This is a genomic window from Methylocapsa acidiphila B2 (genome assembly GCF_000427445.1).
GTDB classification, from domain to species: domain Bacteria; phylum Pseudomonadota; class Alphaproteobacteria; order Rhizobiales; family Beijerinckiaceae; genus Methylocapsa; species Methylocapsa acidiphila.
The window spans coordinates 457869-515539 of the sequence record NZ_KE386496.1; the positions used below are offsets into that span (position 1 = coordinate 457869).

The 57671-nt window shown below is 62.5% G+C and carries 49 protein-coding genes (2 of these 49 cut by a window edge); 26 read left to right on the forward strand and 23 right to left on the reverse strand.

What is annotated here, in order from left to right:
• On the forward strand, positions 1-900 hold the 3' portion of the coding sequence (locus METAC_RS25070) for a coiled-coil domain-containing protein (protein WP_051335357.1). It extends 111 nt beyond the left edge of the window; the window shows 900 of its 1011 coding nt (coding positions 112-1011); the start codon falls outside the window, past its left edge; the stop codon is at positions 898-900.
• A gap of 2 nt (positions 901-902) precedes the next feature.
• Here the strand turns inward: METAC_RS25070 and METAC_RS0103500 are convergent, their stop codons facing one another.
• Entirely contained in the window at positions 903-2144 is a 1242-nt protein-coding gene (locus tag METAC_RS0103500) for an MFS transporter (protein ID WP_051335358.1), read from the reverse strand.
• Positions 2145-2301: 157 nt separating this feature from the next.
• On the reverse strand, positions 2302-2529 hold the full coding sequence (locus METAC_RS26275; RefSeq protein WP_156898095.1) for a hypothetical protein: 228 nt from the start codon (positions 2527-2529) through the stop codon (positions 2302-2304).
• Positions 2530-3084: 555 nt separating this feature from the next.
• Between METAC_RS26275 and METAC_RS26280 the strand changes: the two genes are divergently transcribed.
• Entirely contained in the window at positions 3085-3243 is a 159-nt protein-coding gene (locus METAC_RS26280) for a DUF3309 domain-containing protein (RefSeq protein WP_156898096.1), read from the forward strand.
• 585 nt (positions 3244-3828) lie between these two features.
• The gene (katG, locus tag METAC_RS0103520) at positions 3829-6000 is read left to right on the forward strand and encodes a catalase/peroxidase HPI (RefSeq protein WP_026605956.1); all 2172 of its coding nucleotides are present in this window, start codon (positions 3829-3831) and stop codon (positions 5998-6000) included.
• A gap of 99 nt (positions 6001-6099) precedes the next feature.
• Here the strand turns inward: katG and METAC_RS0103525 are convergent, their stop codons facing one another.
• Both METAC_RS0103525 and METAC_RS0103530 read right to left on the reverse strand, forming a co-directional pair.
• The gene (locus tag METAC_RS0103525; protein ID WP_026605957.1) at positions 6100-6402 is read right to left on the reverse strand and encodes a hypothetical protein; all 303 of its coding nucleotides are present in this window, start codon (positions 6400-6402) and stop codon (positions 6100-6102) included.
• Between the two features lie 122 nt (positions 6403-6524).
• Entirely contained in the window at positions 6525-6830 is a 306-nt protein-coding gene (locus METAC_RS0103530; protein ID WP_026605958.1) for a BolA family protein, read from the reverse strand.
• Positions 6831-7040: 210 nt separating this feature from the next.
• Between METAC_RS0103530 and METAC_RS0103540 the strand changes: the two genes are divergently transcribed.
• The 4 genes from METAC_RS0103540 (at position 7041) to METAC_RS22215 (ending at position 11367) form a co-directional block, all read left to right on the forward strand.
• A complete protein-coding gene (locus tag METAC_RS0103540) occupies positions 7041-7646 on the forward strand; it encodes a J domain-containing protein (protein WP_026605959.1) in 606 nt (201 codons plus the stop codon).
• Positions 7647-7716: 70 nt separating this feature from the next.
• Entirely contained in the window at positions 7717-8718 is a 1002-nt protein-coding gene (cobS, locus tag METAC_RS0103545; protein ID WP_051335359.1) for a cobaltochelatase subunit CobS, read from the forward strand.
• A 27-nt stretch (positions 8719-8745) separates the two neighbouring features.
• Positions 8746-10698, forward strand: coding sequence for a cobaltochelatase subunit CobT (cobT, locus tag METAC_RS22210; protein WP_051335360.1), 1953 nt, complete (start codon positions 8746-8748; stop codon positions 10696-10698).
• 339 nt (positions 10699-11037) lie between these two features.
• Positions 11038-11367 (forward strand): YidB family protein, encoded by a 330-nt coding sequence (locus tag METAC_RS22215; protein ID WP_036255942.1) that lies wholly within the window; start codon positions 11038-11040, stop codon positions 11365-11367.
• Between the two features lie 243 nt (positions 11368-11610).
• Here the strand turns inward: METAC_RS22215 and METAC_RS27005 are convergent, their stop codons facing one another.
• From METAC_RS27005 to METAC_RS0103580, 3 genes are all read right to left on the reverse strand, one after another.
• On the reverse strand, positions 11611-14016 hold the full coding sequence (locus METAC_RS27005; protein ID WP_026605961.1) for a polysaccharide biosynthesis tyrosine autokinase: 2406 nt from the start codon (positions 14014-14016) through the stop codon (positions 11611-11613).
• A gap of 810 nt (positions 14017-14826) precedes the next feature.
• Positions 14827-15093 (reverse strand): hypothetical protein, encoded by a 267-nt coding sequence (locus METAC_RS0103570; protein WP_026605962.1) that lies wholly within the window; start codon positions 15091-15093, stop codon positions 14827-14829.
• Positions 15094-15278: 185 nt separating this feature from the next.
• Complete coding sequence (locus tag METAC_RS0103580) at positions 15279-15962, reverse strand: SDR family NAD(P)-dependent oxidoreductase (protein WP_026605963.1); 684 nt, start codon at positions 15960-15962, stop codon at positions 15279-15281.
• A 242-nt stretch (positions 15963-16204) separates the two neighbouring features.
• Here METAC_RS0103580 and METAC_RS26710 point away from each other — a divergent pair, with 242 nt between their 5' ends.
• Positions 16205-16375, forward strand: coding sequence for a hypothetical protein (locus tag METAC_RS26710; RefSeq protein WP_198017161.1), 171 nt, complete (start codon positions 16205-16207; stop codon positions 16373-16375).
• Between the two features lie 955 nt (positions 16376-17330).
• Here the strand turns inward: METAC_RS26710 and METAC_RS26300 are convergent.
• Complete coding sequence (locus METAC_RS26300; RefSeq protein ID WP_156898098.1) at positions 17331-17606, reverse strand: hypothetical protein; 276 nt, start codon at positions 17604-17606, stop codon at positions 17331-17333.
• Positions 17607-17828: 222 nt separating this feature from the next.
• Positions 17829-21506: a vitamin B12-dependent ribonucleotide reductase gene (locus tag METAC_RS0103610; RefSeq protein WP_026605964.1), complete on the reverse strand. Its 3678-nt coding sequence runs from the start codon at positions 21504-21506 to the stop codon at positions 17829-17831.
• 189 nt (positions 21507-21695) lie between these two features.
• Between METAC_RS0103610 and METAC_RS0103615 the strand changes: the two genes are divergently transcribed.
• The 8 genes from METAC_RS0103615 (at position 21696) to METAC_RS25650 (ending at position 32115) form a co-directional block, all read left to right on the forward strand.
• Positions 21696-22463, forward strand: a complete 768-nt coding sequence (locus tag METAC_RS0103615; protein ID WP_051335361.1) for a DUF429 domain-containing protein — start codon at positions 21696-21698, stop codon at positions 22461-22463.
• 145 nt (positions 22464-22608) lie between these two features.
• A complete protein-coding gene (locus tag METAC_RS0103620; RefSeq protein WP_036255944.1) occupies positions 22609-23019 on the forward strand; it encodes an NADH:ubiquinone oxidoreductase subunit NDUFA12 in 411 nt (136 codons plus the stop codon).
• Positions 23020-23212: 193 nt separating this feature from the next.
• Complete coding sequence (locus METAC_RS0103625) at positions 23213-23887, forward strand: DUF2155 domain-containing protein (RefSeq protein ID WP_156898311.1); 675 nt, start codon at positions 23213-23215, stop codon at positions 23885-23887.
• A gap of 310 nt (positions 23888-24197) precedes the next feature.
• The gene (locus tag METAC_RS0103635; RefSeq protein ID WP_026605968.1) at positions 24198-25706 is read left to right on the forward strand and encodes a Do family serine endopeptidase; all 1509 of its coding nucleotides are present in this window, start codon (positions 24198-24200) and stop codon (positions 25704-25706) included.
• Between the two features lie 127 nt (positions 25707-25833).
• Positions 25834-26517, forward strand: a complete 684-nt coding sequence (locus tag METAC_RS0103640) for a response regulator transcription factor (protein ID WP_026605969.1) — start codon at positions 25834-25836, stop codon at positions 26515-26517.
• Entirely contained in the window at positions 26504-28030 is a 1527-nt protein-coding gene (locus METAC_RS22220; protein WP_051335362.1) for an ATP-binding protein, read from the forward strand. The genes METAC_RS0103640 and METAC_RS22220 overlap by 14 nt, the downstream gene beginning before the upstream one ends.
• Positions 28027-30987: a bifunctional [glutamine synthetase] adenylyltransferase/[glutamine synthetase]-adenylyl-L-tyrosine phosphorylase gene (locus METAC_RS0103650; RefSeq protein WP_051335363.1), complete on the forward strand. Its 2961-nt coding sequence runs from the start codon at positions 28027-28029 to the stop codon at positions 30985-30987. Before METAC_RS22220 ends, METAC_RS0103650 begins: the two co-directional genes overlap by 4 nt.
• Positions 30988-31422: 435 nt before the next feature.
• Positions 31423-32115, forward strand: coding sequence for an HNH endonuclease (locus tag METAC_RS25650; RefSeq protein WP_198017162.1), 693 nt, complete (start codon positions 31423-31425; stop codon positions 32113-32115).
• A gap of 415 nt (positions 32116-32530) precedes the next feature.
• Here METAC_RS25650 and METAC_RS0103665 read toward each other — a convergent pair whose 3' ends face one another.
• Positions 32531-34783 carry a PAS domain-containing sensor histidine kinase gene (locus tag METAC_RS0103665; RefSeq protein ID WP_342446935.1) on the reverse strand — a complete coding sequence of 751 codons (2253 nt, stop codon included), beginning with the start codon at positions 34781-34783 and terminating at the stop codon, positions 32531-32533.
• A 491-nt stretch (positions 34784-35274) separates the two neighbouring features.
• On the opposite strand from METAC_RS0103665, the gene METAC_RS26305 reads away from it, so the two are divergent.
• Positions 35275-35430, forward strand: a complete 156-nt coding sequence (locus METAC_RS26305) for a DUF3616 domain-containing protein (protein ID WP_198017163.1) — start codon at positions 35275-35277, stop codon at positions 35428-35430.
• 62 nt (positions 35431-35492) lie between these two features.
• On the opposite strand, the gene METAC_RS0103680 is transcribed toward METAC_RS26305, so the two are convergent.
• Both METAC_RS0103680 and pepN read right to left on the reverse strand, forming a co-directional pair.
• Positions 35493-36167 (reverse strand): O-methyltransferase, encoded by a 675-nt coding sequence (locus tag METAC_RS0103680; protein WP_026605972.1) that lies wholly within the window; start codon positions 36165-36167, stop codon positions 35493-35495.
• Positions 36168-36253: 86 nt separating this feature from the next.
• Positions 36254-38926 carry an aminopeptidase N gene (gene pepN / locus METAC_RS0103685; RefSeq protein WP_026605973.1) on the reverse strand — a complete coding sequence of 891 codons (2673 nt, stop codon included), beginning with the start codon at positions 38924-38926 and terminating at the stop codon, positions 36254-36256.
• A gap of 262 nt (positions 38927-39188) precedes the next feature.
• Between pepN and METAC_RS0103690 the strand changes: the two genes are divergently transcribed.
• The gene (locus METAC_RS0103690; protein WP_026605974.1) at positions 39189-39725 is read left to right on the forward strand and encodes an SRPBCC family protein; all 537 of its coding nucleotides are present in this window, start codon (positions 39189-39191) and stop codon (positions 39723-39725) included.
• Between the two features lie 59 nt (positions 39726-39784).
• On the forward strand, positions 39785-40717 hold the full coding sequence (locus METAC_RS0103695) for a YVTN family beta-propeller repeat protein (RefSeq protein ID WP_036255254.1): 933 nt from the start codon (positions 39785-39787) through the stop codon (positions 40715-40717).
• 33 nt (positions 40718-40750) lie between these two features.
• Here the strand turns inward: METAC_RS0103695 and METAC_RS0103700 are convergent, their stop codons facing one another.
• Entirely contained in the window at positions 40751-41209 is a 459-nt protein-coding gene (locus METAC_RS0103700; protein ID WP_026605976.1) for a YbhB/YbcL family Raf kinase inhibitor-like protein, read from the reverse strand.
• A gap of 206 nt (positions 41210-41415) precedes the next feature.
• Between METAC_RS0103700 and METAC_RS22225 the strand changes: the two genes are divergently transcribed.
• Complete coding sequence (locus METAC_RS22225; RefSeq protein WP_036255256.1) at positions 41416-41979, forward strand: GNAT family N-acetyltransferase; 564 nt, start codon at positions 41416-41418, stop codon at positions 41977-41979.
• A 13-nt stretch (positions 41980-41992) separates the two neighbouring features.
• On the opposite strand, the gene METAC_RS0103710 is transcribed toward METAC_RS22225, so the two are convergent.
• The 4 genes from METAC_RS0103710 to amaB form a co-directional block, all read right to left on the reverse strand.
• The gene (locus METAC_RS0103710; protein ID WP_026605977.1) at positions 41993-44350 is read right to left on the reverse strand and encodes an Orn/Lys/Arg family decarboxylase; all 2358 of its coding nucleotides are present in this window, start codon (positions 44348-44350) and stop codon (positions 41993-41995) included.
• A gap of 895 nt (positions 44351-45245) precedes the next feature.
• Entirely contained in the window at positions 45246-45635 is a 390-nt protein-coding gene (locus METAC_RS0103725) for a HepT-like ribonuclease domain-containing protein (RefSeq protein WP_026605979.1), read from the reverse strand.
• Positions 45632-45922, reverse strand: a complete 291-nt coding sequence (locus METAC_RS0103730; protein WP_026605980.1) for a nucleotidyltransferase family protein — start codon at positions 45920-45922, stop codon at positions 45632-45634. The genes METAC_RS0103725 and METAC_RS0103730 overlap by 4 nt, the downstream gene beginning before the upstream one ends.
• Before the next feature lie 210 nt (positions 45923-46132).
• Positions 46133-47659: an L-piperidine-6-carboxylate dehydrogenase gene (gene amaB / locus METAC_RS0103735; RefSeq protein WP_026605981.1), complete on the reverse strand. Its 1527-nt coding sequence runs from the start codon at positions 47657-47659 to the stop codon at positions 46133-46135.
• A 174-nt stretch (positions 47660-47833) separates the two neighbouring features.
• Here amaB and METAC_RS0103740 point away from each other — a divergent pair, with 174 nt between their 5' ends.
• The 4 genes from METAC_RS0103740 to METAC_RS0103755 all read left to right on the forward strand — a co-directional run bounded on the left by METAC_RS0103740 (position 47834) and on the right by METAC_RS0103755 (position 51222).
• On the forward strand, positions 47834-49369 hold the full coding sequence (locus tag METAC_RS0103740; protein WP_026605982.1) for an FAD-dependent oxidoreductase: 1536 nt from the start codon (positions 47834-47836) through the stop codon (positions 49367-49369).
• A 101-nt stretch (positions 49370-49470) separates the two neighbouring features.
• Complete coding sequence (locus tag METAC_RS0103745; RefSeq protein WP_026605983.1) at positions 49471-49695, forward strand: hypothetical protein; 225 nt, start codon at positions 49471-49473, stop codon at positions 49693-49695.
• A gap of 36 nt (positions 49696-49731) precedes the next feature.
• On the forward strand, positions 49732-50235 hold the full coding sequence (locus tag METAC_RS0103750) for a hypothetical protein (protein ID WP_026605984.1): 504 nt from the start codon (positions 49732-49734) through the stop codon (positions 50233-50235).
• 285 nt (positions 50236-50520) lie between these two features.
• Positions 50521-51222 (forward strand): MgtC/SapB family protein, encoded by a 702-nt coding sequence (locus METAC_RS0103755; RefSeq protein ID WP_425338928.1) that lies wholly within the window; start codon positions 50521-50523, stop codon positions 51220-51222.
• Positions 51223-51293: 71 nt separating this feature from the next.
• Here the strand turns inward: METAC_RS0103755 and hflC are convergent, their stop codons facing one another.
• The 5 genes from hflC to METAC_RS22235 all read right to left on the reverse strand — a co-directional run bounded on the left by hflC (position 51294) and on the right by METAC_RS22235 (position 55533).
• Positions 51294-52208: a protease modulator HflC gene (gene hflC / locus METAC_RS0103760; protein WP_026605986.1), complete on the reverse strand. Its 915-nt coding sequence runs from the start codon at positions 52206-52208 to the stop codon at positions 51294-51296.
• The gene (gene hflK / locus METAC_RS0103765) at positions 52205-53320 is read right to left on the reverse strand and encodes an FtsH protease activity modulator HflK (RefSeq protein ID WP_026605987.1); all 1116 of its coding nucleotides are present in this window, start codon (positions 53318-53320) and stop codon (positions 52205-52207) included. The genes hflC and hflK overlap by 4 nt, the downstream gene beginning before the upstream one ends.
• Before the next feature lie 140 nt (positions 53321-53460).
• Positions 53461-53985 carry a dihydrofolate reductase gene (locus METAC_RS0103770; RefSeq protein ID WP_026605988.1) on the reverse strand — a complete coding sequence of 175 codons (525 nt, stop codon included), beginning with the start codon at positions 53983-53985 and terminating at the stop codon, positions 53461-53463.
• On the reverse strand, positions 53982-54539 hold the full coding sequence (locus METAC_RS22230; RefSeq protein WP_084143438.1) for a GNAT family N-acetyltransferase: 558 nt from the start codon (positions 54537-54539) through the stop codon (positions 53982-53984). The genes METAC_RS0103770 and METAC_RS22230 overlap by 4 nt, the downstream gene beginning before the upstream one ends.
• 49 nt (positions 54540-54588) lie before the next feature.
• The gene (locus tag METAC_RS22235) at positions 54589-55533 is read right to left on the reverse strand and encodes a DMT family transporter (protein WP_051335365.1); all 945 of its coding nucleotides are present in this window, start codon (positions 55531-55533) and stop codon (positions 54589-54591) included.
• 308 nt (positions 55534-55841) lie between these two features.
• Here METAC_RS22235 and METAC_RS0103790 point away from each other — a divergent pair, with 308 nt between their 5' ends.
• Entirely contained in the window at positions 55842-56681 is an 840-nt protein-coding gene (locus METAC_RS0103790) for a pirin family protein (protein ID WP_026605989.1), read from the forward strand.
• A gap of 23 nt (positions 56682-56704) precedes the next feature.
• Positions 56705-57322 (forward strand): NAD(P)H:quinone oxidoreductase, encoded by a 618-nt coding sequence (gene wrbA / locus METAC_RS0103795; RefSeq protein WP_026605990.1) that lies wholly within the window; start codon positions 56705-56707, stop codon positions 57320-57322.
• Between the two features lie 70 nt (positions 57323-57392).
• Here the strand turns inward: wrbA and METAC_RS25075 are convergent, their stop codons facing one another.
• Positions 57393-57671 carry the end of a DUF2235 domain-containing protein gene (locus METAC_RS25075; RefSeq protein ID WP_051335367.1) on the reverse strand. It continues 1173 nt past the right edge of the window, so only the last 279 of its 1452 coding nucleotides appear in the window; the start codon falls outside the window, past its right edge — the gene reads right to left on this strand; its stop codon occupies positions 57393-57395.

Below are 57671 nucleotides of genomic sequence, written 5' to 3' on the forward strand. Positions count from 1 at the left end.
AAGATGATCGCGGCAGGCGGGGAGGCGAGGGATCTGCGCCGGTCGACTGACTCCTTCTCTGATCTCGAGCCTTTTTTCGAGCGCGCCGACGCAGGCGCCGGACGAGGCTTTCGTCCCGGCTTTGACTTCGTCATGTCTCACGGCTCGCACGCGGCCCTGGCGTTCTGCGTGATGGGCTTCGCTTGGGCCGCGGGCTCGCATTTCCTTGGATCGCCGCCGCAGGACGAGGCGCCCAAGGCGGCGATGCAGGAGGCCGCGCGGCGAGAGGCGTCCGAGACCGCAGAGCTGCGCCGCGCCACGCAAAAAATGAGCGAGGACATGCGCGCTCTGAAATCGAATTTCGAGTCTTTGCGCGCCTCAATCGCGCAAGGCCAGAACTCTAAGGATCAGCACGCCCTCGAGAAAAGTCTCGACGGATTGAAGACGAGGCTCGACGCCGTGAAAAGCGAGACGAGTTCGGCGATCGGCGAACTTTCGGCCAAGGTCGACCATTTGCAGCGCGAGCCGGCGACGAAGCTCCAGCAAGTTGTCGACCGTCTTGATCGCATCGAGCGGCAGACGGCGGCGCCTCCTGCGCCCAGCGCTCCTCCTCCAGTCGCGGCTGGGCAGGGGAAGACGGCGGGGTTCGCTCGCGCGCAAAACCCCATTGGTTCGGCAAGGTTCGACGGCTCCGGGGAAGCGCCGCCGAAGAGACCGCAATTGATCACGAGCTGGGTGGTCCGCGCGGTCTATGACGGCGTCGCCTTGGTGGAGAACGCGACCGGCTCGCTCGAGGTCGCGCCAGGGGAGACGATCCCGGGCGCGGGGACGGTCAAATCAATCGAGCGGCGCGGCGGAGGCTGGATCGTCATCACGAGCCGCGGCCTTGTCGACTCCGCGCATGACGTCTACCTCCCGTGAGATCAAGGCCCGGCTCGCCGCGGCAGGAAGTAAGCGAGCAGGCCGAGCGCCGGAAGCATCGAGCAGAGCCGGTAGACAAAGCCGATGCTGGTGACGTCGACGAGATGGCCGAGCGCCGCGGCGCCGAGCGCGCTCGTCCCGAAGGCTAAGCCGAAGAAAAGCCCTGCGACTGTTCCAACTCGGTCCGGCGTCAGCTCGGTCGCATAGACGAGGATCGCGGCGAAGGCCGAGGACAGGATCAGGCCGATCGCAATGCTCAAAACAACGGTGAAAAAGAGATTCGCGTAGGGCATGGCCAAAGTGAAGGGCAGCGCCCCGACGATCGAGAAGAGGATGACGGCGCGACGGCCGAACCGGTCCCCGATCGGGCCGCCGAGAAATGTGCCACAAGCCGATGCGCCGAGAAAGACGAAGAGCAAGATCTGCGCAGTCTGGACTGGAATCTGAAACTTATCGATCAGATAGAACGTGTAGTAATTGCTCAGAACCGCCAGATAGAAATATTTTGAAAAGATCAGCGCCAGCAGGATCAGCATTGGCCCGGCGACAGATCGTCGGGCCGTTTGATTTGGTTTGGTCTTCTGGTTGGGTATGGCCTGCGCCGCGATCCGGCCCTTATGCCATTGGCCGATCAAGGTTAGGATCACGAGCGAGCAGAGCGGCGCAATGGCGAACCAGGCGAGGCTTCCGCGTCCGAACGGCGCGACGATAAGGGCGGCGGTGAGCGGTCCGATCGCGGCTCCGCCGGCGCCGCCGACCTGGAAGAGCGATTGCGCGAAGCCATGCCTTCCGCCCGACGCGACCCGCGCAACGCGCGAGGCTTCAGGATGAAAGACCGACGATCCCATCCCGATGAGTGAAGCGGCGGCGACAAGCGCCATGAAACTCGGCGCCGCCGAAAGCAGCAAGAGTCCGCATAAGGTGAAGCCCATGCCGACGGGAAGAAAATAGGGAGACGGCTTGCGGTCGGTATAAAGGCCAACCAGGGGTTGGAGTAGCGACGCGGTGAGCTGGGCCGCGAGCGTAATCAGGCCGATCTGGCCGAAATCGAGCGCGAAAGACGTCTTCAGAAGCGGGTAGACCGCCGTCACCAAGGACGCGATCAGGTCGTGGAGCCCGTGCGAAATGCTCAGCCAGACCAGGATGACGATGCGCGTCGAATCCTGCGCGACGCCGCTCCGGCTCGAAAATGAGACCGCTCGATGTCCGATCCCGTCGCCGCCGAACTCCGGTTCCGCCTTCATATTTCAATTGATCTCCGCCGCGCTGAATCGGCGCAGCGATCATATTAGCAAAATCTTGTCCATATCTCCTTCGCCGGTCTATCGGCGGCCAAATGCACGGCGCCGCCGTTCTTTGATTGTGGACCGTCCGGAAGGACGACACGCGCCTATTGCCGTCTCAAGCGAGCTTGTCGGCGACGGCGGCTCTCTGGGACTCTGGAGCGACGCGCGATTCGGATGGAAGGGCCGCGAGTTCCTGATTCATGGCCTGGATCCTGTTTTCACAGGTGAGCCATTTGCCATTGGCGCATTGTGCGACGCGGCAGCCAAATTCGCATTGGACGAGCTCCGGGGGCACGTCGTCTATGATGCGCCCCCTCATCATGCGCCTTAACCAATCGAACATTAGAGACTCCCTCTCGCGGCATTGGCGCCGGCGCGGCGATAGGCTCGTCCTTCTCGCCGCTGCGACTTTAACCTGGGCGTGTGGTTCTGGCTCGCTCGCGCGAGGGATTGACGATAGGAAAAGGCGCCGATACGCGCCTTGCTCTGGATCAAATTCCGAATTCGGACCTATCTCGATTTGGTTTCGCGGGTCTTTTGGCGTGGTCGGACCAAACCTCAAGCAGCGCCTCCGCCTTACACGACGGACACCGATTGAATGGGTGGCCCAGTCTCAGCATGGGCGAAACATTTCGCGAAACGTCTACATGTGTAGGCGCCCTTTGGAACGCAGGGGACCTTTCGCATACGCGCTAATGTGCGCTTTCGCCGAGCAAACTCAGAGCAGATTTGAGCTGAGCAATTTTGGTTTGATCCGCGTTTGTTCTAAAATTGGCGTGTGTTGTTCTTAACGTTGTAACAATTTCCAGGCTTGATTGTTATCCTCAAGCCCGCATCGCGGCCCAGTCCGCGCGCGGACTGGAGGCAACGCTTAAAAAAATGTGGGAGGAATCTAATCATGGGCATTGTTATTCTTCTTGTCATCTTGGCTCTCTTTGCCGGGGCTGCCTATTTCGGCCACAGCTTTTATGGCTCTCAGGGCCTGGGCGGCGTCGTCGCTTTGTTTGCCGCGATTTTCATCGCGCTCTGGGCGCTCGGCGGACTGCAATTCAGCTGAGCCGAAAGCATTCTGGCATGGCGCGATCGCGCCATGCCTCACGCGACCAGACTCGTTTCGATATTGCTTGACGTTGGGCCGTGCGGCGGTCGCCCGGCCTAACGGCTCGATCGCCGCTACAATGTGCCGAAGCCTCGACTTTTTGGCGCAACCGCGGCGGTTAACGCCTTGAGGCTTTGTTCTCGCCGGCCGCAAGCAGAGCGTCGGCTACGCCGATATGAAAGGCGTGCGAAGCTGTCGTGCGGACCGAGAGGCCGCAACGGGCCGCGCCGACCAACAGCCCTCTCTCCTGATCCACAGTGCTGCGATCACGCCACAGGACGGATGTCCGCGACGGCGCTTCAGGGCATGTCCCAAAAAATTGATCGCCATTTCGATATTTAGACGTCGGAACTATCGGACGTCTCATGAGAACATGCACCGGACTTATCGGTCTGGCGCGAGCGCTCGTCGATTGGACGATTCCATCCGATCGGAAGGCCGCGCGTCAGGGATTCATGGCCTGGATTGGGCTAGATCCCCCTTGAGCCCGCCCTGCCGAGTCCCTGAATTGGGTCAATTCCAACATAAGCGGAGAAACCGGCCATGGATGCCAAGACCGACGACAAGAGCGCGGGCAAGTGTCCTTTCACCGGCGGTTCGCGCGGACCTACGAATCGTGACTGGTGGCCGGACGCGCTGGACGTTTCGGTTCTCCACCGGAACTCCGCTTTGTCCGATCCAATGGGCGCGGCGTTCGACTACGCAAAGGAGTTCGAGACTCTCGATCTCGATGCTGTGATCAAAGACTTGCATGCCTTCATGACGGATTCGCAGGAGTGGTGGCCCGCCGACTTCGGCCACTATGGCGGCTTGATGATCCGTATGGCGTGGCATAGCGCGGGCACCTACCGCATCGCCGACGGTCGCGGAGGCGCTGGCGCGGGCCAGCAGCGCTTCGCGCCGCTGAACAGTTGGCCGGACAATGCGAATCTCGACAAAGCCCGGCGTCTGCTGTGGCCGATCAAGCAAAAATACGGACGAAAAATCTCTTGGGGTGATCTGATGATTCTGGCCGGCAATGTCGCGCTCGAGTCGATGGGCTTCAAAACCTTCGGCTTCGCCGGCGGCCGTGCCGACGTTTGGGAGCCCGAGGAATTGTACTGGGGACCCGAGAGCACGTGGTTGGGCGACGAACGCTACAGCGGCGACCGCCAGCTCGCGGAGCCTCTCGGCGCGGTGCAGATGGGCCTGATCTATGTAAATCCCGAAGGGCCGAACGGCAATCCGGACCCGATCGCGGCGGCCAAAGACATCCGTGAGACGTTCTTTCGCATGGCGATGAACGACGAAGAGACCGTTGCGCTAATCGCAGGCGGTCATTCTTTCGGCAAGACCCACGGCGCCGGCGATCCCTCGCTGGTTGGACCAGCTCCGGAAAGCGGCCCCGTCGAGGATCAAGGCCTCGGTTGGAAAAGCAAGCACGGCTCGGGCTTTGGAGCCGACGCCATCACCGGCGGCCCGGAAGTCACTTGGACGCAGACGCCGACGAAATGGAGCAACCTCTTTTTCAAGAACCTTTTCGAGAACGAGTGGGAGCTGACCGAGAGTCCGGCAGGGGCGAAGCAGTGGCGGGCCAAAAACGCGGAAGCCACGATCCCGGACGCCTTCGATGAGTCGAAGAAGCATGTGCCGACTATGCTCACTACCGACCTGTCGCTGCGGTTCGATCCGGCCTACGCGGAAATCTCGCGGCGGTTCTATGAGCATCCAGACCAATTCGCGGACGCCTTCGCCCGGGCATGGTTCAAGCTCACACACCGCGATATGGGACCGATCGCGCGCTATCTCGGCCCGCTGGCGCCGAAGGAAAACTTGATCTGGCAGGACCCGATTCCCGCGGTGAACCATCCGCTGATTGGCGCGCAGGACATTTCGGCGTTGAAGGAAAAGATTCGCGCCTCCGGCCTGTCGGTGTCCGAACTCGTGTCGGTCGCCTGGGCGTCGGCGTCGACCTTCCGCGGCTCCGACAAGCGTGGCGGAGCGAATGGCGCGCGCATCCGTCTCGCGCCTCAGAAGGACTGGGAGGTCAACCAGCCGCAGCTGCTCGCGGGGGTGCTTCAGAAGCTCGAGACGATCCAGAAGGAGTACGGCAAGACGGTTTCGCTCGCGGACCTGATCGTTCTCGGCGGCTCGGCGGCGATTGAAAAGGCGGCAAAGGACGCCGGCGTCGAAATCGAGGTCCCCTTCGCGCCGGGACGCATGGACGCTTCGCAGGAGCAAACCGACGTCGCTTCCTTCGTGCCGATCGAGCCGCGCGCCGACGGTTTCCGCAACTACATCGGCCGCGAGAGGCAGTTCTTGGGGCCGGAGGAGGCTCTGATAGATCGGGCTCAATTGCTGAGGCTGACCGGCCCCGAAATGACCGTCCTCGTCGGCGGCCTGCGCGTTCTCGGCGCCAATGTGGGGGGCGCCGAGCATGGAGTCTTCACCGACAAGCCGGGAACTTTGACGAATGACTTTTTCGTAAATCTACTCGACATGAGCACGCGATGGGAGCCGGCCGCTGGGGCTGACGGCGTGTATTTGGGCCGCGACCGCAAAACGGAGGCATTCAAATGGTCCGCCACGGGCGTCGACCTGATCTTCGGTTCGCATTCGCAGCTCCGCGCTTTCGCGGAGGTCTATGCCTGCGCAGACTCGAAGGAGAAGTTCGTGAAGGATTTCGTGGCGGCTTGGACCAAAGTGATGAACGCCGACCGCTTCGATCTCGCCTAATTTTGGCTCGGGGGCTTTAAGGGCGTCCAAAGCCGAGGCGCTTCCCCAGAGCGCTTCGGGCCACGCCCCGCTGGACAAACTCGGGCCAGACGGGGCGTTTCAATCGTCTTCCGGGTCTGGATCGATCAAGGCCTTCGCGGCGATGAGCCCCGGCGTGCTCAAGCCGATATGCCCCATGCGCGCGCGCTCTGCCACGAGGCCTTGCGTCAAGATATAATTATGAACCGCCCGGATTTCGTCTCGCGTGAGGCCGAGTTCCGCCTCGATCTTCGCCGCCGGGACCGAATGGTCGGGTGGCGCGCCGGTTTTGAAGAGATATTGCAGCAGCTCTGCCCGCAGAGCTTCGAGCCGCTCGGGCGACAGCTGCGGAATCGCCGACGCGACTATTTTGCCTTCCGCCATTGTCGGTCCATCCTCTCTCTGGCGCGCTCGAGCGCCTCGCCGGTCGAGCGAGGACGCCTCGTCGTGCGCTAAGCAGTTTTTGGACCAAAGCTCGACCGAAGAACGTTGGAATAACGGTTCGCTTACTCGCCAGGCGCCCGCGCGTCGATCGAGAGGGCGTGGACTCCGGCCGCGAGTTCCTGCTGGAGCAGGGTGTTGATGGTTCGATGGCGATCGACGCGGCTCTTGCCCTTGAAAGCCTCCGACACCACTTTCACTTGAAAATGCGTTCCGCCGGATCCCGTCGCCGTGCCGGGACGCATCACCGCATGGGCGTGGCCGGCGTGCTTATGCGACTCGTCGATGACCTCGATCGAAAGGGGCGCCAAAGCCGCTTCGAGCTTGGCCTTAATCTGGTCCCCGACGACGCCGTCGCTGTATTCGCTCATGTCACTTTCCTCCGATTGTCGCCTGCGCGACCCGATTGGATCGCGGATGGAGATCCTGCAAGACGGCCGGGACCTCCGCGCCTGCTAAAACTTTCATTCTATCACGATGGATTATGTCTTCCGGCTAAAGCCGCTGGCTGAAGCGGATATATTTTTTTGCGGCTTCGATGCGCTTGCGGCGGCGGCAAAGAAATCCATAATGTCGCCGTCATGAATTTGAACTCTCGCATCTTCGATCGCATCCGGGTCAAGCCCGAACAGAAGCAAGCTTCGCGCCCCCAGCAAGCGCGCTGTGACCACCCGGCCTGCACCGAGCCGGGTGAGTTTCGCGCCCCTATGGGCCGGTTGCGGGAGGGGCAATATTTTTGCTTTTGCCTCGACCATGTCCGCGAATACAATGCGTCTTATAATTATTTCAATGGGATGACGCCCGAGGCGGTGGCGCTTTATCAGCGCGACGCCGTCATTGGGCATCGTCCGACATGGTCAATGGGCGTCAAGCGCGGCGACAAGAATTTCCGCGAGGAAGGCGACGAGGGGGCGGTCTCCGGCGACGCCTTCGGGACGGTCCGCGCGAAATCTCGGCGCAATTCTTGCGTTGAGCCGAAGAAACCCCGTTATGGCCTCGCCGCCTTGAAGGCCCTAGACCAGCTCGGGCTCGACGACACGGCGGATGCGGCTGCGATCAAGGCTCGTTTCAAGGACCTCGTGAAGCGCCTCCATCCGGACGCCAATAGCGGCGATCGGACGAACGAGGACAGGCTGCGCGAGATCATCCGCGCCTATAATTTTCTCAAATCGGTCAAGCCCGTCTGAGGCTCGTCGCCGATTTCACTCCCGGTCCGCTGATGACCCCCTGAACCGAGCCTACGGGCGCGGAGGATGTATGCAAAGTGTAGCGATCGATGAAAGCGCCGCCAAGGCAGGCTTGCCCGATATGAAGATTTCGGTGCGCCAGGTCTTCGGCATAGACACCGACATGGAGGCGCCGGCCTATTCCACAACCGACCCTCATGTGCCTGATCTCGATCCGGATTATCTTTTCGATCGCGACACCACGCTCGCCATTCTCGCCGGCTTCGCCAAGAATCGCCGGGTGATGGTCACCGGCTATCACGGCACCGGCAAATCGACTCATATCGAGCAGGTGGCCGCCCGCCTTAACTGGCCTTGCGTGCGGATCAATCTCGACAGCCATGTCTCGCGGGTCGATCTCGTCGGCAAGGACGCCATCGTCCTCAAGGACGGCAAGCAGGTCACTGAGTTCCGCGATGGCATCTTGCCCTGGGCCTTGCAAAACAACATTGCGCTCTGCTTCGACGAATATGACGCCGGCCGGCCGGACGTGATGTTCGTGATCCAGCGCGTCCTCGAAGTGTCGGGCCGCCTCACGCTGCTCGACCAAAGCCGGGTGATCCGGCCGCATCCCGCCTTCCGCTTGTTCTCGACCACCAATACGATCGGTCTCGGCGACACCTCCGGGCTTTATCATGGCACCCAGCAGATCAATCAGGGTCAGATGGACCGCTGGTCGATCGTCGCCACCCTGAATTATCTGCCGCATGACAAGGAAGTCGAGATCGTGCTGGCGAAGGTGAAGCGCTTCAAGGAGAGCAAGGAAGGGCGCGACACGATCAACAAGATGGTTCGGGTCGCCGACCTCACGCGAAACGCCTTCGTCGCCGGCGATCTTTCGACCGTCATGAGCCCGCGCACGGTGATCACCTGGGCCGAGAACGCCGAGATCTTCAGCGACGTCGGCTTCGCCTTCCGGCTGACCTTCCTCAATAAATGCGATGAGCTGGAGCGCACTTTGGTCGCCGAATTCTATCAACGCTGCTTTGGCAAGGAGCTGCCGGAGAGCGCGGTCAATGTCGTGATGAGCTGAGGGCGCCGACCCTCTATTGGAGTCGCCGTGTCGAGCTCGAACCAGAAGCCGCCCTCGAAAGCCGATGCGCCGCAGGAGCCGTTCAAGCGCGCGGTCGCCGGGTGCATGCGGGCGCTCGCGCGCATGCCTCAGCTCGAAGTCGCCTACGCCGCGGAAAAGCCGAGCCTCGTCCAGTCGGCCGCGGGCGCTAAGGCGCGCCTGCCGGAGCCTGCCCGCAAGCTCGATGCGCGCGAAGCGGCCATCTTGCGCGGTCACGCCGATTCGATGGCGCTCCGCCTGACCTGTCACAATGTCGATGTCCACCGCCGGCTCACGCCGCCCGCCGCCTCCGCGCGGGCGGTCTTCGACACGGTCGAGCAGGCGCGGGTCGAGGCGATCGGTTCGCTCCGGATGCAAGGCGTGGCCGCCAATCTCGACGCCATGCTGGACGACCGATTTCAGCGCGCCCGCTATGCGGACGTCGCGGCTCGCGCCGACGCGCCGCTCGAGGATGCGCTCGCGATGATCGTGCGCGAGCGGTTGACGGGGCTGAAGCCGCCCAAGAATGCGCAGAGGATCGTCGATCTCTGGCGTCCTTGGGTCGAGGAGAGGGCCGGCGCCGATCTCGATCGCCTCGGCGCGTCGATCGAGGATCAGCGCGGCTTCGCTTTGGCGCTGCACAAGGTCTTGACCGCGCTCGAAGTGATCGAGGAGGGAAGTCTCGAAAGCCAGCCGGACGAAGAGGAAAGCAGCACCGACGCGCCCGACGAGGGCGATGCCGACGTCTCGGAGGAGGGATCCGACGAGGACGGTGGCGAGGCGCGGCAGGTTGAGGCGTCGGACGCCGCGACAGAGGCGATGGAGGATCATGAAGCCGACGCGGAGGATGCGCCTACGGGCGAATTCGACGACGAGGCGGATTTCTCCGATTCCGAACAGGCGGGCGATCCGCGCCGGCCTCCGGCCTCCGGCCGAGTTGAGACTCGCGGCTCCGAATATAAGGCTTTCACCAAGAAATTCGACGAGATCATTGCGGCCGAGGATCTGTGCGACGCCGAAGAACTCGAGCGGCTGCGCGCCTATCTCGACAAGCAGTTGAATAATCTTTCCTCGATCGTTTCGCGGCTCGCCAATCGACTTCAGCGTCGGCTGATGGCGCAGCAGAGCCGTTCCTGGGAATTCGATCTTGAGGAGGGGATGCTCGACCCCGCGCGATTGCCGCGCGTCGTCGTCGATCCGCAACAGCCGCTCTCCTTCAAGCGCGAGAAGGATACGGATTTTCGCGATACGGTCGTGACTCTGCTCATCGATAATTCCGGCTCGATGCGCGGGCGTCCGATCACTGTCGCCGCCACCTGCGCCGATATTCTCGCGCGGACGCTCGAGCGCTGCGGCGTTAAGGTGGAGATCCTGGGCTTCACGACCCGGGCCTGGAAAGGCGGCCAGTCGCGGGAGGCTTGGCTGCAGGCGAACAAGCCTGCGAGCCCGGGCCGCCTCAACGATCTACGCCATATTATTTACAAGTCGGCGGACGCGCCTTGGCGGCGGGCGCGCAAGCATCTTGGGCTGATGATGCGTGAAGGCCTGCTCAAGGAAAACATCGATGGCGAAGCGCTCGAATGGGCGCATCGGCGCCTGCTCGCGCGGCCTGAGCAGAGGCGCATTTTGATGATGATCTCCGACGGCGCGCCGGTCGACGATTCGACGCTCTCGGTCAATCCCGGCAATTATCTCGAGAAGCATTTGCGTTTCATGATCGAGGAGATCGAGACGCGTTCCCCGGTTGAGCTGATCGCCATCGGGATCGGCCATGACGTGACGCGTTATTACCGCCGCGCGGTGACCATCGTCGACGCCGAGGAACTCGGCGGCGTAATGACCGAAAAGCTCGCCGAATTGTTCAGCGAGACATCGGCGCCGGAGCGCACGGCGCCGCAACGGCGGGCCGCCGGCCAAATGCGCCAAGGCCCCACGTCATTTGAGCGGCCCTCGCTGCATTGATGGGTCGATCGACGAGCGCCGCAGCTTGCCTTCAAGCTTGGTTTCGCTATTGTTGGGGCGCTATCGGAAGGCATTTGATGGCGCGTTAAAGGGCCTACCTGGCTCAGTCCGGTTGAATCTCTTGACTACGACGCGGCGCGGCGGGCGTCTGGCCCGATAGAAACCATTCTTTTTGCGCTGCGTTAGTTACGCGAATCGAGACCGCACCTGGCTCTGGGCTGCTGCGGTTATCGGGCGTTTGTCGGCGCGCTTTGGGTTTTAGACCTTAGGCGCGCATGCCTGCCCGGCTTCTTTCGAGTTGGGCATTTTTCATACGATTTAGATTTGAAGGAGTTTGGCATGGGTCTTCTGGATGGACTTCTCGGAGGAACGGTCGGCGCCGCTTTAGTGACGGCCGCGAATGAGCTCATTGAAAAGCAAGGTGGAATAGAGGGCCTGGTCAAGCAGTTCCAGGAAAAGGGCCTGGCCGGGACGATCCAATCTTGGATCTCAACCGGCGACAACTTGCCGATCGCGCCGGAGCAATTGCAAAGTGTTCTGGGTTCAGACCTGGTCAAGAATCTCGCCGCGAAAGTCGGCATTCCGCCTGAGGAATTGGCGAAGAAATTATCGGAACTGCTTCCGACCGCGGTCGATAAACTGACCCCGGAGGGAAAACTGCCTTCCTGAAGGGCCATAGTCGAGCGTTTGCGCGCGTGAGCGGTATCTAATATCGACCGTAAAGAATTCGGCGGTCGGAAAGCTCGACATCACGATGGTTTTGGATGGAGACATCCAAAACCATGAATTGTGATCGAGATTTGAAAGCGAGAGCGGGATTTTCCGTGAAAAGCCGGAGCCCATTCTGCTCCGTACGGCCGCTTTAGCGGGCCGATCGGGGGGCTGCGCCGATCAAGCTTTAGGCCGGCGCGCCTATTCGACATAGCCGTATTTGGAATAGTATTTCCGGTGATAATGATTGCCGTGATAGCTCTCATAGCGGTTTTGCGCCGCCGTATCGACCTTGTTCAAGACGACGCCGAGCAAACGATCATAGATCGGCTGAACATCCGATAGGCCGCGCTCGACGACGTCGATTTTCGTCTGCCCCCATTCGATCACATAGACATAGGTGTCGATGATATGGCCGGTCGTGCGCACGTCCACGATCGGCGCGACCGGGGACAAATCGACAATGATGTAATCATAGGCCGAGCGCAGCGCGTCGATGACGGATTTCATTGCGGCGGACGCCAAAATCTCATTGGTGTGAGGAAGCTTCGCGGTCGCGCCGGCAGGCAGGAAATGCAATCGGCTTTCTGGAAGAGTCGTGATCGCCCCGGTGAGCGGCACATTGCCGATGACGACATCGATCAAGCCTTGCGCATTGGGCGCCAGCCAATGCGAAAGCGACGGGCTGCGGAGATCGGCGTCGACCAAGATCGCCTTGCCGCCGGCGTCGGCGATCAAATGCGCCAGATTGGCGGCGATGGTGGACTTGCCTTCGTTTGGCAAAGTCGAGGTCAAGCCGATGACCTTATGCGATTTCAGGACGCCGCTGAGGTCGGCGGCGATCTTCACGGAGCGAATAGCCTCGGCGTAGCGTGAAAACGGCGCGGCGACGACATAGTGAAGGAAATCGCGGCTTCCAGCCGGCTTTTGATTATGGACTGTCGACTCGCCTTGACCTGAGCCTTGATCGGCCCGATCTGATCCGTCTTTGGCGGCGCGCTGCCTGTCTTGGCGTTGTGCGACAGGAGGCTCGCCGGCGCCGCGCCGGAGCGGGGCCGGAATGGAAGAGCCCGCTTGAGATCCGCTCGAGTCCGGAGACTGCGGAGGCGTAGCGAGCTTCAGCAAGGGGACCATCGCCAAGCAATTGACGTGAAGGATGTCCTCGACTTGGTCGGTCGTGCGCAGCACGCCGTCCGAGGCTTCGCGGAAATAGGCGACGGCGAAGCTGAGCGCGCCGCCGCCGAAGAGCGCCAGGATCAAGGTGATGAGGCCCTTAGGCGAGCTTTTCTTCAGCGGGCGGATCGCCGGGCTGATCAGACGGGTTTCGCTGATCGGGATCGCGTCCTGCTGCTGAACCGCCTCCATGTAGCGCTGAAGAAAATTATCATAGAGCGTGCGCGCGCTGTCGGCGTTGCTTTTCAGCTCGCGCAGCTGAACTTGCGCCTGACCAGAGGTCTGCGTTTCCATGACCGCATTGGCCAAACTTTCCTTGAGCGCGCGTTCCCTCGTGCGCGCGATTTCGTAATCGCTCTCGTAGCTGCCGGCGATTTTGCGCATTTCATCGTCGATGCTGCGCTTGAGTTCTTGCAGCTGCGTGCGCAAGCCGATCACCGCAAGGTGGTTCGCGCCATATTTCTGGGACAAAATGGCTTCGCGCTGCGAGAAGTCGAGAAATTGCTGGCGCAGCTTGGTGATGACTTCGCTATGCAAGGCGTCCGTCACCGAAGCGTCGGGGACATCTTGCTTCATGACCGCCTTGATCCGGTCGACGCGCGCCTTGGCTTCGGCGGCGGCGGCTGTGGCGAGTATGAGCTGGCTGTTGACCTCGGTGAGCTGCTGTTCGTTCACCAGCTTGCCGCCGACGCCGCCCGTGTCAACGATATTGTTCTTGTCCTTGAAATCGGCGACGGCGCGCTCGGCCGCCGTCGCCTGGGCGCGAAGCTCCTTGATGCGCTCCATCAGCCAGACGCCGGCGCGTTTGGCGGCCTGATATTTGGCGTCGAGCTGTTCCTCGATATAGGCGTCGACGATCGAGTTGGCGATATTGGCGGATTTCTCAGGATCGAGCGACGTGAAGCCGACGTCGATCACATAGGTCAAGCCCTGTCGGCTGACCGTGCGGGAGTCATTGAAGTGGAGCAGGGCCGTCTGCTCGAGCTCGAATTCCGATTTTGGCTCTTCAGGGCCGGAAAGTCCGGGAATCAAACGCATGAGCGTGCTGATCAGCCCCTTGCCGGGGCCGACGAATTCCGGATCCTGGGTCAAGTGGAGCTTACGAATGACCGCCAGGCCGATATTGTCGGATTTCAGCACCTCGACTTGGGTTTGCACCGTCGAGGCGTCAATCTGAACTTCGCCCAAGACCGATTGCTGCTGCAGCACCTGCACCTTGCGCGTATCGATGATCATCGTCCCGATCGCGGTGAATTTCGGCGGCGTCGTAAAGAGATAAAGCAGAGCGAGCGCCAGACTGCAGACCATGATCACGGCGATGATCGGAAGCTGCCGACGAACGACTCGGACGGCGCCGTGAAGGGCCTTGACGACCGGCGAGCCTGAATCCGACTCGCGGTCGGAGGCCGGAGGTCGCTTGTTGATCTGCAGCATCTTGGTCAACTCACTGTCTTCCGACGGAAAATCTCGTTTCGAATACCATGTGCGCCCCAACGCGTATACGCCTTTGGCGACAACTCGATTTCACTTGCGCGCCGGAGCGACGGAAGCGCGCAAAAACTTTGGCCTTGGGGCCCGGGGCGCAATATATAGGTTAGATCGCAGAGATTACTACGTCTAATATATTTATCGCGCGGATCAACCAATGCGGCGTGACAAACGGCACGAAGGAGGCGCAAATATAGTTACGCTTCGCTGAGTTACATTCATAATTGCCTGCCTCATAGGGCAAAAATTTGTCCTGACATAGCGGGCCTTTCGAAGGATCGGCGCCACTCCGCGTCGTATCTTCCAGCCGATTCGGGTCCTAAATCCTGAAGAATGCCGATCGATTTTTTGGGACCGCGCGTCATCCGGTCGAAAGGAGTCGTTCCGCCAAATGGAGCCGCGCCGCCGCTCATGGATCGCTCCAATCAACTTGGCGCAGGCTTGCGGCGCTAATCCATGCGAGAGGGACGCAGCGTCGCGCGCAAACAACGGCCTCCGCCTGATCCCGCGATTGCGAGATCAGTCCGGCGACATTCCTTGTTCGTTGCTTCCCGATTGGCCGCATAGCAAATTTTTTGCCGACACGCAGCAGCCGGCGGCCAGCTATGCTTAAGCCATTCAACTTAATCTGTTTAAACTTTATCCGTCAACGCGGTCGGGGCAGGACTGCCTCCAGCCCGAGCGTCATTCGCCTCAAATCCAGGCAAGCCGGACATCCCGCGCCCAGCTAAAAATATGCTCTGAAAATCTCGCGGCTCAGTATCGCGCCGAGACGGGTTGATCGCAAATCCAAGTTTCCTGGATCATCGGCCCGTAAGGCGTCTCGACCTGCCGGATGTCGTAGCACTCGATCGGCGGGCGATGATAAACATAGCCATAGGGATAGGGGTGGCCCCAGAAAGGCATGCCGTCCACGGTTCCCAACGAATTGGCGCTCGCGACGCCCGGCGCGGCTCCGCCGCCGAGGGCGGCGATGAAAAGGGCCGCAAGGAAGGGGCGACGGATCGCCTTGCTGGGGGTCATCTTGGGCCTCTGCCGCTCAGAATGAAGAGTTCTGCTTTTATGCCATGTTCATGCGCGCCGAGCAAGGGAAATGCCGCGCCTCGATGATCGGTCAGCGCCCCGCGCGGCGGCCGTTTCTCCCTTAAATTCAAAGCTATGCGGTTATTGCGCGGACAGCGCGGGTGTGGCTTGGAGGCCACGCTGGCTCAGGATCTGCCGGCGACCAAGAGCTCGGCGCCGGTGACGCCCGAAGCCTCGTCGGACAAAAGAAAAAGAATCGATTGCGCGATTTGATCCGGCGTCACCCATTTGCTGAAATCCGCCTTCGGCATGTCGCTGCGATTGCGCGGCGTGTCGATGATCGTGGGCAATATGGCGTTCACCCGCACGCCGGCCTCCTTCAATTCGTCCGCGGCGCCTTCGGTCAGGCGCAGCACGCCGGCCTTGGAGGCGGCATAAGGCGCCATCCCCGCCTTGGCGTTCTTTGCCGGGGCAGCGGCGACATTGACGATCGCGCCGCGCGTTTCTCGCAGATAGGGCAGGGCCGCCGCCGTCGCCGTCGCGGCGGTCAGGAGGTTCATGCGAAACATCTCGGTCCAAATGCCGAGGTCGCCGCCCTCGAGCGTCTGCCAACGAAAGCCGCCGGCGATATTGGCGAGCCCATCGATATGGCCGAAGCGCGCGGAAACGGCGTCCAAAGCCTGCCGTGTCTGCGCCAGATCGGCGAGATCGACCCCGCCGATTTGCAACAGGCGATCATGCTCGAGGGCCGAGTTCGCCTCGCCATGGCCGATGAGCGCGACGGAGGCCCCGGCGGCGAGGGCTGCGTCTCCCACGGCGCGCCCGAGCACGCCGAACCCACCCGTCACGACAATGACCTTATCCTGCATCGGAGCTTACTCCCATCAAGAGCCATGGCGACAGCCGCCCCTTTCCGGGAAACGCGCAAATCTCAAAAGTGGACCATGGCGAAGGGAAAGCCCGCGCGTTTTTTTTGAAAGCCTCCCCGCGGGAAAGCGCCATTGCCAAACGCTCTTGAAAGCAGCAAGCTCGGCGCGAGCATTGAACGATACCAGTAGTCAATTGGCGCCGGTCCGCGCGGCCGCCTCCAAGGGAAGATCGAGGAGGGGACGTGACCAATAGACATCATCATGGCGACGCGCCGACGCCGGCGGACCGGTCTGAGCGGCGCGTGCATCATTCGCCTTTGTTTTGGTTTGGAGCGGCGATGTTTCTGACCGCGATCTCAATCTATCTCTGGTCCGAGGACCTGTCCTGGCGCCCGCGCATCGAGGCGCGGTAAGGCAAAGCCCAGAAACAAACCTCGCCCTAGAAGACGGATCCTGCGGACGCTCCTCAGGGCAAGGGGCTGGAGCTGGAAGCAAGGCGGCTCATGCGCCGTCTGATCCGCTGCCCAAAGCCCTTCTGCTGAGGAGGGCGCGAAGCGCCCGTGTCGAAGCGCGAGAGCTTGCCTTGCAAGGCGCCGTCGCCGGCGCGGCGCGCGCGCATAAAAATTCGTTCATCGCATGGCGGCGGAAAAGCGCGTCTGGATTTTGAACTCAAGGATCATAGACCGCCTACGGCGGCGGCCCCTTGGGCCGTCCTTGACTTCAAAATCCAGACGCGCTCGGGTCAGCCGTGCGATGAATGGTGTGGTGTGGCCGGGGCGGCTCGCTCTGTTGCTGAGAAGTCAATCATTCTGCAACGTCATCACCAGATCCGGAAGTTGATCCCGACGAGAGCTTGATATGAAACCAGACAGAAATCGAAAGGGCCGAGCAACTGACCACGTTGCTAACCTGTAAGTTTTAGTAAGGCGTCATTGGGGACATCGCGGATAGTGGTCTACTCTGAAGGATGCTCTTTGCACCATCGCTCGATTTCTTCGAGCGTCATTTTTTGTCCGCAATCGCTTTCGATGCGTAGGACGCGCTCTCGGTTGCGGATGTAGTCGCAGGCCAAGCGAAGTGCGTTCTCTTGAGTATCAAGTGCTCTCGAGTGTTGCTCTCGGCTAGTGCCCCATTCACCCGTAATCACGCGCCATGTTGCAGCTGCCAATTCGCGTTCCTCAATCTCAGCTAGGGGACCACGCTCATATGGGCCAGCGGGCTTTCTCGAAGTCGTGCAGCAAAATTAGCGCGGCGAAATCATCGTCGAAGAAGGCGCATGAGTTTGTTCTTGGCTTCGTTCTTTCGCCATCGGGCGGTAGTTGCATTGCGCCACTTTCACCTGTAGCAGGGGCGTCTTTGCTTGCGCAGTCAAACATGAGGTTGACCGGTTCGATTGCGGTCAAGGACTTTCCTACGGCGCCGCAGATTGTCTCGTACGTAAAGAAGGTCTTCGATGGCGTTCTTGTGGTTTGGAAACGGCTCGGTCGCAATTCGTTCAATGTCGACTAACGCGTGTTTAGCGGCATCGTCACCATCTCTTGCTTGCTTCGTAAGCAAGCCGATCGCTTCGTCTAGACTTGCACGCAGTTGGGCGTTTTCCTGCCGAAGATCGAGTTCGTCGCTTGTTTCCGCAAGTATTTCCATCGGGAAACTTCCTCTGTGTTGTTACCCGCTCCCGTTGATCGCGCGTCACGTGCCGCGCTGCGGCAACGAAGCATCAATTGTCAGATATTACTGATATAGGACGCAGTCTCACTCATCCCAAGTCAATTAGTGTATGTAGCTTTGTAAGCTTCCTGCCCACAGTCGGACAAAAATGCTTCACTTGAAGCAGTTCTATCCGATTAGGGAACTGCCGATCTAATCTCAACTACACCCCGTAGTGCCGCCACACGTGTCACACTTCAAGCACGTCCCGTTGCGCACGAGCGTGAAATTCCCGCACTCCCCACAGGCCTCGCCGGTGTAGCCTTTCATCCGCGCTTGGCTGCGCTTTTCGGCGATGGCCGAGCGTTCGGCGGGCGTCGCCCAATCGAGTTGGCCGAGCTCGGCCTCGACTTCCATTTCCAGATCATTCTTCAAGGCCGTGGCCGCTTGCGCCCCCGCCTGCGCGCCGCCTTGCACCAGCATCAGCTTGTCGGCCTTGTTGCGCACGAAGCCGCGCGAGACAAATTTGGCCGGACCGGTCGGCGCGCCCTGCGGCGGACGGCTTTGGTCCTCGCCCTTGCCGAGCACGTCATGGCCGATGTCGGACGGATCGATATGGGCGAGATCGTTGCGGCCGAGATAGGAGATCGCCAGCTCGCGGAACACATAGTCGAGGATCGAGGTCGCGTTCTTGATCGCGTCATTGCCTTGCACGAGACCAGCGGGCTCGAAGCGGGTGAAGGTGAAGGCGTCGACATATTCTTCGAGCGGCACGCCATATTGCAGGCCGACCGAGATCGCGATGGCGAAATTATTCATCAAGGAGCGGAAGGCCGCGCCTTCCTTGTGCATGTCGATGAAGATCTCGCCGAGGCGGCCGTCGACATATTCGCCGGTGCGCAAATAGACCTTGTGGCCGCCGACAACAGCCTTTTGCGTGTAGCCCTTGCGACGATCGGGCAGGCGCTCGCGCTCGCGCGTGCGCTCAATCCGCTCGACGATGCGCTCGACGATTTTTTCGGCGACGGCGGCGGCGCGCGCCGGGGCGTTGGAGGCGACGAGCACCTCGACCGCTTCCTCGGCCTCCTCGTCGTCGTCCTGAATGAGCTGGCTCTGCAAGGGCTGCGAGAGCTTCGAGCCGTCGCGGTAGAGCGCATTGGCCTTGAGCCCGAGCCGCCAGGACAACAGATAGGCCGATTTGCAATCCTCGATCGAGGCGTCGTTGGGCATGTTGATCGTTTTGGAGATCGCGCCCGAGATGAAGGGCTGCGCCGCCGCCATCATGCGAATATGGCTCTCGACCGAAAGATAGCGCTTGCCCGTGCGCCCGCAGGGGCTCGCGCAATCGAACACAGCCTCATGCTCGGGCTTCAAGTAAGGCGCGCCTTCGAGCGTCATCGCGCCGCAGACGTGGATATTGGCCGCCTCGATCTCGGCGCGGGTGAAGCCCAGGAAGGCCAACAGATCGAAAGTCGGATCCTCCAGCTTGTCCGCCGGAACCTTCAACGCGTTGGTCAGAAATTCCGCGCCGAGCGTCCATTTGTTGAAGACGAATTTAATGTCGAAGGCGGTCTCGAGCTTATCCTCCAATTCGGCGAGCTTTTCCGGCGTGAAGCCCTTGCCGAGAAGGCTCGCGTGATTGACGAAAGGCGCCTGGCGCAGCGAGGCCGAGCCCACGGCATAGGTGATCATTTCGCCGATTTCGGCCTCGGGATAGCCCAGCGCGCGCAAGGCGTCGGGGACGGCGCGGTTGATGATCTTGAAATAGCCGCCGCCGGCGAGCTTCTTGAATTTCACCAGAGCGAAATCCGGCTCGATGCCGGTCGTGTCGCAATCCATGACGAGGCCGATCGTGCCGGTCGGCGCGACGACGCTCACTTGCGCATTGCGATAGCCGTGGCGCTCGCCCTCGTCCACCGCCCGCTCCCAGGCGGTTTTGGCGTGATCGCCGAGCGCCGCGAAAAGCGGAACATGTTGCAAGGAGGCGTGGTCGAGCGGGACAGGCGCGGTCGCGAGCGCCTCATAGCCGAAGGCCTCGCCGAGCGCGGCGCGGCGATGGTTGCGCATCACGCGCAACATGGCGTCCGCATTGTCCTTATAGCAGTCGAAGGGGCCGAGCTCGCGCGCCATCTCGGCCGAGGTCGCATAGGCGACGCCGGTGAGGATCGCCGAAAAGGCGCCGCAAATCGCGCGGCCCGCGTCGCTGTCATAGGCGATGCCGGAGGACATCAGGAGCCCGCCCACATTGGCGTAGCCGAGCCCGAGCGTGCGGTAGTCGTAGGAGAGGCGCGCGATTTCCTTGGCCGGAAATTGCGCCATCATCACAGAGATCTCGAGCACGACGGTCCATAGCCGCACGGCGTGCTCATAGGAGTCGACGTCGATCGCGCCTGTCGCAGGGTCGCGGAACTGAAGCAGGTTGAGCGAGGCTAAATTGCAGGCCGTGTCGTCCAAGAACATATATTCGGAGCAGGGGTTCGAGGCGACGATCGGCCCGGCGGCCGGGCAGGTGTGCCAATCGTTGATCGTCGTGTGATATTGCAGGCCGGGATCGGCCGAGGCCCAGGCGGCGTGGGCGATCTTCTCCCAGAGCTCGCGGGCCTTCATGACCTTATGCGCCTTGCCGTCGAGGCGGCGCGTCAGGGTCCAATCGGCGTCCTCTTCAACGGCGCGCAAAAAGGCGTCGTCGAGGCGCACGGTATTGTTCGAGTTCTGGCCCGAGACAGTGAGATAGGCCTCCGAATCCCAATCGGTGGTGAAGGTCTCGAACTCGATATTCACATGGCCCTGGCGCGCGAGCTGGATGATCTTCTTGATCGTGGCGTCGGGAACGAAGGCGCGGCGCGCGAGCTTGATCTCCTTCTTCAGCGCTGGGTTCTTCTCCGGGTTGAAGCAATCATCGCCCGGCCCGTCGCAATTGACGCAGGCGCGGAGAATCGCCTTCATCGCCTTTTTCAGGGCCTTGGAGCCGGCGACGAGGGCGGCGACCTTCTGCTCCTCCCGCACCTTCCAATCGATGAAATCCTCGACGTCCGGGTGGTCGGCGTCGACGATCACCATCTTGGCGGCGCGGCGCGTGGTGCCGCCGGATTTGATCGCGCCGGCGGCGCGATCGCCGATCTTCAGGAAGGACATGAGGCCGGAGGATTTGCCGCCGCCCGAAAGCTTCTCGTTCTCGCCGCGCAGCTTCGAGAAATTCGAGCCCGTGCCCGAGCCATATTTGAAGAGCCGGGCCTCGCGCACCCAAAGGTCCATGATCCCGCCGTCGTTCACGAGATCGTCGGCGACAGATTGGATGAAGCAGGCGTGCGGCTGGGGATGCTCATAGGCGGTCTTCGACTTCACGAGCTTCTTGGTCTCGTGGTCGACGTAATAATGGCCCTGGCTTGGGCCATCGATGCCATAGGCCCAATGCAGCCCGGTGTTGAACCATTGCGGCGAATTGGGCGCGGCGATCTGGCGCGCGAGCATGTAGCGCAATTCGTCAAAAAAGGCCTGGGCGTCGGCCTCGGCGTCGAAATATTTGCCCTTCCAGCCCCAATAGGTCCAGGCGCCGGCGAGGCGATCGAAGACCTGTTTGGCCGAGGTCTCGCCCTTCTCGCGCTCGGCGCGCGGCAGAAGCGCGAGCGCCGCCTCGTCGGGCGCGCCGCGCCAGAGGAACGAGGGGGTAGCGTTTTCCTCGATTCGCTTGAGCCGGGCGGGGACCCCGGCCTTGCGGAAATATTTTTGGGCGAGGACATCGGTCGCGACCTGGCTCCAGGCGGCCGGCACCTCGACGCCCTCCAGCGAGAAGACGATCGAGCCGTCCGGGTTGCGGATCTCGCTCTTGCCCAGGCGGAACTCGATCTCGGCATAGGGGGACTGATTGGGTTTGGTGTAGCGCCGCTCGATCCGCATGGTCGTGTCCCCTGGAAATAATGCGATCCGGCTCCGGCTCGGGCCGCGATCGCTGTTTCGAGTTGCACTTTGACTCGTAAGCGAGGTCCTCGGCTATCGTCGGAACGAAAATTGGGGCTCCGCCGGACCTCTTGTCCACATCATAATCTAGCCTGTTGATAACTAGAGTCATCTATATATAGTGGCATAATGGTAAATAATCTGGAAATTGCCGGTGATGGCGGAGCTGGTTCCATCATTGGCGTGGACGGCTGCAAAGGCGGCTGGATCGCAGTTTCTTTTGCGGCCGGAGATCTCGGCGCGGCGCAGGCCAAGGTTTTTAAATATTTCAAGTGCTTGCTGAAAACCTTCGCGCCGGGGGCGACCATCGCCGTCGATATGCCGATCGGCTTGCCCGAGCGAACTGGGCGCGGCGGTCGGGCGGCAGACCGGGAGGCCAAGGTTTTTCTGATGAGCCGTGGCGCCTCGGTCTTTTCGGTTCCGTCGCGGCGGGCGGTTTTTACACAGGCTTATCCACAAGCTTGCGAAGTCGCGCGCGAGACGTCGGAAGGGCAGAAAGCGTTCTCAATACAGGCGTTTTCGATTTTTCCCCGGATTCGAGAGATCGACGGCCTGCTCCAGCAGGACCACGCCCTGCGGGGTCAGGTGTTCGAGACTCATCCGGAGGTCTCCTTCGCCCTGATGAATGGCGGGACCCCGCTCGCGCCAAAAAAGATCAAGGGCCGCATCAACAAAAGCGGCATGGAGCAGCGCAAGGCGCTTTTGGCGCGGCAGGGCTTCGCCCTGGATTTTCTGAAGGAAAAGCCCCCACGCAGCGCCGCGGAGGACGATTTTTACGACGCCTGTGCTTGCGCCTGGAGCGGGGCGCGCATCTTGCGCGAGGGGGCGCGCGCTTTCCCGCCAGAGCCGGAGGCCGAGGTCGATGCGACGGGGCTCCGCGTGGCCATCTGGGGTTGACCGGACCGCATGGGCGCAGTTGCTATTTCCGGCTGCAAATGCCAGACGAGACGAGATGCGCGCCAAGGCGCGCCGCGCGCGCCAAGAGCCGAATTACGCTTCGGGTTTCGCGCCTCGGGATCATCGGGAATTGGGTCGAAAGCGCATGAAGCTCCTGAAACGGATTTTTTGGATTTTCACCTGGTGGAACAGCCAGACGCTGAACACCTGGGTCCATACAAGGCTCTATGGCAAGTTCGTCGGCAAGGACCAGTTCGGCAATCGCTATTATCGCACGCGCAAGCCCGACGCCGCCCTCGGCTTCGAGCGGCGCTGGGTGATTTATGCGGGCGAGAGCGAAGGCTCCTTGACGCCGCCCGGCTGGTACGGTTGGCTCCATCATACGGTCGATGTTCCGCCGACGCAGGAAACTTACGCCCCGCGCGCCTGGGAATTGCCGCATCTGCCCAATTTGACCGGCACGCCCGAGGCTTGGCGGCCGCCGGGCTCGACCCTTCGCGCCAGCGCGCGGCCGAAGGCGACCGGCGATTACGACGCCTGGACGCCGGAGGGCTGATCTCGAGCGACGCCGGGGTTAGGGCGCCGCGCGGCGCAGCCCTATTCCGGGAGGCGGACGAGGGAGCCGCATTCCGGCCGGACTTTCATGCGCCTTATGGGAAGCGGCTCGGCGGGGGCGGGCCCGGCCGCAGAGGGTCCTCACCGATTCGAGGCTCAGATTGGCGGCTGGATTTGCCATGACGGAATGTGCGATGCGAGGCTCTTTGGCGCGGTTGATCTATGCAGGCGGCGTCGCGCTTTCGATTTCGCTCGTCTCGAACGCGGCGCTGGCCGATAAGATCAAACATCCGATCGCGGTCTTCACCGGCCTCGACAAGATTACCGGTCGCATCATCGCCTTCGAGGTTGCGACCGACGAGACCGTGCAATTCGGCTCCCTGCAGATCACGGAGCGCGTCTGCTACACGCGGCCGGCGACCGAGACCCCTCAGACGACGACCTTCATCGAGGTCGACGAGGTCGACGCGGCCAACCAATATAAGCGGATCTTTTCCGGCTGGATGTTCGCCTCGAGCCCCGGCCTGCACGGCATCGAGCATCCGATCTATGACATTTGGCTGACCGGCTGCAAAGGCGGCGGCGAAACCGTGACTTCGCCGGAGACGAGCGAGGCGGAGCCCGCCGCGCCGCCTCCGCCGCCCGAAAACGCCAAGCCCCCGGCGCAGAAGCCGCAGCGGCAGCGTCGGGCGCAACCCGTCGACGATCAAGGGGCCGGCGCGCCGGGGCTCGACCGCGCCGCATCGACGCCGAGGCAAAATCGCGGACCGATCGAGGTCGGCCCGCCGCCGGGCCTCATTCCGCCGCCCGCGCGGGCCCAGCCGCAGGACCGCTCCTATCCGCCGGCGCCCGGAAACGGCGGGTTCTAGATCGCGATGATTTCGGATCGCAGCGATCCGAAATCATGAACGTGGTCGGCGCTCCTCGGGCGGGTTCTCATCATTGAGCGCCGAATTGGCTGGAGCTCTCTCTAACAGAAGCTCGCTCCAAAAGCCCTGACGCCGTTCAGAATGGCGCGCGCCGATCCGCGCGGGTCCATTTCGGCGCGCCGATTCTTACCGAAGTTTCATCCCGCCGAAATGGCGAAGTAAGCTCTGCTCCCCCATCTTAGGACGGTCAGCGCGGCGTCGCCGCCGCAGCTTTGCCAGCGCAGGACTTACTTCAAGGAGATTGCAAGCAATGGGTAATGTCTCGTTTCATCGGTCTGAGAAGAAGCGCAATCTTCGGGCCGCGCTCTTGGGCGCCGCGGCGACCGTCGCCTTGACGGCCGGCCTCGTTAATGGGATCGCGCCGACCGCCGCTTTCGCCGCGACGACGGGCGATGTCGCAGCCAATCCGGCCTCCTTCGCCGATGTCGTCGACCGCGTGCGCGGCGCCGTCGTCTCGGTCAAGGTGAAGATCACGGAGACCGCGGACGCAGAGGAAGAGCAGGAAATGCCGCAATTCGCGCCGGGCGATCCGCTCGAGCGCTTCTTCAAAAGGTTCGGCGGCGAGGAAGGCTCGCCCTTTGGACGTCATAACAATAAGCCGCATGTCTCGCAGGCCCAGGGCTCGGGATTCATCATCTCCTCGGACGGCTATGTGGTGACGAACAACCATGTCGTCGACCACGCGACCGAGGTGTCCTTGACCATGGACGACGGCAAGACGGTGCCGGCCACGGTCGTCGGCACCGACAAGAAGACCGATCTCGCGCTCTTGAAGATCAAGGATGGCGCAGCCTATCCGCATGTCGATTTCGCCACGGCGACGCCTCGCGTCGGGGAGTGGGTGATCGCAGTCGGCAACCCCTTCGGCCTCGGCGGCACCGTGACGGCGGGCATCGTCTCAGCGCGCGGACGCGACATCGGCGCTGGGCCTTATGACGACTTCCTTCAGATCGACGCCCCGGTCAATCGCGGCAATTCCGGCGGCCCGACCTTCAACGGCTTGGGCCAAGTGGTCGGCGTCAACACCGCGATCTTCTCGCCTTCGGGCGGAAGCGTCGGCATTGGCTTCGCCATTCCGGCCGACACGGTGCAAAGCGTCGTGACCGCCTTGAAGGACAAGGGCGCGGTCGATCGCGGTTGGATCGGCGTGAAAATTCAGCCTGTCACCCCGGAAATCGCCGATAGCCTCGGTCTTAAGTCGAACAAAGGCGCCTTGGTCGCGGAAGCCCAGTCCAATTCGCCGGCGACGGCGGCGGGCATCAAATCGGGCGACGTTATCCTCGGCGTCGATGGCGAGCGGATCGACGGACCGCGCGATCTCGCACGCAAGATCGCGGCGCTTGGTCCGGGCAAGAAGGCCGATCTGATGTATTGGCACAATGGGTCGGAGAAGACCGTCGCGGTCAAGCTCGGCTCTTTGCCGGAGGAAAAGGAAGCGCGCGCCAACGGCGCCGCTGGCGCGGAAAATAGCTCTCTCGCCAGCCTTGGCCTCAAGCTCGCTCCGGCCGCTTCCGTCCAGGGCGCGGGCGGCGAGGGCGTGGTGGTCGCCGACATCGATCCCGAGGGCGCGGCCGCTCAGAAAGGCCTGCGCGTCGGCGACGTGATCCTCGAGGCCGGCGGACATGCGGTGAACCAGCCGGCGGAGGTCAAATCCATCCTGGCCGACGCCAAGAAGGACGGCCGCAAGGCGGTTCTGCTGCGCGTCAAGAATGGCGAGGGCACGCGCTTCGTCGCGATCGCCATCAACCCAGCTTCCTGAAGCCTCTCGCCCCGAGGCTTTCGCGGGCCGGTGTCGGATCCCCCGAACGGCGCCGGCTCCAGGATGCGACAGGCCGGGAGCTATCTCCCGGCCTGCTGTTTTTTATGAGATTTGCTATATGTCTTTCATGCGCATTCTCGTTGTCGAAGACGATTCGGAAGCGGCGAATTACATGGTCAAGGCCTTTCGGGAGGCCGGCCATGTCGCCGATCATGTCGGCGACGGCCTCGAAGGCTATGCGCGGGCGCGCGACGAATCCTATGACGTGCTCGTGGTCGACCGGATGCTGCCCAAGCTCGACGGCCTCTCGCTGATCGGCGGCCTGCGGGCGCAAAAGATCGAGACCCCGACCTTGATCCTCTCGGCGCTCGGCCAGGTCGACGACCGAGTCAAGGGATTGCGCGCCGGCGGCGACGATTATCTCGCCAAGCCCTACGCCTTTTCCGAGCTCCTGGCGCGCGTGGAGGCCTTGGCGCGGCGCAAGCAGCCGGGTTCGGGAGAGGAGACGGTCTATCGCGTGAACGGTCTCGAGCTCGACCGTCTGGCGCATAAGCTCACCCGCGACGGCAAGGAGATCCAGCTGCAGCCGCGCGAGTTCCGCCTGCTTGAATACTTAATGAAACATGCTGGACAGGTCGTCACGCGGACCATGCTTCTCGAAAATGTCTGGGACTATCATTTCGATCCGCAGACGAATGTCATCGACGTCCACATTTCTCGGCTGCGAAGCAAGATCGACAAGGGTTTCGACCCGCCGCTCCTGCAGACGATCCGCGGCGCGGGATATATGATCCGTGATGGCTCTCGGTAAGTTCTTTCGCACCACTGTCTTCAAAATATCGCTCGCCTATCTGGCGATCTCCGCGATCGGGGCCGGCCTCGTCCTCGCCAATATCGGCGACAACATCAGAGCGCTGCAGGAAGAAAAAATCGGCAAGGCGCTCGACTCTGAATTCGCCGAGTTGCGCGATCAATTCGATCATGGCGGCATTCGTCGATTGTATGAGACCGTCGAGCGCCGGACGCGGCGGCCGGGCGCCGGGCTTTATCTCATCACGACTTTCGCAGGCCAGCCGATCGCTGGAAATATCGCCGCTCTGCCGCCGGAATTGCTCAACCATCCCGGCATGTTCGAGACGATCTACCAGGCTTCGGGGGGCGGCTCTGAAAAGAAGCGGCGCGCGCTCGCGCGGATTGAAGCCCTGCCGGGCGGCTTTCGGCTTCTTGTCGGCCAGGACCTCGAGGAGGGCGACAGCCTCCGTCATATCCTCAAGAGTGCGCTTCTAACCTCGCTGTCTTGGCTCGTCGTGATCGGGATGTTCGGCGGGCTTTGGGTTGCGCGGCGCGTCCTCAACCGCGTCGATGCGATCAACGCCAAGGCCCGCAAGATCGTCGCCGGCGATCTCGCCGGCCGCCTGCCTCTCGCCGGAACTGGCGACGAGCTCGATCGCCTGGTCGAGAATTTCAACGCGATGCTCGAGCGGATCGCCGAGCTCATGGCCGGCTTGAAGGAAGTTTCCGACAATATCGCGCATGATCTGAAAACGCCGCTGACGCGCCTGCGCGGCCGCGCCGAGCAGGCTTTGCGCCTCGCCAAGAGCCCTGAGGAATATCGCGGCGCGCTGGAAAAAGTGCTGGAGGAATCTGATCGTCTGATCCAAATTTTCGACGGGCTCTTGATGATCGCGCGGGCCGAGGCCGGAGCGGGGCGCGAGGGGATGAGCGACTTCGACGCGGCGGCCGTCGCGCGCGACGTCGGCGAGCTCTATGAGCCGCTGGCGGAGGAGCGCGGCGTCGCGCTGGAGGTCGCCGCCGAGCCCGGCCTCATCCTATACGGCAGTCGCGAGCTCGTCGGCCAAGCCGTCGCCAATCTCCTCGACAACGCCTTGAAATATGGCGTTCTGGAAAATGGGCTGGACGCGGCGCCGCCGACGGCCGCGCAAGGGGAGCGGTTCGCGATGAACGAAAAGCGCGTGCGGATTGTCGCCGGGCGCAATCGCGACAAGATCGAGATCAGCGTCGGCGACAAAGGGCCGGGCGTTCCCGAAAAGGATCGCGTGCGCGTCCTCGACCGCTTTGTGCGGCTCGAGAATTCGCGGTCGCGTCCCGGCTCCGGCCTCGGCCTGTCGCTCGCCGCCGCCGTGGCGCGGTTGCATCGGGGAGATTTGCGTATCGAGGATAATGAGCCGGGCCTTCGCGCGGTCCTCTCCTTTCCGGCGGCGCGCATTGTCCGCCGGCCGACTCTGGAACGCGCGCCGGCTGAAGATCCGCGCGGAGGCGCCGGTGAAGGGCCGGCTCCGCCGCGCCCGGACGCTGCGGCGTGAGTCGTCCAAGCGACGGACTTGGCGACGCTCTTGGCGGGCTCCCTTTGTGGCGGCGCCTGCGCGCGGCGCCGCGGCTCGCCGACCCGCGTCGCGCCAAGGCGCGCCTTGCTGAATTTCTCGCGACGCCGGACGCCGAGGAGCTGCGCGCGCTTGCTTCGGAGGCTCGCGTTGGGGCCTTGCTTGAGGCGCTCGCGGATCACTCCCCCTTTCTTTGGCGGCTGGCGACCGCCGATCCCGCACGCGTCACGCGTTGTTTCCGCGAGCCGCCCGAAGAGCGCCTCGCGGCCTGTCTCGCCGCGCTGGATCAGGCTTGCGACGAGGCCGCCGACGAAGCCTGCGTCATGCGCGCGCTGCGCCGGGCCAAGCAGGAAAGCGCTTTGCTCATTGCGCTCGCCGATCTCGGCGGCGTTTTCGACGTCGACGCCGCGACGCGGGCTTTGTCGCGCGCGGCCGAGGCATTTATCTCGGCGGCGCTGCGCTTTCTTCTCAGTGAGGCGCATCACGCGGGGGCCTTGCGCCTTCCAGATCTCGCGGCCCCCGAGACCGGTTGCGGCCTCGTCATTCTGGGGCTAGGCAAGCTCGGCGCGCATGAGCTCAATTATTCGAGCGACGTCGATCTCGTCGTCCTGTTCGATCCGCAAAGCGCCGTGGTCGCGGGCGCGGCCGATCCTGCCACGAGCTTCGTCCGGCTCACCAAAAAGCTGGTTAAGTTGCTGCAGGAGCGGACCGCCGACAGCTATGTGCTGCGCGTCGATTTGAGGCTGCGGCCGGACCCCGGCTCGACGGCGGTCGCCGTCGCGGTGCCGGCGGCTTGCGCCTATTACGAGATCGTTGGCCAGAATTGGGAGCGCGCGGCCTTCATCAAGGCCCGGCCGATCGCCGGCGACATGGCGCTCGGCGAGAGCTTTATCGCCACTCTCTCCCCGTTCATCTGGCGCAAATATTTCGATTATGCCGCAATCGCCGACATTCACGCGATGAAGCGCCAGATCCATGCGGTTCGCGGCCACGCCGAGATCAAGGTCGCGGGGCATGACGTGAAGCTCGGGCGCGGCGGCATTCGCGAGATCGAGTTCTTTGTCCAGACTCAGCAATTGATCTTCGGCGGCAAGCGGCCGCGGCTTCGCGGCGGCCGCACGCTCGACATGCTTGCGGAGCTCGGCTGCGACGGATGGGTGACTCAAGAGGCCGTCGCCGATCTCAGCGCGGCCTATGTGTTCTTGCGCGAGGTCGAGCATCGGCTGCAGATGCGGGACGACGAGCAGACGCAGCGCCTGCCGGAGGGCGAGCCTTTAACCCGCTTCGCCCGTTTTTGCGGCTTCGCGCGGGAGCAGGGCTTTCACGACGCGCTCCTCAACCATCTCGATCGCGTGTCGCATCATTACGCGCTCCTGTTCGAGAACGCGCCGGGCCTTGACGCCTCCGTCGGCAGCCTCGTCTTCACCGGCGCAGGCGACGATCCGGAAACGCTGCGCACCCTGACGCGGCTCGGCTTCAAGAAACCGGCGCTGGCGGCCGAGACCGTGCGGGGCTGGCATTTCGGGCGTCGTCCAGCCGTGCAATCGCCCCGCGCGCGCGAGGTCATCACCGAACTGGTGCCGGGGCTGCTTCAGGCTTTCTCGCGTTCGGGCGATCCCGACACCGCGCTCGCCGGCTTCGATTCCGCGCTTGCGCGCATGCCCGCCGCGATCGAGCTGTTCTCGATGCTGAAGTCCGATCCGCGCATGCTTCAGCTCTTCGGCGATCTCCTGGGCGCCGCGCCGCGCCTGGCGCGCATGGCGATCAGCCGCCCGCATCTGCTCGACGCCACGATCGCGCCGGGTTTTCTCGACGCGCCAACGGACGAGGAGGCGTTCGACGCCCGCGCCGCGCCGCTCCTCGAGGCGCAGTTCGGCATGGAGGAGTTTCTCGACGCCGCGCGCGATTTTGCGCAGGAGGAGCATTTTCTCATCGGCTTGCGTCTGCTCTCGGGCGCGATCGCGCCCGAGACTGCGGCGCGGGCCTATTCCGCCCTGGCGGCGGCCGTCGTGCGCGTCTGCCTGTTTTATGTGGAGCGCGCCTTTGTCGCGGAGCATGGACGCGCGCCGGGTGGCCGCTGCGTCGTCTTGGGCCTCGGCAAGCTCGGCTCGCGCGAGATGACGGCGGCCTCGGATCTCGATCTCATTCTCATCTATGATTTCGACCGCGCCCGGCCTGAAACCGATGGGAAGCGGCCGGTCCATGCGGTGCAATATTACACGCGCCTGGCGCAACGGCTGATCTCCGCCCTGACCTCGGCGACGAAGCGCGGCCGGCTCTATGAGGTCGACATGCGGCTGCGTCCGTCCGGCCGCAAGGGGCCGGTCGCGACGCAGTTCGACAGTTTCGTCGACTATCAAAGCAAAGAGGCGGAGACCTGGGAGCATATGGCCTTGACCCGCGCCCGCGTCGTCGCCGGCGATCCCGGGCTCGGCGCCGAGGCCGCCGCCGCAATCCGCGCCGTCCTCATGCGCCCGCGCGGCGAGGCCTTGCCGCGCGAGGTCCGCGAGATGCGAAGCCTCGTTGCGCGGGTGAAGGGCGAGAGCGAGCCATGGGATTTGAAGCTCGCGGCGGGCGGCCTGATGGACATAGAATTTTTGGCGCAATTTCTGTTGCTGCGCCATGCGTGCCGTACGCCGGAGCTCATCTGCGTCTCGACCTGCGGCGTGATCGAGGCGGCGGGCCAGTTCGGCTTTCTTGAAACGGGCGACGCGCAGGTTCTGACCGAGGCGCACCGGCTTTTGACCAATGTGACGCAAATGCTGCGGCTGACCCTGGACGAAGGCGCGGATCCACGCACGGCGAGCGAAGGCGTGAAACGCCGCCTCGCCGCGGCCGCGCAATTGCCGAGCCTCGACGCGCTCGAGGCCGAGCTCGGCGAGACCCGCGCCGGCGTGCGCGCCATTTTCAACAGGGTTTTGGGCGGGGCGGGGGCGTGATGGATTTGCCTTGCACGCTTGGCGAAGTTCGTGTGGACGGGGTCGGATTTCTGGTTGTGGGTCAGCTCAAGGTCCGCGTTGCGCAAAGAACCGCCAACGTGTCACTTGAACGACGGGATCTGGCCGGAAGCGGATAGCGGTTTAGGGGTATTGCGTTACCATATTCTGCCATGCGATTTGGCTCTCACTACCTTCTAATAGAACCAAACGTTTTAGGTGACCATGCCAGTTCCGGTCTTGTTTCGTGAGGTTGTCCCAAATTCTGACGCGCTAATGGGCGTCAAGGCGGTCTGGGGCAGGTCTGGGGAAAGCATTATGTGCTTCGGATCGCGCGGCGATCCTAAGTCAAAAGACCGAAAGCACTTTCAGCTCGCGCGAGTAGTGGCTGAATATTCACAGACTCGGCCCTACTTGGTTTCGATCGGAGGCGGCCAGTTGGTCACCGAAGATCTAAAAGGACGCGTTGTAGAGTTGCTCCGGATAACTGGAGCCTACGGCGAAACAACCGCCTTTGTAAGCAATGAGGACTTACGCAAAAGGCTTGAGCGATGGCCTGTGGCCGTTATCCCATCAGAGGTGTATGCAGTGATTGGCGAACCGCTCCTTGTAGAGGACTTGGGATTTCCTGATCGAAGGATTCTTGAGAACGCATATGATAGCGTGCGGCGAGATGGCGATCAGGTCGACAGGCTGTGGGATGCCTTAAAAGATCGGAATGTGATTCGTCGCTGGGATGTTGAGCTGCCGCCAGACTTCAAAGACCCAGGGAAGGTCCGACTGTGCTCAACGTCTATTCCGCGTGTCTCGGTATCTGAAGGCGAGAAGGCGTGGAAATTGTCATTGGTCGCCGAACGAGATCCTCGTCTGAGGGATCTCGCCAAGGCATACAATCGCTCGAGCAACGGTGGAAAGATCGTTTGTGAAGCGTGTGGGTTCACAGATGATCTAGACGCGATGTTTGATGCACATCATCTCCGGCCGATTTCGGCGGGTGAACGGCAGAGCCGGGTAGATGATTTGGCTATCCTTTGTCCAACCTGTCATCGCATGGCGCATCACAAATCGGCAGAAAAGGTCTCACCGCTTCCGATAAGCAAGATCAAGAATCTGCAATTGGCGCGGTTTTAGTCTTCCTGAGCCTATGCAGTACGCCACAATGGAGTTAGCGAGGTCAATAGCTGGATAAGCCGTGGCCTGACGAATGTCCGCGTTTATAATCTCAGAGCTTGGCACTGCGCAGCCTAGATGGATGAAACAGAAGCCGCTGGCAGAAACTGAAACGGCCACTTCAAAAAGCGACAAGCGTCCATGTTTGTCGCCTGCTGACGGCGGATTGCGATCTGGGGCGGGATCGAAGTCTCTTCCCCAACGCAGACCTATATCTCTCTTGTTTTCGATATTTCCCGGCCAAAAGTTATGTCTGATTTCCAGACATCGTCTGCGGCCCCTGGATGGCCGGGACGGCCGCAAAGCGGTCATCGGTCGCACGCAGCTGAATCTCATCGTCGGGTCAAACCAAGGCGCCACCGCTTTGGCGTAGGCTCTACCCCCGGCCCACAGCCCTCATCTTCAAAGGCGGCGGCGGCCGGCGCGTCGTCGTCGCCGCATGAAGAAGCTTTTGCCTCGGCGCGTCGCGCGATCCGGGAATATGGACGAGGACGATCGTGCCGGCGCCGACCGATGAGCGGATGCGCATCGAGCCGCCGTGCAGCGCGATGAGGGACCTTGCAATGGCGAGCCCGAGCCCCGAGCCCTTCATGCCATTGTCGAGCGCGCGCTCGAACTGCTCGAAGGGCCGTCCGAGCCGGGCCAAGGGACCCGGCGCGATGCCGATCCCATTGTCCTCGACGTAAATATTGAGGGCGCCCTGAATGATGCGCGTGCGGACGCTGACGCGGCCCTGGTTCGGCGTGAACTTGACCGCGTTGCGCAAGAGAATGGTCAGGATCTTTTCGAGCGCGGCGCGGTCGGCGTGAACATGCTTGCTGGGCAAGGATTCGGCGACGACCGTGATGTCCTTTTCCTTGGCGATGGCGTCGATCGCCGCGACCGCGCCGCTGACTGCGGCGTCGATCTCGACATCCGCCTTTTGCAGGCGCACGCGGCCGGCCTCAAGGCGGGACATGTCGAGAATATCGGAGATCACGCCGAGCAGATGCTGGCCGCTTTGACTGATGTCGCTGCAATAATCGATATATTTCTGCGAGCCGAGGGCGCCGAAAGTCTGCTGCAGCATCAGGTCCGAGAAGCCGATGATGGCGTTGAGCGGCGTGCGCAATTCATGGCTCATATTGGCCAGGAATTCGGACTTGGCGCGGTTCGCGGTCTCCGCCTCGGCCTTCTGCTCGAGATATTTTTCGGCGAGGTCGGCGAGCTGCTGCGCCTGCGTCTCGAGCGTTTGCCGCGACTTGCGCAGATCGGCGACGGTCGCCATGAGGCGGCGCTCGCTGTCCATCAATTGCTCTTCATGGCGTTTCAGTGCGGTGATGTCCGTGCCGACCGAGACATAGCCACCATCCTTGGTGCGGCGCTCGTTGATCTGGAGCCAGCGGCCGTCGCCGAGCCGCGCCTCATAGGTGCGCGCGCCGGAGAGCGGCCGCTCGCCGAGCGCGATCTCGGCCTGGATCTGAGGCGGCGTCCCTTCGGCCATCACATGGGCGTAAGGCGTCCCGGCGCGGACCGCCTCGCTGGAAAGATTGTGGAATTTCTGGAACTTTGAATTGCACATCACAAGCTGATTATGCGCGTCCCACAGAACGAAGGCCTCGGACACCGTCTCGATGGCGTCGCGCAGGCGCATGTCGGCGGTTGCGGTGCGCTCCGCGAGCGCCTTTTGCTCGGTGATGTCGACCGCTATGCCGACGAGATGCGGCATTTCGCCGGGCCTGTCGCGCACCACTTCGGCCCGCGCGCGGAGCCAAATCCATTCGCCTTTGACGTTCTGCATGCGAAAGGCATGGTCCATGGAATCAGCTTGCGAGGCCGTCAGCGCTTCGGCGATGGAGGCGAGGTCGCCGTCCTGGGGATGTACGAGCGCGTTAATGTCGCCGAAGGACAGGAATTGCCTGTCCGGCGTCATGCCGAGGATCTCATACATGGAATTCGACCAATAGATGCGGCCGCGGGCGAGATCCCAATCCCAAAGTCCGCAGCGGCCGCGGCTCAACGCGGTGTCGATGCGGTCGCGCACGCGCTCGCAAACCTTGTCGGATTCGCGCGCTCTCGACGCCTGCCAGAAATAGGCGATCGCCATGGCGATGAGGACGAGCGCGGTGCAAAACAGGAGGACGGCGATGCGGAACACATTGCCGCGCCACTCGGCCAAGACCGCCGTCATGGGATGAACCACGGCGATTTGGCTGAAGGGCGCATCCAGCGTGCGGACTGTCGCTAGGGCTTCCGAGCCGTCCGACAGGGTAATTCGAAGAACGCCGGCTTTTTCGGCGAAGATCGTCAACGGCTGTCCAGCCCCCAGATAGTCGGTGAGGGGCCCATGGAAGCCGCGCAAGGGAGGATAAGCCGCGACCACGTCGCCGGCGAGATTAGTGACGAGGATTTGCTGGCCCCGCGCAAGCGCCCGAGCGGGAACCGCTTGCGCGACTTGCGCTTCGGCTTCGGCGGGGCCCGGCGTCTTGAGCGATGCGCGCACATGGTCGCCGATGACGGCGCCGAATAATTCGAGATCGGAGAAGGCTTCGGAAATGGCGCGATCATGGGCGTCGCGCGTCATGATCGCGGTGATCGCGGCGAGCGTCATGACGAAGACAGCGACCATCAAGGGGACGCCGCGGCGCACCCATAGCTCCATCTTGGCCAAGTGAAGGAACGCTGGTTGCGTCGTCCTTGAGGCAAGTCCTTGCCGATCGGCAAGCCCCTGCAATGCCCCTGCTCGCGCAGCAGCATGAGCCGCGTTTGCACGCGCCATGTCAGGCCCCCTCGAAACTGACCGGAGCGATGTGCCGCATCTCTCCGAATCGAGTTCATCTGAGTCTGAGTTGATCAATTTGTCCAGAGTTTAATGAACCGTGAACGCAAAATGTGATCTTGTCGAAATTATGAACAAGACGGAAACATGGCGCCCAGCGCCGCAGATGGACGGCAAAAACCGGAAATTGATTCGCAATTTAGCTCAAGAAGGTCAGACCGGCTGTGAAGGCTTGATCATGTTTTTGGACCATTTTCGACCACGCGCGCGGCGAACCCCGCGCCAAAAAGGCGTCTAGCTTTCGCGCCCTTCATCATCGGTCGCCGCGGAGAATGTGAGATCATTGAGGCGGGATTGCAGCCTTGAAGCACGAACCGTTCGTTCATGAACATGCGGAAGGCGTCGCGCCGTTCAAGAGACCCCATCGCGATCATCAACTGCTGGTCGGTTACGACGGCCCGGCCAGAAGCCGGCTGCAGCAGGGAAATTATTTCGAAGCCGAGTTGTTCGCCATTTGACAGGCGATTTTTGGGGAATGCGCGTCTGCCTTCAGGCGAGACGACGCGCCTTGCAGCCGGCGCTATGCGTCGGCGGTGACGAGAACCAGCGCGAAGCCGTCATGTCCCTTGCTGCCGACGGTTTGAATCTCCGTGGCGCTAACCCTTGGCTCGGCCGCAATCATTGTGTTGAACCGACGTACGCCTTGCACGTTGGGGTCAGGGCTGTCGGCGTCAATCACCGTACCGTTGCGAACGACGTTATCTACGATAATGAGGCCGCCGCGCCGCGAAAGCTGAAGCGCGAAAGTGAAATAGGCGGGAATATTCTGCTTGTCGGCGTCGATGAAAATCAAATCGAAGGGACCCGCCCCTTCCGCGACGAGCTGAGGCAAGACGTCGAGCGCGCGGCCGAGGCGCAGATCGACTAGGTCGCCGAGGCCAGCGCGGGCGATATTGGCGCGCGCGACCTCGGCATGTTTTGGATCGGATTCGAGCGTGATCAGGCGGCCGTCCGGTGGCAATGCCCGGCCGAGCCAGATGGCGCTATAGGCGCCGAGCGTCCCGATCTCAAGAATCTTCTTTGCGCCTTGAATGCGGGCGAGCAAATGCAGGAGCTTGCCCTGGTTCGGCGCCACCGCGATTTTGGGCAGGCCGGCGGCGTCGCTCGCTTTCAGCGCGGCGTCGAGGGCAGGGTCGGCCGGCACCAACAAGTCGGTGATATATTGATCAATGCTTGTCCAAAGCTGCTCGGTCATGTCGGGTCTCGCAGGTGTGTTTCGTTCATGACGCGCGGGGGCTCGCGCGCCCCTTGCGTCCAAGTGGCAAGAGAGCCCGCCTTGCGTCAGGCCAAGGAGCGCCCGGCGATGTCCCTGACGTCGGGCGAAAGGCCTCCGGCTTCGGCGACCCGCCGCAGCGCGGCTTCTGCGAGGCGCCGCCGCGCAGGCTCGAGCGTGCGCCAGCTTTTGAACGCCGAAAGCAGCCTGGCGGCCACTTGGGGATTTTTGCGATCGAGCTCGACGACGATCCCGGTCACGAAATCATAGCCCCCGCCATCCGCCGCATTGAACTGGGTCTGGTTGCCGGCGGCGAAGGCGCCGATGAGCGAACGCACGCGATTGGGGTTCGCGATCGAGAAGGCCGGATGCGCCATGAGGCTGCGCACGCGGTGCAGCGCGCCGGGCTCGGGGATCATCGCTTGCAGCGCGAACCATTTGTCGATGACCAGCGCCTCCGAAGCATGGACGCGGTAGAAGGCGTCGAGCGCGGCTTCGCGCGCGTCCCCCGGCGTATGGGCGAGCACGTTCAGCGCGGCGATCTTATTGGTCATGGTGTCGGCGGTCTCGAACTGGCGCAGGGCGAGTCGCTCGCCCTCGATCCGGTCGCCGGCGGCGAGGAGATCGAGCGCGACATTGCGCAGGGCGCGGCGTCCGGCGGCCGCGGCGTCCGGCGAATAAGGGGCGTTCTCCGCCAGCCGCGCGTAGGTCGCCGATAGAATGTCCTTCAAGTCCTGCCCGATCGCCCGGCGCAGCGCTTCATGAGCGGCGTGAATGGCGTCGGGATCGACGTCTTGGCCGATCTCTCTGGCGGTGTCGGCCTCGCTCGGCATCGAGACGATCTGCGCCGCAAAGGCCGGATCGGCCCCGTTCTCGATCACGCGGCGCAGCGCGACGCTGAATCTTTCGTCGCGAATGGGCTCGCCGCCGGCGCGGATCAGGCCGACCGAGCGCAGCAGCAGCCGGGTAGCGTAGGTCTGCGCCGCTTGCCAGCGGTTGAAGCTGTCGCGGTCATGCGAAATGAGCCTGATCAGATCGCTCTCGCTCGCGGCATAGTCGAGCCGCACCGGCGCCGAGAAGCCCCTCAGCAGCGAGGGGACTGGTCGGCTCGGAATATTGCTGAACACGATCCGCCGTCGCGGGGTGGTCAGTTCGATGACGCCGCGCGATAACTCTGCGGCGCTGGCGCCGTCGCGATCGGAGGTCGTCAAGGGCAGATCGCCGCCGTCCTCGCCGACGAGCCCGATCTCGATCGGGATGACGAAGGGCTGCTTTGCGTCCTGGCCCGGCGTCGGCTTGCAGGATTGCGCGAAATCTAGCGTGAAGGTCTTGGCGGCCGCGTCATAGGCGGCCGCGACGTCGACCAGGGGCGTCCCCGCCTGATTGTACCAGAGCGAGAATTGTGTGAGGTCCCGCTGCGCGGACTCGGCGAAGCAGGACACAAAATCCTCGATCGTGGCGGCAGTTCCATCATAGCGCTCGAAATAGAGATCCATGCCCCGCCGGAAGGCCTCGTCGCCGATGAGAACTTTGAGCGCGCGGATAATCTCCGCGCCTTTCTCATAGATGGTCGCCGTATAGAAATTGTTGATCTCGAGATAGGCGTCCGGCCGCACATTATGGGCGAGCGGTCCCGCGTCCTCGGGAAATTGCTGCGCCCGCAGGGCGCGCACGTCGGCGATGCGATGGACGGGCCGCGAGCGCATGTCCGAGGAAAACTCATGATCGCGGAAGACGGTCAGCCCTTCCTTGAGGCAGAGCTGGAACCAGTCGCGGCAGGTGATCCTGTTGCCGGTCCAATTGTGAAAATATTCATGCGCGATCACCGCCTCTATATTGGCGTAGTCCGTATCGGTGGCCGTCGAGGGCGAGGCGAGCACATATTTATCATTGAATATGTTGAGGCCTTTATTCTCCATCGCGCCCATGTTGAAGTCGGAGACGGCGACGATGTTGAAAATGTCGAGATCATATTCGCGGCCGAAGGCCGTTTCGTCCCAGCCCATGGAGCGCTTCAGCGCATCCATCGCATAGCCGGCGAGAGGCTCCTTGCCGTGCTCGACATGAATGCCGAGGGCGACCTTGCGCCCGGACCTCGTGATAAATTCATCGTGAACGGAGCCGAGATCGCCGCCGACCAAGGCGAATAAATAGGACGGCTTCGGGAACGGATCGCGCCACAGCGCGTAATGGCGCGTCGTTCCTTCGATCGCGCCTTCGGCGATCTTGTTGCCGTTGGAGAGAAGCAGCGGCGCTTCGGCGCGTTCCGCCTCCAATCTCACCGTATAGACGCTCAACACATCGGGGCGGTCGAGGAAATAAGTAATACGTCGAAATCCCTCCGCCTCGCACTGGGTGCAATAGGCGGCGCCGGAGCGATAAAGGCCCATGAGGCGCGTATTGGCCGAGGGATCGATCTTCGTCTCGACCTCGAGCTCGAAGGGCCGACGCGGCGGCGCGGTTATCGTCAATTGATCGGGCGTGACGAGTCCGATCGCGGGATCGAGGTTCTGCACATCGAGTTCCACTCCATCGAGCGCCGCTCTTATGGCTACGAGCCCGTCGCCGTCGAGCACCAGAGCGGCGCTCGCACGGCCGTTTGGATTCGGACGAAGGCTCAGGCGCGAAACGACGCGGGTCGCCGTGGGGTGAAGCTTGACATCGAGTTCGACCTTGTCGATCAGATAATCTGGAGTCCGGTAGTCTTTCAGGCGAATGGGCTCGGCGCTATCGGTACGCATAAAAACCTCAATTCAGACGCGGCGCTGGCGTTTGCTCGCCTCGCAATTTGCTGCCGTGGATCATAGGCCGTCGGCGGACAGGGCGTAAAGTCCGGGCGCGCCGGCCGTCGGCCGTCCCCGGCTTTGAGCCTCGGGCTTTGGGCTCGAATTTTCACGCGGATTTCGCGATAAGGCGGGAATTCGCGCAAGGAGCCTCTGTTCGCCGATCCTCGGCGACGACGGCTCGCGCTAACTGGGAAGCACAGGCATGGTTGGAAGCAGGATGAAGTCTATTTGGATCGCCGTGGCTCTCGTCGCCTCGGCTTTGTCGAGCGGCGCTTGGGCCCATGGCCCTTCGCGGCAGAAGACGACCGAGAAGATCGAGATCAACGCACCGCCGGAGAAGGTTTGGGCGGCGATCGCCGACTTCCATGACCTGAGCTGGCTTCCGGGCGTCGCCAAGACGCTCGGCTCTGGCGGCAATGAGCCGGATGTGGCCAAGCGACAGATCGTGCTCGATAATGGCGCCACGATCGACGAGAGCCTCTTCAAATATGACGCCGCCGAGAAGACCTATTCCTATCGCATAGACAATGTCGACGTGAAGGTGCTGCCGGTCAATAATTACTCGTCGACAATCGCCGTTCTGCCGGCCGAGGGCGGCAAAAGCATTGTCGAATGGCGCGGCGCCTTCTATCGCGGCTATCCCAATAATGATCCGCCGCCGGAGTTGAACGACGACGCCGCGTTGGCGGCGGTCACCAAGATTTACAAGTCGGGGCTCGAGAGCCTGAAGAAAAAGGTCGAGGCCGCTAAGTGACGCTTCGGCCGAGGCGCTGGTCAGGTCGGGGCGGCTTGCGGCGCCCCGGCTTTGTGCGCATGGCCTTTGGCGCTGCTTGTCTTTTCGGGATCGGCGCCGCGCGCGCGGACGAGGCCTTCATCACCGAGCAGACCAGCGACGCGGTGAGCGTGCTCGATCTCGCCGCCAAGACCGTCGTCGCGCGGATCAAGATCGATGGGAAGCCCGCCGGAATCGCCATGTCGCGCGACGGCAAGAGCGCCTTCGTCACCAGTCCCGAGGGTAAATATGTCTCGGTGATTGACACGGCCGCGCGGAAGGTTCTGCGCCGCATCTCTCTGCCTGACGCGCCGCTCGGGATCGCCGCCGATCCGGCGGGGCGCTTCATCTGCGTCGCCGGATTCTATCAGCCGCGCCTCTATAAGATCGATCCGGCGAGCGGAGCCATTCTCGCGACGGTCGCCGTCGGGGCCTCGCCTTCGGGAGTCGCTTTCACGCCGGACGGCAAGCTCATCGCGACGGCCGATCGCGACGACGACCAGATCTCCATTATCGACGCGGCGAGCTTCATCCGCGTCGGCGCGGTCAAGGTCGGCGCACATCCGTTCGGCGTGACGATCGACGCGGCGGGCGCGCGCGCCTATACGGCGAATGTCGAAGGCAATGACGTTTCCGTCGTCGATCTCGCGTCGCAGAAGCTCATAGGGACGATCGCGGTCGGCAAGCGTCCCTATGCAGTCGCCCTCGCCAAGGGCCGCGGATTCACGAGCGACCAATATGGGGGGACCGTCTCGATCTTCGACGTCGACAGCCTGCGGCCGATGCAGCGAATCTCCGTCGGAGATTATCCCGAGGGAATCGAAACCAGCGCCGATGGCGCGAGCGTCTATGTCGCGAACTGGTTTTCGAACGAGATCTGGGCGATCGACGCCGAAACTCTGAAGGTCACGGCGAAAATGGCCGTCGGCGACGGTCCGCGCGCATTTGGCACGTTCCTGCGCGAGACGCATTGAGCTGCGGCGCGCCATGTTGGCGCCAGTGGTGGCTCATCTCTCATAGACGCCGATAAAACCCGCCTCGGCGAGCGCATTGTTGCGCGCCTCGCGCTCGACGTCGCGGCAAGATGGGCTGTCGCCCAAGGGCAAATGCTCAAGCGAAACGGCGAACAGCTTGAAGCGATAGCGATGCGGGCCATGCCCGTGCGGCGGGCGAGGACCGCCATAACCTATTCGATTGAAATCGTTCAAGGCCCGCTTGAATTCGTCCTTGGTCGCATCTCTGTCTTCACCCTCGGCAAGGGCGAGCCGTTTGGCCGGAATGTCGAAAAGCGCCCAATGGTGAACTGTGCCTGACGGCGCGTCCGGGTCGTCGCAGAGAAGCGCGAAGCTTCGCGTTCCCGCCGGAGGGTCGTTCCAGGCGAGCGGCGGAGAAAAATTCTCTCCGTCGCAGGTGAAGCGGCGGGGGATCCGTCCGCCATCCGTGAAAGCGCTTGAACTCAGCCGCATGTCGCCTCCGCGCATCGCATCGGCCCGGAATTATGCGCGATCGCATGAGGCGTGGTTTGATGCTCCTCAATAGCGCGGTCGGCGCCGGAGCCAGCGGACCGCCTTCTGGGGCGTCATACAGGCGTCATTTTTCCGTGATGCTCACTCAATAACTCGCCTCTTTCTCCGTCGCGGCTCAATGGCGCCGCGCGCCCCGGAAAGCCGCCATGCTCGATCAGCCCTCCGAGATCAGCGTTCGTCCCTCGACCGAGGAGGACGTGCCGGCGATGCTCTCCATCTACGCCTATCATGTGCAGCATGGGGTCGGCGATTATGTCACGGAGCCGCTGCATCCGGAGGACATCAAGCGGCGGCGCAAATCCATGCTCAAGCATCGCCTGCCGCATCTCGTCGCGGAACGCGGGGGCGCCATTATCGGCTATGCCTATGCGGTGCCGTTTCGCAAGCGCCCGGCCTATCGCTACGCCGTGAAACACTCGATCTATGTTCACAAGGATCATCTGCGGATGGGCGTCGGCCGCCAGCTTCTCCCGGCTCTGATCGAGGCTTGCGCCGGGGCCGGCTATCGCCAGATCATATCTTACGTCGACGCCGAGAACACGGCCTCGCTTCTTCTGCACGATTCCTTCGGCTTCGAGCGGATCGGCGTCCTCAAGTCGATCGGGTTCAAGTTCGGCAAATGGACCGACACGGTGTTGATGCAACGCGCGCTGGGCGAGGGCGACGCATCGCTGCCGTTGGCGTTGGCGCTCCCCGCCGATCCGCGCTGATCGCCTTTCGGACCTATTCGCGAACCGCGTAAGTGTAGAAACGGATGGCCCCTTCCGGCTCGATCTCGCGATAGACGCCTTGAATTTCGGCCTCGAAGCCGGGGAAGAGATTGGCGCTGCGCTCGAACATCTTCAGATAGTCCAGCATGGGTTTCGCGCGGTCGCCGACCCTTTCGCCGGGGACAATGGTCGGGATGCCCGGCGGATAGACGAGGAAAAGCGTCGCTGCGATCCGGCCGAAAACTTTCTCGATCGGGATATAATCGACCGTGTTGCGCACCATCGCGCGCACCGCCTCATGCGGGGGCATGGCCGGTTCCGGCAAATGGTCCGGCGCGAATTGTGCCGCCTGCAAGCCGCTGACGCCGCATTCGCGATAAAAAGCGTGCATTTCGCTGCAAAGGTCGCGTAGCCGCAGACCGGCGTAGCGCTTGGGTCTTTGCCGGACGAATTCGGGAATGGAGTCCTCCAGCCGCGCGTTTTCGTCATGGAGCCGCTTGAAGGCGACGAGCGCGCTCAAGAGCGTCCAGGCCTTGCTCGACTCGACCCCGGGCGTGAGCAGGAAGAGCAGCGAGTTCAGATCGTTTTTCTCAGGCACGATCCGGTTCTCGCGCAAATATTGCGCGACGACGGGCGCCGGAATCCCATGCGCCTCGTAGGCGCCGCTGCTCCTGTCGAAACCGGGCGTCAGAATCGTGAGCTTCATCGGGTCGACCATCGCGAAGCCCGGCGCGACATGCTGGTAGCCGTGCCATGACGCGCCTGGCGCGAATTCCCAATAGCGCGCGTCCGAGGCGAGCTCGTCGGTTGGAACATTCTCCCAGGCGATCTGCCGCGGCGGCTCGCCCGGATGCAAGGCGAGCGCGGGAACATGATCTGGCGCGAAGGCGTCGAAGAACCAGCGCCGCGCCGGATCGGCTTCGCGCTCCTCGAATTCCCGCCGCGCTGCGCGAAGCTTCTTGCGCAGCTCGATCCCGAGCCGGAGCGTGTCGTCCCAAAGGACCTCGCCGGAGCGGCCCTTCATCATTTGCGCTCCGACGTCGAGCGAGGCGAACAGCGGATAATAGGGCGAGGTCGAGGCGTGCAGGAGAAAGAACTCGTTGAAGCGGCGATGGCCGACCCGCCGGTCCTGACCGCGAATATGCCCATCCTTCACATGGATCTGCGAGGCCTGCGAGAAGCCCGCGAGCTGCTTATGCGTCGATTGCGTCGCGATGATCCCCGGATGGTTCGGGCCCAATTCGCCGAGGCCCATGGCGAAGCGGTTGGAAAAGATCGGATGGAATTTCAGGAATCCGGCCCAGGCCTCGTCGAACAGGATGTAATCGCAAAGAGGACCGATCCGCTCGAGGATCATCCGCGCATTGTAGATCGTCCCGTCATAAGTGCATTGCTCGACGACGGCGACGCGGAACGGCCGCTCGCGTCGCCACGCCTCCGGGTCCTTGACGAGCGGATGGGTCTTGATCTTTTCGCGGATGCGCGCCTCATCAAGCGCCTCGGGATAGATCGGTCCAATCAATCCGTAGCAATTGCGGTCGGTCTCGAGGAAAATCGGGATCGCCCTGCCGAGGAAGAGCGCGCCATGATGCGCCGCCTTGTGATTATTGCGGTCGAACAGAACGAGATCGCCTTCGGCGAGCAAAGCCGAGAGCACGATCTTATTCGACGATGAGGTGCCGTTGAGGACGAAATAGGTCTTCTCGGCGCCGAAGATCGCGGCGGCTTCCTTTTGAGCCCGCAGCGCCGGGCCTTCATGGGTCAGAAGGTCGCCGAGCTCGAGCACGGAATTGTCGAGATCGTCGCGAAACACGGCCTCGCCCAGATGCTCGACGAAAATGCGGCCGATGGGGCTTCGTCCATAAAACACGCCGCCATTATGGCCGGGGCAGGTCCAGAGCTGATTGCCTTCCTCCGCGTAATCGACGAGCGCGCCGAAGAAGGGCGTCTTCAGCGTCTCGGCATATTGCTTGAGCCGGCTCACCAGATTTTTGGCGATGAACTCTGGCGTCTCCTCGGCGAGGAACACATAGCCGTCGATATAGTCGAGAACCTCGACCGGAATGTCTTCGAATTGCTTGCGCCGCACCAGCATGACGATGGGCATTTCGAGCCCGCGCCGCCGCATCAGATTGATGAGCGCGGCGGTCTTTCCCTCGACGCCTTTCTTGCCCCAATCGACCACCATGCAGCCAATGGCGGCGTCGGTCTGGACGGCAAGCGCTGCATCCTCGATTCGCGGCGCGCGCACCACCTCGAGCCCGAGCTTCTCGATCGCCGAGATGATCTGCTGGAGGCGCAGCCCTTCGAGATCGAGCTCAGCGAAGGCGGGCGCGCAAATGAGGAAGGTGAAACGCCTGTAGAAATCCATGGTCCGGCTCCACGCGTGGAGGCTTCGCGGAGCGCCGCGCGGCCGCAAAACCTCATGCGCGCAGAAGCGCTCGCGGTCATGACATTTAGATGACGGATTGGATTGGGACGCGGCGCGGCGGCGAAATTTTTTTGCGCAGGGAAGGAGCGCTTGATGGTCGGGTCGCCTCGTCGAGCGTGGCGGCGCGCGACATTAAAGGCTGGAGCTTGTTGGAACAGAAAAATCGGAGCAGTTTTCCGATGAACTGGGACTGTCATGTCCGCTGGAGTTTCTACTTATGAAGCGAAACATTTATTGACCTTGGCTGACTTGAAAAGCTCCGAAGGGAGGCGAAGGAGGAATTTGCCTCTGATTTATGCGAGCTGTAAGCGCTTGATTTAATTGCCGCGAGCTAGCGGTGCATAATTCTTGATCTCCGCACAGGCCATGAGATCGGGCTATGCTACAAGAGTCTGCTTGTTACATTGCTCTTATGGCAGACATAATCAGGCGAATTAAATTCGAGCTATGGCGACAGACCGACGAACTCGTTTACACGTTCGTACTCACTGAGCGGCTCGACAATCTTCCGGCGTACAAAAGGCTCGACCAAGATGTTTGGATCGTGCGGAGACCGGATTGGGGATGGGTGGCTTGGGACGAAGTCACCCAGTCGTGCACGGGGCTGCCATGGAATGTGCTACCTGAAAATAATAAGGGAACCTCCCCACCTGATGGCGGTTGGGTGAGCTGGAAGGGTTCAAAATCCTATGTCTACAGCCTCGTCTATATCACGTAGCAGATGTAAAACTCTTGAATTTTGCACGATAAGGGAACATGCTCCTAGTTGGCGCATTGCCTCACGGTTTCGAAGGCCGCATGCGTCTCGGTCGTCGCCCGCGTGGATGGGGGGCTTTCATCGGGAGCGGTCTGATTCCGGGGAAGCCCGCGTGTGCTTGTTCAGTATGTATTCGATCTGCTTTTTGAGCGCAGGCAAATCTTGCGTGACTGTCCTCCAGACAACATTGGCATCCACTTCAAAGTAATTGTGGATCATCTTGTTGCGCATGCCTCGCATTTCGATCCAGGGCAGTTCAGGGTGCGCGGTCACAAATTCCGGTGCGTGTTGTTGAATTTGTCGGGCGGCTTCGCCAATAATCTCGATATTGCGTATGACCGCATCTAGATCGCGTTGGCTTTGCCGAAAGGCGCTCACGTCTCCTAAGTGCTCAATATATGCCGCTGCTCGCTGAATCGCCTGCGCGATATGTTCCAGATAATCTTCAACGCGCTCCGGGTGCTTCATAACGGCTCTGCTCGTTCTAGCACCTGGTCCCTAAATTTTTGGGGCAAAAACCCCGGCGTCAAAATCGATACTCGAACGCCCAGCAACTCTTGTGCGACGTGTTCCAAACGAGCCAGCCTGAACAAGGTTGTCGTTTCCGTCGCATCCGCTAACAGATCAAGGTCACTCTCCTCGGTATCAGTGCCACTCAAGACAGAACCGTAGACGCGCGGGCGCACTAGCCCATGGTTGAGGAAAAGCTCTCGCAATTCAGTGCGGTGAGCCGCAAGTGCTTCGGATGGTTTCATGCGGAAATATGTAGCACATTCTGGCCGTAGGGGCAAAAGCCGCACTTTAACCTATATGCCGCGGGGCTTTTCCACATGGTGCGATATTCTTGATTTTCGCGCATTGCTGAAAGGGTGCTCTGGGTCGCCCGCCGGTCGATGGCGCATCCAACGGAAGACCGCTCCTGGGTTAGACAGAAATCGAATCTGAGCCTCGCCCAAACACCCCCTTCAACCAAGCCCCTCCGGCGCGTCGAACCTAACGCCCTGAGCCAGCGGCAGATCGCGTGAAAAATTGATCGTGTTGGTCGCGCGGCGCATATAGGCCTTCCAACAATCGCTTCCCGCCTCGCGTCCGCCGCCGGTCTCTTTTTCGCCGCCGAAGGCGCCGCCGATCTCGGCGCCCGAGGGGCCGATATTCACATTGACGATGCCGCAATCGCTTCCCGCGCTCGACAGGAATAGCTCCGCCTCGCGCAAGTCATTGGTGAAGATGGAGGAGGAGAGCCCTTGCGCGACGGCATTGTGCGCGGCGATCGCTTCATCGAGCGCGCCATAGCGCAACACATAAAGAATGGGCGCGAAGGTTTCGCGGCGGACGAGCGCGGTTTGACGCGGCGTCTCGACGAGGGCAGGGCGCGCATAAAAAGCCTCGGGCCAGAGCTGCGCGTGGAGGCGCTCGCCGCCGCTGACTTGGCCGCCTTCGGCGCCGGCCTCCGCCAAGGCCGCCTGCATCGCCGCATAGGCGGCTTCGTCGATCAGCGGCCCGACCAGCGTTTGGGCGTCGCGCGGGTCGCCGACCACGGTCTCGGCGAAGGCGCGCTTCAGGCGCGCGATGAAGCCATCATAGATGCTCTCATGCACGAACAGGCGGCGCAGCGTGGTGCAGCGCTGGCCGGCTGTCCCGGCGGCGGCGAAGAGCGCCGCGCGCAGGGCGAGGGCGAGATCGGCCGAGGGCGCGACGATCATCCCATTATTGCCGCCGAGCTCGAGGATCGCGCGGCCGAAACGCGCCGCGATCCGCGGCGCGACCGCGCGGCCCATGCGGGTCGAGCCTGTCGCGCTGACCAATGGGACCCGTGGATCGTCGGCCAAAGCCTCGGCGAGGTCCGGCCCACCGAGAATCACGTTGGAAAGGCCCGGCGGCGCGCCGCCGAACCGCGCCGCCGCGCGATCAAGCAAAGCCTGGCAGGCGAGCGCCGTGAGCGGCGTCTTCTCCGAGGGCTTCCAGACGAGGGCGTCGCCGCAGACGAGAGCAATGGCGGCGTTCCAGGCCCAGACGGCGGCCGGAAAATTAAAGGCGCTGACGATGCCGACGACGCCGAGCGGATGCCAGGTCTCCATCATGCGATGGCCCGGCCGCTCGGTCGCGAGGGTCAGCCCATAGAGCTGGCGCGAAAGACCGACCGCGAAATCGCAAATGTCGATCATTTCCTGAACTTCGCCGAGGCCTTCCTGAAGGATCTTGCCATTCTCGATCGTGATCAGCAGGCCGAGCGCGGCTTTATGGGCCCGCAATTCCTCGGCGAAGAGGCGGATGAGCTCGCCCCGGCGCGGCGCCGGAACGCTCCTCCAGTCCAGAAAGGCGGCCTGCGCCTGATCGATCGCGCGCGTCGCGTCATCTCCGGAGGAAAGCGCGAGACGAGCCAGTTCGCCGCCATGGATGGGAGAGCGCGCGACAAGGCGGCCCTGCGCCGAGAGGCGCGCGGCGATCTCGAATTGGTTGATCAGCTCGGAGACGTTTACGGCGCTGGTCATGGCGGAGCTCGCTGATGCGATGGCGTTGAAAAGGAGGGTCCGCCCTCGCTCCTAAAGATGGCGCGTCCGCGAGCCAACGCAAAGAGCGTTCGCGTCCCGGCGAATGGAACCCCAAGGCTTCCGCACGCGTCTTCTTCAAGAGGTCGCGGCGCCGACGCGCGACGGAGACGTGTAATGGGCGAGGAAGCGGGCAAGCAATCGGGGCCTGATCTTGGCCTTGGAATCCCGGAAGCCGATCTGGCGGAGGGCGGTTTGCTCGTCGGCCATGTCGGGGACGAGCCCGTGCTGCTGGCGCGGCGCGGGGCCGAGGTCTTCGCCATAGGCGCCGTCTGCTCGCATTATGGCGGTCCGCTCGGCGAGGGCCTGCTTGTTGATGAGACGATCCGCTGCCCCTGGCATCACGCCTGCTTTAGCCTGCGCACCGGCGAGGTTCTGCGCGCGCCGGCGCTCAATCCCGTCGCCTGTTGGCGAATCGACCGGCGCGATGGCGCGATCTATGTCAGCGACAAGCTCGAGATTGCGCCCCGGCCTGCGACGCCTGCCGCGGCGGGCGCGCGCCGCGCGGTTGTGATCGTCGGCGGCGGCGCGGCCGCAGATGCTGCGGCGGATGCGCTTCGCCGGGAAGGTTATTCCGGCGCGCTGACCATGTTCAGCGCAGATGATTCCGCGCCCTATGATCGGCCGAACCTTTCCAAAGGCTTTCTTGCCGGCTCCGCGCCGGAGGATTGGCTCCCCTTGCGATCGCGGCGCCATTATGAAAAGCGCGGGATCGATCTGAGGCTCGGCGCCCGAGTCGTCGCGATCGACGCGAAGGCGCAGATCGCGCGGCTCGCCGACGGCGCGCAGCATTCCTATGACGGACTACTGCTCGCGACGGGCGCGGAGCCAGTTCGTCTTACCATCCCCGGCGCGGATCTTCCCCATGTACGCATGTTGCGCAGCTTGGCGGACTGTCGTGAGCTCGTGGCGCGGGCTCAGTCGGCGCGGCGCGCCGTCGTGATCGGCGCGAGCTTCATCGGCCTTGAAGCGGCCGCGGCCCTGCGCGCGCGCAAAGTCGAGGTCGAGGTCGTGGGGCCCGACGCAATTCCAATGGAGCGCATCCTCGGCCCGGAGGTCGGTCGGTTCATTCGCAAGCTGCACGAGGAAGAGGGCGTTGTCTTTCACCTTGGCACGACCGCGACCGCGATCGATGGGCGTTTCGTCGAGCTGAAGAATGGCGAGAAGCTCGAAGCCGATCTCGTTCTCGTCGGCGTCGGCGTGCGGCCGGCGGTCGGCTTGGCCGAAGCCGCGGGATTAGCCGTCGATCGCGGCGTTCTGGTCGATGAATATCTCGCGACTAGCGCGCCCAATATTTTCGCCGCCGGCGACATTGCGCGTTGGCCGGACGCGTTCACAGGGGAGCGCATTCGGATCGAGCATTTTATCGTCGCCGAGCGTCAAGGCCGGACGGCCGCACGCAATATTCTCGGGCATCGCGAAAGGTTCGACGCGGTCCCATTCTTTTGGACCGAGCAATATGACCTGACGATCTCCTATGTCGGCCACGCCGAAGGTTGGGATAACGTCGAGATCGACGGAAGCATCGAGGCGCGCGATTGCGCGCTCAGCTACAGGCGCGCCGGCAAGACCCTGGCGGTGGCGACGATCAATAGGGACATCGAGAGCCTTCGCGCCGAGCTTGAGTTCGAAGGCGCGAAGGCGTCGCGTTAGCCGACACGTATATCGCATTCCGTCGAACTCATTGCTGCGTCAGGACGTTTCGAGACGACGAATAGAGCTTCGTTCATGTGCAACATCGGAAGGAGGCGCCAATGTTTCAGATTGAATTCCTCGGCCAGGCTCGCGAGGGGGCGCCGCCGGAAGTCACCGACCGGATGACCTCGGATCTGACCCGGCTCGACCAGGTCGTCACCCACGCGAAATCGCTCTTTTCCAACGTGATTGTCCAGCGCGTCCATAAGCCTCTGCCACATGGCTTTTTAATTCTCGACGCCGAGGGGGCGGAGGTCGCCCGCTGGAGCATCGACGACGCATGACCGCGGTTTGGCTTGGCAAAATGGGGGAGAGTGAACATGCGCGGACCGAATTTCCTGTTGGCGTCGCTTATGTTGCTGAGCCAATTCACATATCCGTCGGCGGCGGCGACCGCCGGCAAACAGAATGTCTCCGGCCCGAGCTCCCTGGCCTTTGCCGCCTTGATCGCTGAACATTCGCCTCTGTTGACGCCAGAGGAAAAGAAAGTCATGGCCGATTTGCTCGAGGATCGGCTGAGTTTCACATTTCCGGCGGGCAAGACGATCGGCGTGGGCGCCGATTCGATCAAATGCCGTGATAGCAATGTTGCGATTTCGTCCCGGAGCTGCGACCTCACCTTCGGCAAGGAGACGGTCACGCTCAAAGGACGGAGGGCGCATGAACTTTTCGCCACGCTCGCCGAGATCGGCGTTGCGCCGGAAGGCGCCGCCGGCTCGAATTTCGAAAGCGCGTCTCTTATCGTTTGCTTGGTCGACCCGAATTTCATCAAACAGAAGAGCGGCGGCGGCAGCGCTTGCCAATTCGAAACGGGCGGCCCTTGACGCGTTCTTTATCGGAAAGACGAGCGTCCTGATCCGCTCTCGCAGCTTTGATTGAATTCGCGCCCCAATTTGCTTGACCGGCGGCCAAAGGGAGAGCCAAAGCTAGGCCGCCGGACAACGAAGACGTCTTTCCAGAATCTGTCATGTCTTCGTCGTATGACGCGGCTATGGCGGCGTATGCCGCCGTCGCGCAATTCGCGCCGCGCGCTTTCCCTTTATCTTGTTTCGTCCGCGTGGCTCGATCGACGAACATCACCCGATACGAGAGACGCGTTCATGCCGATTTTGATCGATCCCGCCATCGTGAGAGATGCGCTCAACCTTCTCGTTGCGCTTTCGCTCGGTGGGGCAATCGGCTTCGAGAGGCAATGGCGCCAGCGGCTCGCCGGTCTGCGGACCAACACGCTGGTCGCGCTGGGCGCGGCGATCTATGTCGTTTTCGCGGGGCAGTTCACCGACGCGAGCCCAACCCGCGTCGCCGCGCAAGTGGTGTCTGGCATCGGTTTTCTCGGGGCCGGGGTGATCTGGAAGGAAGGCGGCAATATCGGCGGTTTGAACACGGCGGCGACGCTTTGGTGCTCGGCCGCAGTCGGGCTCATGGCCGGCACTGGTCATTGGGGGCAGGCGGTCATCGCGGCGGGTCTCGTGACCACCGTCAATTTACTGCTTCGCCCGCTCGTCGGTCTGATCAACCGCCAGCCGATCGAGACCGCGGAGGTCGAGACCTCTTACGTCGTCAGCGTCGTGTGCCGTGCGTCCGACGAAGCGCGAATCCGCGCCTTGCTTGTGCAGGGCTTCGGCGTGAGCGACTTGCGTCTTCGTGAGCTCGAAAGCTCCGAGATTGAAGCAAGCGATCGCGTCGCCGTCAATGCGACGCTGATTTCCGACAAGCGGCGCGAGATCGCTCTCGAATATATTGTCGGCCGGCTCAGCGTCGAAGAGGGGGTCTACGCGGCGCGCTGGCGCACGGTGAACAAGCTCGTCTAAATGGGGTCAGGGGAGCGTAGGGACGCAAAAACCCCTGCTTTTGCTTCTTTCGTCCCGGCGGTCTTTCTCGATCAGCGTGGCGCGGAGGCTTGCGGCGGGGTCGTCGCGGCCTGTCCGCTCGGGGCGCCGAAAAAGCGGAAGAAGTCCGATTTCGGGCTGATGACCATGCGCGTTTCGCTGGGCTTGAGCCCCGTCTCATAGGCCTGCATCGAGCGATAGAAGGCGAAGAAATCCGGGTCCTTGCCATAGGCCTCGGCGAAGATGCGGTTGCGTTCCGCGTCGCCTTCGCCGCGAATCTGGTCGGCCTTGCGCTGGGCCTCGCCGCGCAGCACGACGACGTCGCGGTCGGCCTTGGCGGTAATGGTTTGCGCCTGCTCGGAGCCTTGCGCTCGATATTCCGCGGCCTCCCGCGCGCGCTCGCTCTGCATCCGTCCGAACACTTTTTCGGAGATTTGCTTTGGCAGATCGGCGCGGCGGATGCGCACGTCGGTGGCGGCGACGCCGAGCCGGCCGGCTTCCTGATTCACCTGCTCGCGGATTTTGAGCATGAGATTGGCGCGGTTATCCCGAACGATGTCGGTCATGTTCGCCTCGCCGAGCACGCGCCGAACCGCCGAGTTCAGGATGAACCCGAGCTGGCTGTTGGCGCGCTCCTTGGTGCCGACGGTCTGATAGAATTTCAGAGGATCGACGATCCTGTAACGAAGGAAGGAATCGACGTCGAGACGATTATTGTCGGAGGCGAGCACCTCCTGCTTCGGCGCCTCGACGTCGAGGATGCGATTGTCGAGATAGACGACGTTTTCGATGAAGGGCAATTTGAAGTGAAGCCCCGGCTCGGTGATGAGCCCCCGCCCGGCGACCGGATCGCCGAAACGCAGCACGAGGGCCTGCTCGGTCTGAGAAACAGTGAATATCGAGGCTGTTGCGACAATTAGGAAAGCGACGACGGCGGCGAGGCTCACAAAGACGGCTGCGCTCTTCATTTGCGGGCTCCTTCGGCGGGACGCGTCAGCGCGCCGAGCGGCAGATAAGGGACGACTCCCTGCCCATGCTCGCCCTGGTCGACGATGATCTTGTCCGCGCCGCTGAGCACATGCTCCATGGTCTCGAGATAGATTCGCTGCCGCGTCACGTCGGGCGCCTTTTTGTATTGTTCATAGACCTGATTGAAGCGGGAGGCTTGTCCAGTCGCCTCGGCGACGGTCTGGAGCCGATAGCCCTCCGCCTCCTGAACGATTGCCGCGGCCTTGCCTCGGGCCTCGGGCACAACCCGATTGGCGTAGGCTTCGGCCTCGTTGCGCAAGCGGTTCTGGTCCTGCTGCGCCGCGGTCACGTCCTTGAAGGCGGCGATGACCTGCTCCGGCGGATCGACCGACTGCAATTGTACCTGTAGGATCAGGATGCCGGCCTTGTAGCCGTTGAGGATCTTTTGCATGAGCTCCTGCACCCCCGATTCGATGCTCTGGCGCTCGGCGGTCAGGATGCGCTGGATTTGGCTGCGGCCGATGACCTCGCGCATGGCGCTTTCCGCGACCGCCTTCACCGTCTCGCGTTGATTGGCGATGTTGAAGGCGTAGTCTTCGGGCTTGACCGGATCGATCTGCCAGATCACGACGAATTTGACGTCGGCGATATTCTCGTCGCCGGTCAGCATCAGGCTTTCTTCCGGTTGATCGACCGCGATCGCCGAATTGGGCGAACGGAGATCCGGGCGCATGGTGAAGCCGATATTGGTCGCCTTCCGGTCGGTCACCTCGAGCTTTTCGACGGCGCCGATGGGATAGGGAAGATTATAGTTCAAGCCGGGCCCGGTCTTGCCGGTATAGCGGCCGAAGATCATGTTCAGCCCGACCTCGTTCGGCTTGACCGTGTAGAATCCCGCCAACAGCCAGGCGATGACGCCGACCAGGGCGAGGGCCAGCACGCCGCGGCCGCCGCCGAACCCTCCGCTCGGCATCCATAGCTTGATCTTTTCTTGCGTGCGACGGACGAATTCCTCGAAATCCGGGGGCGGCGCGCTCGGCTTCTGGCCCCAGGGACCGCCTGGATCGGGTTTCCACGAGCCGCCGTTACCGCCTTCATTGATCCACGGCATGAAAACCTCTTCCAAAAGCGCGCAAATTGCAGCAGCCGATTTAGCGGCTGTCGCGTTGCGCCGGCTTGCTCCATATAGTGAAGCGCAGCACATGAGACAATGCTGCCCCGGCGCATTCCCTCGGCTGCTTGGGCTTCGGTTCATCGCCGGCGAAAATCGACGAAAGCGAATTTGGCTTCATCCATTGGATCCGGCTCCGGCGAGACCCAGCTTTCCTCGATCCATTCCGACCAATCCACAGCTGGAAAGCGCACGTCGCCCTCCGGCGCCAAATCGACGAAGGTGAGGCGCATGCGGCGCGCGCGCGCGATCAAGGCGGCATAGAGATCGGCGCCGCCCGCCACGATAATCTCCTCGGCGCCCATGGCCGCGGCCCTCACCGCGGACAAAGCCAAGGCCGCCTCAAGCTCATGAGCGACATAAACGCCCGGCGTGGACTCGGCGAAAGGCTTGAAATCAAGGTCGCGGGTGAGGATGACGGTCTCGCGTCCGGGCAAGGCGCGCCCGATGGCATGAAAGGTCTTGCGCCCCATGAGCAAGGGCTTGCCGAGCGTGATGGAGCGAAATCGCTTGAGATCGCTTGGCAAGCGCCAAGGCATGCGGTTTTCGGCGCCGATCACCCCATTCTTCGCTATAGCGGCGACAAGCGCGAGCGGGACGGTCATGGCAGCAATGCCCCGCCTTGCGCAAGTTGGCGCAAGGCCTCTCCGTCGAGGCGGCAATTGGTCCAGTCCGTCATCATGCGGGCGCCGATCCCTTTGTAGAAGGCGATGGAAGGCTCGTTCCAATCGAGCACGGACCATTCGAGCCGGGCGAGATTTTCCGCCGCGCAACGCTGCGCCAGCGATCTGACGAGGGCCTTGCCAATACCGTGGCCGCGAAACAGGGGGCGCACGAATAGGTCCTCGATCCAGATCCCATGGCGGCCGCGAAAGGTCGAGAAGGAATAGAACCAGATCGACAGTCCGACGGTTTCGCCTTCGCGCTCGGCGAGGTCGCAAAAGACGCGGGGATGCGGGTTAAAGAGAGCCTCAGCCAGCGCCTCTACGCTCGCATCCATCTCGTCGGTGAGCCCTTCATATTGCGCGAGCTCGGTGACGAGCGCGTGGATCAGCGCTGCGTCGAGGGGAGTCGCTGGGCGGACGCACGGCGCGCTCGATGCGCCGCTCGCTTTTTCAGTCGATGTAGCGCGCGCTGACAAATCCTGAGTTTTCGACATCGGTTTGTTCCCAGCTCCAGAGGAAATGCGGCGCGAATCGGTAAATTCCTCACGCTCTGCTGGCGCGTGCAAAGATGGACAGCCCCGCGCCCACGATCAAAGCCGCGCCCAATATGGTGCGCAGGCTTGGCGCTTCGTCGAAGACGACAATGCCGGAGAGTGTCGCCCAGAGCAGGGCCGCATAGCCGAAAGGCGCGATCATATTGGCGGGCGCCGTGGCGTAGGCGCGAATGAGGCAGAAATGACTCGCGACGCCGAGCAGGCCGAGCGCCAGCATGAGCCCGGCGTCGGCGAGCGAAGGCGTAAGACCGTAGAATGGCAGGAACGGGCTGCAAAAGGCGACCCCGGCGATCGCCGAATAAAATAGCGTCGTCATCGGCTTGTCGATCGCGTGGAGCATTCTGGTCGTGATCTGATAAAGCGCGTTGCATAAGGAGGCGATTAAGGGAAAGGCGAGGGCGAGCGAAAGCGTGACGTCGGCCTTGCCGAGGATCGCCCAGACGCCGCTCATGCCGGCGAGCACGCTGAGCCAGGCGGCGAGCCCAACCCTTTCGCCGAGCATCGGCGCGGCGAGGGCCGTGACCAGCACGGGCGCGGCGGACAGAACCGCCGCAACGTCGACAAAGGGCATGATCCGCATGGAAAGCATGCCGAAGAGCGTGATCGAGATGAGCAGGCTCGAGCGTGCGAGTTGCAGGACCGGGCGGCGCGACGACATGAGGCGAGGATTGCGATAGGCGAGAAAAAGCGTGACCAAGATCAGGTGGATCGCATAGCGCGCCCAGGCGATCTCCGTCGCCGGATAGGCATGGAGGAGATATTTGACGATCGTATCCTGGCACACGAAGAGGGCGGTCGAGACCAGCATCCAGAGAATCCCGACGCCGATGGCGGGCCTGCGCGATTGGGCCGGCGCGAGCGCGACCGTGGGCGCTGCGCCGAAAGAGGGGGCGTCGGCCGGACGCCTTGCGGCGGCCGGGAGGGATTGGGGCATGCGGGCGAGATCCAGCAGGGCTCGAGGCGACGATCGAAAGCGGCTCTATAGCACCGATTTCGCATCGAACAGCAGAGGCTAAACTTCAGACTCGAGCTATGCAGACAGTTTCGGCCGAGCGAGGGAGGCGTCAGCTGCGCACGGGAATGGCGCTGGAACGCGGCGTCGGGGCGCTTGTTTAAGTTTATTCCTTGATCACGAAGGTGGTCCACTGCAAAGCTTGGATCGGGATGCTTCGGAAAGCTGGTTGCTGCTTATCCTCATCCTGCCCTAGGCGAGGCATCAGCATGAGAAGCCAGGAGAAATCTTTGCCTTTTCGAGAGGTCATCTGGACTGGGAGAGGCGTTGCGACGCAAGACGGCGCCGGCGTCAAACTGACGCGAATCATCGGGCAGCCGGATTTGCCGGACCTTGATCCGTTCTTGCTGCTGGACGAGTTCAGCTCGGACGATCCAAAAGCTTATGTCGCGGGCTTCCCCGATCATCCGCATCGCGGCTTTGAGACCGTGACCTATATGCTGGCCGGGCGGATGCGTCACCAGGACAGCAAGGGCAATCAGGGCCTCCTTCAGGCAGGCTCGGTGCAATGGATGACCGCTGGGCGCGGCATCGTCCATTCCGAGATGCCGGAGCAGGAGCGGGGCCTTTTGCGCGGATTCCAGCTTTGGATCAATCTGCCGGGGCGCGAGAAGATGCGCCCGCCGCGTTATCAGGAATTCGCGCCAGAACTCATCCCCTCGGCCGCGATCGGCGCCGGAGTCGGCGCCAAGATCGTCGCAGGAGAGATCGGCGCGACGCGAGGCCCGGTCGAAGCGGCGGCGACGCAGCCGATCTATTTCGATCTGGCGTTTGAAGCCGAGGCAGGCGCCGACATACCGCTTCCCCAGGATCATGCCGCCTTCGTCTATGTCTATGAAGGCGATCTACACATCGGCCAGGCGGCGCCGCGTCGGCTCGAGCGTGGCGATCTCGGCGTGCTGTCTTCCGGCGCGGCGGTCCGGCTCACGGCGGGGGGCGCAGGCGCCCGAGCGCTTCTCGTCGGCGGCCGACCGCTCGGCGAGCCGATCGTGCGCTATGGACCTTTCGTCATGAACACGCGGGAGGAGATTCGGCAGGCTATGGCCGATTTCCAGGCGGGCAAGTTTTAGAGTTGGTTGAAAGAGGAGGGGGCATGGCGGACGTAAATATTCTCATCGCTTTTTATTCGAGAAGCGGCGTGACGGAGGCGCTCGCCGCCGCCATCGCCGAGGGCGCCAAGACGGCGGGAGGCGAAGTGCGCCTGCGCCGCGCGCGGGAGGTCGTGAGCGCGGAAATCATGGCGCATGCGCCGGGCTGGGCGGAGGCGGCCCAGGCGATGAACGCGCGCCATGAGGCGCCGACCAGCGCCGACGCGGAATGGGCCGACGCCATCATCTTCGGCACGCCGACGCGCTTCGGCGCGATGTCATCCGAGCTTAAGGCCTATATCGACGGCCTCGGCGGGCTTTGGGCGCAAGGCAAGCTGAATGGCAAAGCCGGAGCCGCATTTTGCTCGACCTCGACTGTTCACGGCGGCAATGAGTCGACCTTGCTGTCAATGTATAATCCGATGGCCCATCTCGGGCTGATCATCGTGCCGACCGGCTATGCCGACTCGTCGCTCTACGCCGCCGGAACGCCCTATGGCGCGAGCGCCGTCTCCTACAATAAGGCGACGCCGCCCACCGAGAATGATCTCGCCGTGGCGCGTTTCCAGGGCCGGAGAGTCGCGGCCGTCGCCAAAGCTTTGAAGGCGGCAGGGGTGAAATAGGCGCGACGGCGGCGCGAACCGATTGCCGCCGTCGCCGACACCCCCCGTATTCGGGCATTCTCATATGGGTTCAATTCGGACGCCGTCGGATGAAGGTCGAGCATCCTTTCTCGAAATCCGTCTTGATGCGCTCGCGCCCCAACAAAAGAGCGGCGACCTTGGATCTTCCGTCGTCATGCGTCGGATCGAGGCTTTCTCCGTCCCAATCGACGACTCGCACGTCCCTGGGTTGGCGCAACGGCGATCCGGGGACGGCGTAGGTCGCGCCAATATAGGGAAGTGTGACTTTCAGGCTTTGCGGCGCATAGCTGTTTTGCCGCCCGCTGACGGGGACTGGCTCTCCGTAGCG

Coding starts and splice junctions, on each gene's coding strand:
- METAC_RS0103625 (WP_156898311.1), top strand. CDS start 23,213: ATGCGAGGCTCTTTGGCGCGGTTGATCTATGCAGGCGGCGTCGCGCTT.
- METAC_RS22230 (WP_084143438.1), bottom strand. CDS start 54,539: ATGTCGAAAACTCAGGATTTGTCAGCGCGCGCTACATCGACTGAAAAA.
- METAC_RS0103710 (WP_026605977.1), bottom strand. CDS start 44,350: ATGGATTTCTACAGGCGTTTCACCTTCCTCATTTGCGCGCCCGCCTTC.
- METAC_RS26280 (WP_156898096.1), top strand. CDS start 3,085: ATGGGCATTGTTATTCTTCTTGTCATCTTGGCTCTCTTTGCCGGGGCT.
- METAC_RS0103635 (WP_026605968.1), top strand. CDS start 24,198: ATGGGTAATGTCTCGTTTCATCGGTCTGAGAAGAAGCGCAATCTTCGG.
- METAC_RS0103745 (WP_026605983.1), top strand. CDS start 49,471: ATGTTTCAGATTGAATTCCTCGGCCAGGCTCGCGAGGGGGCGCCGCCG.
- METAC_RS0103640 (WP_026605969.1), top strand. CDS start 25,834: ATGCGCATTCTCGTTGTCGAAGACGATTCGGAAGCGGCGAATTACATG.
- METAC_RS0103500 (WP_051335358.1), bottom strand. CDS start 2,144: ATGAAGGCGGAACCGGAGTTCGGCGGCGACGGGATCGGACATCGAGCG.
- METAC_RS26300 (WP_156898098.1), bottom strand. CDS start 17,606: ATGGAAATACTTGCGGAAACAAGCGACGAACTCGATCTTCGGCAGGAA.
- katG (WP_026605956.1), top strand. CDS start 3,829: ATGGATGCCAAGACCGACGACAAGAGCGCGGGCAAGTGTCCTTTCACC.
- METAC_RS0103680 (WP_026605972.1), bottom strand. CDS start 36,167: ATGACCGAGCAGCTTTGGACAAGCATTGATCAATATATCACCGACTTG.
- METAC_RS0103540 (WP_026605959.1), top strand. CDS start 7,041: ATGAATTTGAACTCTCGCATCTTCGATCGCATCCGGGTCAAGCCCGAA.
- METAC_RS22215 (WP_036255942.1), top strand. CDS start 11,038: ATGGGTCTTCTGGATGGACTTCTCGGAGGAACGGTCGGCGCCGCTTTA.
- cobS (WP_051335359.1), top strand. CDS start 7,717: ATGCAAAGTGTAGCGATCGATGAAAGCGCCGCCAAGGCAGGCTTGCCC.
- METAC_RS22220 (WP_051335362.1), top strand. CDS start 26,504: ATGGCTCTCGGTAAGTTCTTTCGCACCACTGTCTTCAAAATATCGCTC.
- METAC_RS0103610 (WP_026605964.1), bottom strand. CDS start 21,506: ATGCGGATCGAGCGGCGCTACACCAAACCCAATCAGTCCCCCTATGCC.
- METAC_RS0103730 (WP_026605980.1), bottom strand. CDS start 45,922: ATGAAACCATCCGAAGCACTTGCGGCTCACCGCACTGAATTGCGAGAG.
- pepN (WP_026605973.1), bottom strand. CDS start 38,926: ATGCGTACCGATAGCGCCGAGCCCATTCGCCTGAAAGACTACCGGACT.
- hflK (WP_026605987.1), bottom strand. CDS start 53,320: ATGCCGTGGATCAATGAAGGCGGTAACGGCGGCTCGTGGAAACCCGAT.
- METAC_RS22225 (WP_036255256.1), top strand. CDS start 41,416: ATGCTCGATCAGCCCTCCGAGATCAGCGTTCGTCCCTCGACCGAGGAG.
- METAC_RS0103580 (WP_026605963.1), bottom strand. CDS start 15,962: ATGCAGGATAAGGTCATTGTCGTGACGGGTGGGTTCGGCGTGCTCGGG.
- METAC_RS0103740 (WP_026605982.1), top strand. CDS start 47,834: ATGGGCGAGGAAGCGGGCAAGCAATCGGGGCCTGATCTTGGCCTTGGA.
- METAC_RS0103770 (WP_026605988.1), bottom strand. CDS start 53,985: ATGACCGTCCCGCTCGCGCTTGTCGCCGCTATAGCGAAGAATGGGGTG.
- METAC_RS0103570 (WP_026605962.1), bottom strand. CDS start 15,093: ATGACCCCCAGCAAGGCGATCCGTCGCCCCTTCCTTGCGGCCCTTTTC.
- METAC_RS0103530 (WP_026605958.1), bottom strand. CDS start 6,830: ATGAGCGAATACAGCGACGGCGTCGTCGGGGACCAGATTAAGGCCAAG.
- METAC_RS0103750 (WP_026605984.1), top strand. CDS start 49,732: ATGCGCGGACCGAATTTCCTGTTGGCGTCGCTTATGTTGCTGAGCCAA.
- METAC_RS0103690 (WP_026605974.1), top strand. CDS start 39,189: ATGAAGTCTATTTGGATCGCCGTGGCTCTCGTCGCCTCGGCTTTGTCG.
- METAC_RS0103725 (WP_026605979.1), bottom strand. CDS start 45,635: ATGAAGCACCCGGAGCGCGTTGAAGATTATCTGGAACATATCGCGCAG.
- METAC_RS0103525 (WP_026605957.1), bottom strand. CDS start 6,402: ATGGCGGAAGGCAAAATAGTCGCGTCGGCGATTCCGCAGCTGTCGCCC.
- amaB (WP_026605981.1), bottom strand. CDS start 47,659: ATGACCAGCGCCGTAAACGTCTCCGAGCTGATCAACCAATTCGAGATC.
- METAC_RS26275 (WP_156898095.1), bottom strand. CDS start 2,529: ATGTTCGATTGGTTAAGGCGCATGATGAGGGGGCGCATCATAGACGAC.
- METAC_RS22235 (WP_051335365.1), bottom strand. CDS start 55,533: ATGCCCCAATCCCTCCCGGCCGCCGCAAGGCGTCCGGCCGACGCCCCC.
- METAC_RS0103700 (WP_026605976.1), bottom strand. CDS start 41,209: ATGCGGCTGAGTTCAAGCGCTTTCACGGATGGCGGACGGATCCCCCGC.
- METAC_RS0103615 (WP_051335361.1), top strand. CDS start 21,696: ATGGTAAATAATCTGGAAATTGCCGGTGATGGCGGAGCTGGTTCCATC.
- METAC_RS0103620 (WP_036255944.1), top strand. CDS start 22,609: ATGAAGCTCCTGAAACGGATTTTTTGGATTTTCACCTGGTGGAACAGC.
- METAC_RS0103695 (WP_036255254.1), top strand. CDS start 39,785: ATGGCCTTTGGCGCTGCTTGTCTTTTCGGGATCGGCGCCGCGCGCGCG.
- wrbA (WP_026605990.1), top strand. CDS start 56,705: ATGGCGGACGTAAATATTCTCATCGCTTTTTATTCGAGAAGCGGCGTG.
- hflC (WP_026605986.1), bottom strand. CDS start 52,208: ATGAAGAGCGCAGCCGTCTTTGTGAGCCTCGCCGCCGTCGTCGCTTTC.
- METAC_RS27005 (WP_026605961.1), bottom strand. CDS start 14,016: ATGCTGCAGATCAACAAGCGACCTCCGGCCTCCGACCGCGAGTCGGAT.